The 48,579-nt window shown below is 42.9% G+C and carries 70 protein-coding genes; 43 read left to right on the top strand and 27 right to left on the bottom strand.

Annotated features, from left to right (window positions below; genetic code table 11):
- Positions 1-126: 126 nt before the first annotated feature.
- The 4 genes from Q0274_RS01260 to Q0274_RS01240 all read left to right on the top strand — a co-directional run bounded on the left by Q0274_RS01260 (position 127) and on the right by Q0274_RS01240 (position 4,118).
- Entirely contained in the window at positions 127-852 is a 726-nt protein-coding gene (locus Q0274_RS01260; protein ID WP_298026927.1) for an EcoRI family type II restriction endonuclease, read from the top strand.
- 6 nt (positions 853-858) lie between these two features.
- Positions 859-2,226 carry a hypothetical protein gene (locus Q0274_RS11075; RefSeq protein ID WP_367271902.1) on the top strand — a complete coding sequence of 456 codons (1,368 nt, stop codon included), beginning with the start codon at positions 859-861 and terminating at the stop codon, positions 2,224-2,226.
- A gap of 62 nt (positions 2,227-2,288) precedes the next feature.
- Positions 2,289-3,197 (top strand): hypothetical protein, encoded by a 909-nt coding sequence (locus Q0274_RS01245; protein WP_298026924.1) that lies wholly within the window; start codon positions 2,289-2,291, stop codon positions 3,195-3,197.
- A gap of 465 nt (positions 3,198-3,662) precedes the next feature.
- Positions 3,663-4,118 carry a hypothetical protein gene (locus Q0274_RS01240; protein WP_298026921.1) on the top strand — a complete coding sequence of 152 codons (456 nt, stop codon included), beginning with the start codon at positions 3,663-3,665 and terminating at the stop codon, positions 4,116-4,118.
- Between the two features lie 299 nt (positions 4,119-4,417).
- On the opposite strand, the gene yedE is transcribed toward Q0274_RS01240, so the two are convergent.
- From yedE to Q0274_RS01180, 12 genes are all read right to left on the bottom strand, one after another.
- Positions 4,418-5,479, bottom strand: a complete 1,062-nt coding sequence (gene yedE / locus Q0274_RS01235) for a YedE family putative selenium transporter (protein ID WP_298026918.1) — start codon at positions 5,477-5,479, stop codon at positions 4,418-4,420.
- Between the two features lie 302 nt (positions 5,480-5,781).
- The gene (locus Q0274_RS01230; protein WP_298026915.1) at positions 5,782-6,936 is read right to left on the bottom strand and encodes a hypothetical protein; all 1,155 of its coding nucleotides are present in this window, start codon (positions 6,934-6,936) and stop codon (positions 5,782-5,784) included.
- A gap of 10 nt (positions 6,937-6,946) precedes the next feature.
- A complete protein-coding gene (gene trpA, locus Q0274_RS01225; RefSeq protein ID WP_298026913.1) occupies positions 6,947-7,693 on the bottom strand; it encodes a tryptophan synthase subunit alpha in 747 nt (248 codons plus the stop codon).
- The gene (trpB, locus tag Q0274_RS01220; protein ID WP_298026909.1) at positions 7,686-8,867 is read right to left on the bottom strand and encodes a tryptophan synthase subunit beta; all 1,182 of its coding nucleotides are present in this window, start codon (positions 8,865-8,867) and stop codon (positions 7,686-7,688) included. The genes trpA and trpB overlap by 8 nt, the downstream gene beginning before the upstream one ends.
- A 220-nt stretch (positions 8,868-9,087) precedes the next feature.
- On the bottom strand, positions 9,088-9,489 hold the full coding sequence (locus Q0274_RS01215; protein ID WP_298026906.1) for a hypothetical protein: 402 nt from the start codon (positions 9,487-9,489) through the stop codon (positions 9,088-9,090).
- Between the two features lie 171 nt (positions 9,490-9,660).
- Positions 9,661-10,053 carry a phytanoyl-CoA dioxygenase gene (locus Q0274_RS01210; RefSeq protein WP_298026903.1) on the bottom strand — a complete coding sequence of 131 codons (393 nt, stop codon included), beginning with the start codon at positions 10,051-10,053 and terminating at the stop codon, positions 9,661-9,663.
- The gene (locus Q0274_RS01205; protein ID WP_298026901.1) at positions 10,043-10,279 is read right to left on the bottom strand and encodes a hypothetical protein; all 237 of its coding nucleotides are present in this window, start codon (positions 10,277-10,279) and stop codon (positions 10,043-10,045) included. Before Q0274_RS01205 ends, Q0274_RS01210 begins: the two co-directional genes overlap by 11 nt.
- Positions 10,280-10,447: 168 nt before the next feature.
- Positions 10,448-10,762 carry a hypothetical protein gene (locus tag Q0274_RS01200; protein WP_040303309.1) on the bottom strand — a complete coding sequence of 105 codons (315 nt, stop codon included), beginning with the start codon at positions 10,760-10,762 and terminating at the stop codon, positions 10,448-10,450.
- A 276-nt stretch (positions 10,763-11,038) separates the two neighbouring features.
- Complete coding sequence (locus Q0274_RS01195) at positions 11,039-11,452, bottom strand: hypothetical protein (RefSeq protein WP_298026896.1); 414 nt, start codon at positions 11,450-11,452, stop codon at positions 11,039-11,041.
- A gap of 69 nt (positions 11,453-11,521) precedes the next feature.
- Positions 11,522-12,250, bottom strand: a complete 729-nt coding sequence (locus Q0274_RS01190; protein ID WP_298026894.1) for a hypothetical protein — start codon at positions 12,248-12,250, stop codon at positions 11,522-11,524.
- A gap of 119 nt (positions 12,251-12,369) precedes the next feature.
- Positions 12,370-12,696: a hypothetical protein gene (locus tag Q0274_RS01185; protein WP_298026892.1), complete on the bottom strand. Its 327-nt coding sequence runs from the start codon at positions 12,694-12,696 to the stop codon at positions 12,370-12,372.
- Positions 12,697-13,410: 714 nt separating this feature from the next.
- Positions 13,411-14,034, bottom strand: coding sequence for a S24 family peptidase (locus tag Q0274_RS01180; protein ID WP_298026889.1), 624 nt, complete (start codon positions 14,032-14,034; stop codon positions 13,411-13,413).
- Between the two features lie 194 nt (positions 14,035-14,228).
- On the opposite strand from Q0274_RS01180, the gene Q0274_RS01175 reads away from it, so the two are divergent.
- The 19 genes from Q0274_RS01175 (at position 14,229) to Q0274_RS01085 (ending at position 24,273) form a co-directional block, all read left to right on the top strand.
- On the top strand, positions 14,229-14,462 hold the full coding sequence (locus Q0274_RS01175) for a hypothetical protein (RefSeq protein ID WP_297893818.1): 234 nt from the start codon (positions 14,229-14,231) through the stop codon (positions 14,460-14,462).
- Positions 14,462-16,525 (top strand): DDE-type integrase/transposase/recombinase, encoded by a 2,064-nt coding sequence (locus Q0274_RS01170; protein ID WP_298026887.1) that lies wholly within the window; start codon positions 14,462-14,464, stop codon positions 16,523-16,525. The genes Q0274_RS01175 and Q0274_RS01170 overlap by 1 nt, the downstream gene beginning before the upstream one ends.
- Positions 16,526-16,611: 86 nt before the next feature.
- Positions 16,612-17,541, top strand: coding sequence for an AAA family ATPase (locus tag Q0274_RS01165; protein WP_298026885.1), 930 nt, complete (start codon positions 16,612-16,614; stop codon positions 17,539-17,541).
- Positions 17,542-17,569: 28 nt separating this feature from the next.
- Positions 17,570-17,752: a hypothetical protein gene (locus Q0274_RS01160; RefSeq protein WP_298026883.1), complete on the top strand. Its 183-nt coding sequence runs from the start codon at positions 17,570-17,572 to the stop codon at positions 17,750-17,752.
- A 63-nt stretch (positions 17,753-17,815) separates the two neighbouring features.
- A complete protein-coding gene (gene nrdD, locus Q0274_RS01155; protein ID WP_298026881.1) occupies positions 17,816-17,980 on the top strand; it encodes an anaerobic ribonucleoside-triphosphate reductase in 165 nt (54 codons plus the stop codon).
- Positions 17,946-18,224, top strand: coding sequence for a sigma factor-like helix-turn-helix DNA-binding protein (locus Q0274_RS01150; RefSeq protein WP_298026879.1), 279 nt, complete (start codon positions 17,946-17,948; stop codon positions 18,222-18,224). Before nrdD ends, Q0274_RS01150 begins: the two co-directional genes overlap by 35 nt.
- On the top strand, positions 18,214-18,522 hold the full coding sequence (locus tag Q0274_RS01145; protein WP_298026877.1) for a hypothetical protein: 309 nt from the start codon (positions 18,214-18,216) through the stop codon (positions 18,520-18,522). The genes Q0274_RS01150 and Q0274_RS01145 overlap by 11 nt, the downstream gene beginning before the upstream one ends.
- Positions 18,523-18,593: 71 nt before the next feature.
- On the top strand, positions 18,594-18,947 hold the full coding sequence (locus Q0274_RS01140) for a hypothetical protein (protein ID WP_298026875.1): 354 nt from the start codon (positions 18,594-18,596) through the stop codon (positions 18,945-18,947).
- Positions 18,940-19,107 (top strand): hypothetical protein, encoded by a 168-nt coding sequence (locus tag Q0274_RS01135; RefSeq protein WP_298026872.1) that lies wholly within the window; start codon positions 18,940-18,942, stop codon positions 19,105-19,107. Before Q0274_RS01140 ends, Q0274_RS01135 begins: the two co-directional genes overlap by 8 nt.
- Entirely contained in the window at positions 19,067-19,462 is a 396-nt protein-coding gene (locus tag Q0274_RS01130) for a hypothetical protein (RefSeq protein WP_298026869.1), read from the top strand. The genes Q0274_RS01135 and Q0274_RS01130 overlap by 41 nt, the downstream gene beginning before the upstream one ends.
- The gene (locus Q0274_RS01125; protein WP_298026866.1) at positions 19,449-19,937 is read left to right on the top strand and encodes a host-nuclease inhibitor Gam family protein; all 489 of its coding nucleotides are present in this window, start codon (positions 19,449-19,451) and stop codon (positions 19,935-19,937) included. Before Q0274_RS01130 ends, Q0274_RS01125 begins: the two co-directional genes overlap by 14 nt.
- A gap of 12 nt (positions 19,938-19,949) precedes the next feature.
- Positions 19,950-20,093 (top strand): hypothetical protein, encoded by a 144-nt coding sequence (locus Q0274_RS01120; protein ID WP_298026864.1) that lies wholly within the window; start codon positions 19,950-19,952, stop codon positions 20,091-20,093.
- Between the two features lie 67 nt (positions 20,094-20,160).
- The gene (locus tag Q0274_RS01115; RefSeq protein ID WP_298026862.1) at positions 20,161-20,952 is read left to right on the top strand and encodes a phosphoadenosine phosphosulfate reductase family protein; all 792 of its coding nucleotides are present in this window, start codon (positions 20,161-20,163) and stop codon (positions 20,950-20,952) included.
- Between the two features lie 10 nt (positions 20,953-20,962).
- Complete coding sequence (locus tag Q0274_RS01110) at positions 20,963-21,382, top strand: YopX family protein (protein ID WP_298026860.1); 420 nt, start codon at positions 20,963-20,965, stop codon at positions 21,380-21,382.
- A 103-nt stretch (positions 21,383-21,485) separates the two neighbouring features.
- Positions 21,486-22,457: an AAA family ATPase gene (locus tag Q0274_RS01105; protein ID WP_298026858.1), complete on the top strand. Its 972-nt coding sequence runs from the start codon at positions 21,486-21,488 to the stop codon at positions 22,455-22,457.
- On the top strand, positions 22,444-22,935 hold the full coding sequence (locus Q0274_RS01100) for a phage protein GemA/Gp16 family protein (RefSeq protein WP_298026855.1): 492 nt from the start codon (positions 22,444-22,446) through the stop codon (positions 22,933-22,935). The genes Q0274_RS01105 and Q0274_RS01100 overlap by 14 nt, the downstream gene beginning before the upstream one ends.
- Positions 22,916-23,176 (top strand): Mor transcription activator family protein, encoded by a 261-nt coding sequence (locus Q0274_RS01095; RefSeq protein ID WP_298026852.1) that lies wholly within the window; start codon positions 22,916-22,918, stop codon positions 23,174-23,176. Before Q0274_RS01100 ends, Q0274_RS01095 begins: the two co-directional genes overlap by 20 nt.
- Before the next feature lie 82 nt (positions 23,177-23,258).
- Positions 23,259-23,810 carry a PH domain-containing protein gene (locus Q0274_RS01090; RefSeq protein WP_298026850.1) on the top strand — a complete coding sequence of 184 codons (552 nt, stop codon included), beginning with the start codon at positions 23,259-23,261 and terminating at the stop codon, positions 23,808-23,810.
- Positions 23,803-24,273, top strand: coding sequence for a thermonuclease family protein (locus tag Q0274_RS01085; RefSeq protein WP_298026847.1), 471 nt, complete (start codon positions 23,803-23,805; stop codon positions 24,271-24,273). Before Q0274_RS01090 ends, Q0274_RS01085 begins: the two co-directional genes overlap by 8 nt.
- Here Q0274_RS01085 and Q0274_RS01080 read toward each other — a convergent pair.
- The 10 genes from Q0274_RS01080 to Q0274_RS01035 all read right to left on the bottom strand — a co-directional run bounded on the left by Q0274_RS01080 (position 24,254) and on the right by Q0274_RS01035 (position 32,723).
- A complete protein-coding gene (locus tag Q0274_RS01080; protein ID WP_298026844.1) occupies positions 24,254-24,736 on the bottom strand; it encodes a phage virion morphogenesis protein in 483 nt (160 codons plus the stop codon). The two genes, Q0274_RS01085 and Q0274_RS01080, sit on opposite strands and share 20 nt — an antisense overlap.
- Positions 24,737-24,855: 119 nt before the next feature.
- Entirely contained in the window at positions 24,856-26,115 is a 1,260-nt protein-coding gene (locus Q0274_RS01075; protein ID WP_298026841.1) for a phage minor head protein, read from the bottom strand.
- Positions 26,108-27,493 carry a DUF935 family protein gene (locus tag Q0274_RS01070; protein ID WP_298026839.1) on the bottom strand — a complete coding sequence of 462 codons (1,386 nt, stop codon included), beginning with the start codon at positions 27,491-27,493 and terminating at the stop codon, positions 26,108-26,110. Before Q0274_RS01070 ends, Q0274_RS01075 begins: the two co-directional genes overlap by 8 nt.
- A complete protein-coding gene (gene terL / locus Q0274_RS01065) occupies positions 27,490-29,133 on the bottom strand; it encodes a phage terminase large subunit (RefSeq protein WP_298026837.1) in 1,644 nt (547 codons plus the stop codon). The genes Q0274_RS01070 and terL overlap by 4 nt, the downstream gene beginning before the upstream one ends.
- Before the next feature lie 11 nt (positions 29,134-29,144).
- Positions 29,145-29,627 (bottom strand): DUF1804 family protein, encoded by a 483-nt coding sequence (locus Q0274_RS01060; protein WP_298026834.1) that lies wholly within the window; start codon positions 29,625-29,627, stop codon positions 29,145-29,147.
- Entirely contained in the window at positions 29,620-30,015 is a 396-nt protein-coding gene (locus Q0274_RS01055) for a phage protein Gp36 family protein (RefSeq protein WP_298026831.1), read from the bottom strand. The genes Q0274_RS01060 and Q0274_RS01055 overlap by 8 nt, the downstream gene beginning before the upstream one ends.
- A gap of 130 nt (positions 30,016-30,145) precedes the next feature.
- Positions 30,146-31,117, bottom strand: a complete 972-nt coding sequence (locus Q0274_RS01050) for a major capsid protein (protein WP_298026828.1) — start codon at positions 31,115-31,117, stop codon at positions 30,146-30,148.
- A gap of 12 nt (positions 31,118-31,129) precedes the next feature.
- Positions 31,130-31,456, bottom strand: coding sequence for a hypothetical protein (locus Q0274_RS01045; RefSeq protein WP_298026826.1), 327 nt, complete (start codon positions 31,454-31,456; stop codon positions 31,130-31,132).
- Positions 31,457-31,458: 2 nt separating this feature from the next.
- Positions 31,459-32,292, bottom strand: coding sequence for a phage protease (locus Q0274_RS01040; RefSeq protein ID WP_298026822.1), 834 nt, complete (start codon positions 32,290-32,292; stop codon positions 31,459-31,461).
- Entirely contained in the window at positions 32,283-32,723 is a 441-nt protein-coding gene (locus Q0274_RS01035; protein ID WP_298026821.1) for a hypothetical protein, read from the bottom strand. Before Q0274_RS01035 ends, Q0274_RS01040 begins: the two co-directional genes overlap by 10 nt.
- 146 nt (positions 32,724-32,869) lie before the next feature.
- On the opposite strand from Q0274_RS01035, the gene Q0274_RS01030 reads away from it, so the two are divergent.
- The 20 genes from Q0274_RS01030 to Q0274_RS00935 all read left to right on the top strand — a co-directional run bounded on the left by Q0274_RS01030 (position 32,870) and on the right by Q0274_RS00935 (position 45,381).
- Positions 32,870-33,313: a lysozyme gene (locus tag Q0274_RS01030; protein ID WP_298026818.1), complete on the top strand. Its 444-nt coding sequence runs from the start codon at positions 32,870-32,872 to the stop codon at positions 33,311-33,313.
- Entirely contained in the window at positions 33,291-33,602 is a 312-nt protein-coding gene (locus Q0274_RS01025; RefSeq protein ID WP_298026815.1) for a hypothetical protein, read from the top strand. The genes Q0274_RS01030 and Q0274_RS01025 overlap by 23 nt, the downstream gene beginning before the upstream one ends.
- Positions 33,568-33,786 (top strand): hypothetical protein, encoded by a 219-nt coding sequence (locus Q0274_RS01020; RefSeq protein ID WP_298026813.1) that lies wholly within the window; start codon positions 33,568-33,570, stop codon positions 33,784-33,786. The genes Q0274_RS01025 and Q0274_RS01020 overlap by 35 nt, the downstream gene beginning before the upstream one ends.
- Positions 33,786-34,127 (top strand): hypothetical protein, encoded by a 342-nt coding sequence (locus tag Q0274_RS01015; RefSeq protein ID WP_298026810.1) that lies wholly within the window; start codon positions 33,786-33,788, stop codon positions 34,125-34,127. The genes Q0274_RS01020 and Q0274_RS01015 overlap by 1 nt, the downstream gene beginning before the upstream one ends.
- Complete coding sequence (locus tag Q0274_RS01010) at positions 34,117-34,722, top strand: phage baseplate assembly protein V (RefSeq protein WP_298026807.1); 606 nt, start codon at positions 34,117-34,119, stop codon at positions 34,720-34,722. Before Q0274_RS01015 ends, Q0274_RS01010 begins: the two co-directional genes overlap by 11 nt.
- Before the next feature lies 1 nt (position 34,723).
- Complete coding sequence (locus tag Q0274_RS01005; protein WP_298026804.1) at positions 34,724-35,011, top strand: GPW/gp25 family protein; 288 nt, start codon at positions 34,724-34,726, stop codon at positions 35,009-35,011.
- The gene (locus Q0274_RS01000; protein WP_298026802.1) at positions 35,008-36,093 is read left to right on the top strand and encodes a baseplate J/gp47 family protein; all 1,086 of its coding nucleotides are present in this window, start codon (positions 35,008-35,010) and stop codon (positions 36,091-36,093) included. The genes Q0274_RS01005 and Q0274_RS01000 overlap by 4 nt, the downstream gene beginning before the upstream one ends.
- A complete protein-coding gene (locus Q0274_RS00995) occupies positions 36,090-36,635 on the top strand; it encodes a phage tail protein I (protein ID WP_298026800.1) in 546 nt (181 codons plus the stop codon). The genes Q0274_RS01000 and Q0274_RS00995 overlap by 4 nt, the downstream gene beginning before the upstream one ends.
- Positions 36,636-36,646: 11 nt before the next feature.
- Positions 36,647-37,498, top strand: coding sequence for a hypothetical protein (locus tag Q0274_RS00990; protein WP_298026797.1), 852 nt, complete (start codon positions 36,647-36,649; stop codon positions 37,496-37,498).
- Between the two features lie 19 nt (positions 37,499-37,517).
- The gene (locus Q0274_RS00985) at positions 37,518-38,006 is read left to right on the top strand and encodes a hypothetical protein (protein ID WP_298026795.1); all 489 of its coding nucleotides are present in this window, start codon (positions 37,518-37,520) and stop codon (positions 38,004-38,006) included.
- Between the two features lie 97 nt (positions 38,007-38,103).
- Positions 38,104-38,646, top strand: coding sequence for a hypothetical protein (locus Q0274_RS00980; protein WP_298026792.1), 543 nt, complete (start codon positions 38,104-38,106; stop codon positions 38,644-38,646).
- 14 nt (positions 38,647-38,660) lie between these two features.
- Positions 38,661-39,824 carry a phage tail sheath subtilisin-like domain-containing protein gene (locus tag Q0274_RS00975; protein WP_298026789.1) on the top strand — a complete coding sequence of 388 codons (1,164 nt, stop codon included), beginning with the start codon at positions 38,661-38,663 and terminating at the stop codon, positions 39,822-39,824.
- Between the two features lie 32 nt (positions 39,825-39,856).
- Entirely contained in the window at positions 39,857-40,372 is a 516-nt protein-coding gene (locus tag Q0274_RS00970) for a phage major tail tube protein (RefSeq protein WP_005872454.1), read from the top strand.
- A 16-nt stretch (positions 40,373-40,388) separates the two neighbouring features.
- Positions 40,389-40,652: a phage tail assembly protein gene (locus tag Q0274_RS00965; protein WP_005872452.1), complete on the top strand. Its 264-nt coding sequence runs from the start codon at positions 40,389-40,391 to the stop codon at positions 40,650-40,652.
- Positions 40,653-40,675: 23 nt separating this feature from the next.
- Positions 40,676-40,798, top strand: coding sequence for a hypothetical protein (locus Q0274_RS00960; RefSeq protein ID WP_298026932.1), 123 nt, complete (start codon positions 40,676-40,678; stop codon positions 40,796-40,798).
- A gap of 285 nt (positions 40,799-41,083) precedes the next feature.
- Positions 41,084-43,411: a phage tail tape measure protein gene (locus tag Q0274_RS00955; RefSeq protein ID WP_298026785.1), complete on the top strand. Its 2,328-nt coding sequence runs from the start codon at positions 41,084-41,086 to the stop codon at positions 43,409-43,411.
- A gap of 1 nt (position 43,412) precedes the next feature.
- The gene (locus Q0274_RS00950; RefSeq protein WP_040304114.1) at positions 43,413-43,787 is read left to right on the top strand and encodes a phage tail protein; all 375 of its coding nucleotides are present in this window, start codon (positions 43,413-43,415) and stop codon (positions 43,785-43,787) included.
- Positions 43,777-43,962 carry a tail protein X gene (locus Q0274_RS00945; RefSeq protein WP_298026781.1) on the top strand — a complete coding sequence of 62 codons (186 nt, stop codon included), beginning with the start codon at positions 43,777-43,779 and terminating at the stop codon, positions 43,960-43,962. The genes Q0274_RS00950 and Q0274_RS00945 overlap by 11 nt, the downstream gene beginning before the upstream one ends.
- Entirely contained in the window at positions 43,956-44,954 is a 999-nt protein-coding gene (locus Q0274_RS00940) for a phage tail protein (protein ID WP_298026779.1), read from the top strand. The genes Q0274_RS00945 and Q0274_RS00940 overlap by 7 nt, the downstream gene beginning before the upstream one ends.
- 10 nt (positions 44,955-44,964) lie before the next feature.
- Complete coding sequence (locus Q0274_RS00935) at positions 44,965-45,381, top strand: DUF5675 family protein (protein WP_298026777.1); 417 nt, start codon at positions 44,965-44,967, stop codon at positions 45,379-45,381.
- 104 nt (positions 45,382-45,485) lie between these two features.
- Here Q0274_RS00935 and Q0274_RS00930 read toward each other — a convergent pair whose 3' ends face one another.
- The 5 genes from Q0274_RS00930 to Q0274_RS00910 all read right to left on the bottom strand — a co-directional run bounded on the left by Q0274_RS00930 (position 45,486) and on the right by Q0274_RS00910 (position 48,431).
- Positions 45,486-46,799 carry a hypothetical protein gene (locus tag Q0274_RS00930; RefSeq protein ID WP_298026774.1) on the bottom strand — a complete coding sequence of 438 codons (1,314 nt, stop codon included), beginning with the start codon at positions 46,797-46,799 and terminating at the stop codon, positions 45,486-45,488.
- A gap of 4 nt (positions 46,800-46,803) precedes the next feature.
- Positions 46,804-47,214, bottom strand: coding sequence for a hypothetical protein (locus tag Q0274_RS00925; protein ID WP_298026772.1), 411 nt, complete (start codon positions 47,212-47,214; stop codon positions 46,804-46,806).
- The gene (imm40, locus tag Q0274_RS00920) at positions 47,195-47,596 is read right to left on the bottom strand and encodes an Imm40 family immunity protein (protein WP_297989410.1); all 402 of its coding nucleotides are present in this window, start codon (positions 47,594-47,596) and stop codon (positions 47,195-47,197) included. The genes Q0274_RS00925 and imm40 (Q0274_RS00920) overlap by 20 nt, the downstream gene beginning before the upstream one ends.
- A gap of 34 nt (positions 47,597-47,630) precedes the next feature.
- Positions 47,631-47,975: an Imm40 family immunity protein gene (gene imm40, locus Q0274_RS00915; RefSeq protein WP_298026769.1), complete on the bottom strand. Its 345-nt coding sequence runs from the start codon at positions 47,973-47,975 to the stop codon at positions 47,631-47,633.
- A gap of 84 nt (positions 47,976-48,059) precedes the next feature.
- Complete coding sequence (locus tag Q0274_RS00910) at positions 48,060-48,431, bottom strand: hypothetical protein (RefSeq protein ID WP_298026768.1); 372 nt, start codon at positions 48,429-48,431, stop codon at positions 48,060-48,062.
- Positions 48,432-48,579: the final 148 nt, after the last annotated feature.

Here is a 48,579-nt window from a genome sequence, read left to right as displayed (position 1 = left end):
ATTTATCAAAAATCGGCAAAGTCATAAAACACGGAATCCGCTATCCAACTTATCGCGCAAGCAGAAATTTAAATAACAGGGCGCTTTACGTAACCGAATACATCTATATCGTAAAAAAGGTTTAAAATGGCAAATAGTGATGATCTAAGGAAAAATGTAAATCAGCATAAACCTAAAAATATCGAGTCAAAATTTGACGACAAAAATATAGCGCAGGCCATGCAAAAAACTATTGATTATATAGAAAATAGATTTAGTCAAATTCCAAATTTTAACGGTTTTTACCTTGAATTTAGCGGAAGATTGTCGTTAAAAGGAATGATGGAAAATATAAAAAACGGTAGCATCAGAAAACAGTTTGATACAACATGGGAAGACAATACTATCATGCCTGATGGAGGCTTTTTGATACTCAAAAAACGAGGCGACACAAAATATCAAAAACTCCTTCTAGCGGCAGAAGTTAAAAGACAAGGCACAAATGATAAACGCGCTAAAGAAGGGTTAAAAAAACAAGCTAGGGGTAATGCAATAGAGCGCCTAGGTAAAAATTTAATCGGCATAAGAGCTATGATGAACCACGAAGACATAACGCCTTTCGTATGTTTTGGTAGCGGTGACGACTTTAACGAAAATGACGCTAGCACAAAAAACGTATTTTCAAAACTTAGCACAATGAATGAATTTTACTACCTCAACAAAACTTATATTTTTAAGCTAGACGGCAACAGCGAGCACAATAAATTTTCTCCCGTAAGTATGTATTTTCGAAAAGAGGAGTGGGGTGCAAACGAGATGTTTGAAATAATGAAAGAGATCGCAGAGACTAGTTTGCGATATTATATTTTTTAGGCGAAAATGAGTGTTTTAATTAAAATTTGCGGTATCAAAACATCTGAAGAAGCATGCGCTGCGGCAGGTCTAGACGTAAATTTTTTAGGTGTGATATTCGTATCGAGCTCCAAACGCCGAGTTAGCGTAGAAACGGCTCGCGAGATCGCACGCATCGCGCACCAAAACGGCGCAAAGTGCGTCGGAGTCTTTGCTTTGAGCTCCGAAAAACACAGCGCCGCCGCGTACGAATGTAAAAATTTTAGCAGCAAAATTCGCGGCAGTGATAGCGGCAGTATAGAATTTTACAAAAACGAGTGCGACGATTTGAACGTAAATTTAAACGCAAACTGCGCTGTGTCCGCCTCCGTAAAAGATCTAAATTCTGAAATTTTAGATACGGAAGCTTTAGGCGAGGAGCAAATTTTAAAAATTTGCAGCCTTTGCGAGTTGGACTGCACTCAAATTTACGGACGCATAAGCGCGGATTTCAAAGCGCGGCTTAACGCGGCGGGCATAGAGGCGTGGCAGGTGCTAAGCATTGGCGCCGAAATGCCGCCGCTTGAGGGTTTGAGCTGTGATCGGATCTTATTCGACGCTAAAGGGGCGAACCTGGGCGGCAACGGCGTGAGCTTCGACTGGAATCTATTGAGACGCGCAGGGCTTGGCTACGAAGGACAATACGACCCGGCTAGCGGGCGCTGCGATACACAAAACGACACAGCAAGTAATGAAAAATACTACGTAGCAGGCACAATACAAGGCGCTGGCAACACAAGGAGCCATATTAAACATAGCGCGATCTGTAGCGGATATAGCGAGGGGAATTTAAAGCGCGACAAAAACGGCGACTGCAACAATTCTTGCGTGGAGCATAGCGAAAACGGAAATTTAAAGCTCAAGAGAGTAAGCAACGTGTGCTGTGCCTCTAATAGTAAGGAAGCGAGCGAGCGCACACATGATATTGTTCGATCGAGCAATACGAAACAAGAAACGAGCGCCGATCGTCGCGCCGCAAAGAATGACGATGAGTGCAAATTTAGTGCGTGTGCTACCGCTAGGCTGAGTGGTTTAAGACCCACAAGCGAAGGCGTCAATGATCGAGGCGCAAGCGACTATGAGGCGAGCGCGCCAAATATTTCAAATGACGGCGGCGAAGTAGGCAAGCTGGGTGCCACAAAAGATGATAGTGCGGATAAACATAGTACTGCTGCTAAAAGCGGCGCGATCTCTTTTATTCTTGCAGGCGGCATCGGCGCGCAAAATATCCGTGAGGCACTCGCACTGCGCCCATACGCTATCGATCTAAACAGCTGCGTGGAGGACGCGCGAGGCATTAAAGATCCACAAAAGATAAGCGAAATTTTACAAATTTTAAAAAATGCGCAAGGCTGATCTCCGTGTGCAAACTCACGCGATAGTTATATCTAAATCAAGCGTGTATAAGAAGGAGCCAAATGCATAACGACGAAATTGCTAGGTTTGGCATAAGCAAAACGCGGTATGATAAAAATATAAAGGATTTCTTGCAAGATAAAAATTGCGATAAGCGAAATTTGGCGGGTGGTGGGCTAAAATTTACGAGCAATGGCAGGCGAAATTCTATAAATGCCAGCGAACGAAATTTTACGAATGCCGTTGAACAAAAATCGCAAAGCGATTTCTCTTGCGCCGCTGATACACCCTCGCAAAATTTTAAAACTCAAACAAGAGATTACGACAAAGAGCCGATAATCATAAAAGACCACGCTATAGTTTTAAATGCTATCATCGGCGTGATTTATATCATTACTACGATATTGATGGCGATCTGCGGTAAATTTTCCGCCCAGCAAATTTTATTTCTCGTTTTGCTGGATTGCTATTTTCCGCTCAGAGCATTAAATAAATTCTCAAATTTCGGCAAGTGCTATATATGCTTTAAAAATGACGATATAACCCTATACTCTAAAAAAACGGAAGCCGTTTTATATGAGACCAAAATTTCAGATATAACTTGTATCAAACGAACCACGGGACCGTCATATCCCGAAATATCAAAAAAGACAAAATGCCTTATGCTGCTATTTGCTTTTATATATTTGCTTTTAGTTTTTTTCGTAGCGGTAGTGATAGACGGAAGGGAGGAAAATTTTTGGATAATTTTTGCGGTAATTATATCTATTAGCTTCTTTCCTTTATTGCTATATAGGCTTTTTAACGGGCTAGGCTTTGATATTATAAATGACAGCATATTGATATATGACAAAAGTTCTTTTATAGAGGTTTCGTTTCTAAGTAGCAAAGAGTACAGGGAGTTAAAAACCTATTTTTTACTCAAAACAGGGAAAAATTTAGATAAAATCCCGCCGCAAATTTTTGTGTAGGCTATAAAGAATAAAAGATGAATAAAAAAACAGAGACTCGAAAAGCTAAAGAAAATTCTAAATGAACGGCGTCAAAATTTAGAGCGGGGTTCAGGGCGGAATTTTGATGCCGAAAATTCTGACAGTAAAAATTTTAAATTTGAAAAACTCACGGATGACTCTACGATAAATACAAACGAAAAATCTAATAAATTTGAACAAAATCCGAGTTGCGCTAGTGATTATAATAAAGAGCCTTTAGTGCTCAAAGATAGGACGAATTTTTATATAGTTCTTGCTACGGTATGCACGCTTGCGATTATGATTTTTATGTATTCATACGAACCCAATCAAACTAGATATAATCAGCTTTTTATAGTATTTCCATTTTTCGGATTGCCTATAATAATGGAATATTTTACAAATTTTTTTAATAAGAAATTTGTAAAATTTTATAATGATCGAGTTACTTATTGTACAAACAAAATGCCCGAAAAAACTATATTCTTAGATGATCTTAAGGATGTAAAAAGAGCCTATTTTGCAAGAGATAATGAGTGGCTTAGGAGGCAAGGCGCTTTTTATAGATTTTTCTTAAAATTTGATCCGTATGCTACGATAATCGCTTTTTTATTGATCTGCATATTAGTATTAGCTATCGGCGTAAGAAAATATATAGAAACAGGTAGTTCCAAAGTAATTTTTATATTGATATTGACGTTTTTGTTTTTATTCATCTCAAAATTTATATATTTTTTGGTTTTTAAATTTCAACTTAGATTTATATTCTACGATAATATAATAATCCGAGGCAAGGATAAAGATATCGCCTTTACGATAGAAGCTATGGACGACTACGCCAGGATAAAAGAATTTTTTATAAAGAGAAAAGGTATTGATTTAAATAAAGTCCAGCACCACGTGTGGCTGGGTTTTAATTAGTAATTAAAGATTTTTAAATTAAAGAAGCCTCAAATGGCGAAGCCTTTAAATTTTAAAATTTAAAGGAGCGACTCTTAAAAATTGATCGTAATCTTTCTTGCGCGGAATATATTTTTATCATTTGCTTTATCGCGTTATGAATACGGCTACAAATTCTTAAATTCCACTTCCAGCTGCTTGCGCCAGTCTTGCAGCGAGCACTCTGCTCCAGCAGCGTATTTCTTTATAAGTACGCTGCTGGAGCTTGGCTAGATACGCCGCCTCTGTATTCAATTGATCTCTGAGATTAAATATCAGCCTTAAACGCTGCGTCTTTGAAAAATCCCCACGTAAAGCGCAAAAACAAAACCGATCGCAACCGCGTAAGGAGCGAACTCGGTGATGCCTTTAGCCGAGCTTGCGAGCAAGAAATTATGCGCGATCGCGGCGCCCGCCGCCATGCCGATGACGAAGATGCCCGAGCTTAAATTTCCCGTGCCGGCCTGCACCAGATGCTTGCCCGGGCAGCCTTCGCTGAGGCTGAAGCAAAGTCCTGCGAGCACCATGCCCAAGAAATTCCAAACGAAATCGTTATGTGCGATAGGCTGGCCTTCAAAGCCGAGTTTGTATTGCCCAAACGCGATATTTGCGATGCTTGCAAACACGATGACGCTTAGTACGCCCCAAAACATCGAGAAATCGCCGCGGAAAATTCTACCGAACGCGCCGACGCTGCAAAATTTGCTTCTATGCATCACCGCGCCCACGATAATGCCCGCAGCCAGCGAAATGCCTACCGCGGCGTGTTGTGCGCCGGGACCTTTAGCGGAGATAAAAAGCGCGCCGCCCTCGCCCGTTTTGAGTCCGAAAACCAAGGCTGCAAGCAGCGCAGCGCCCAGTAGCACGGGCAAAATTCCGATCGCGCCGCTAAGCCTTGCCTCTTTGCTCGCCTCATAGCCGCGCTTTTTAAGCAAAAACCCAATGAGTACGCCGCAGATCAGACCCGCTAACCCGGCTAACGCGGTCAAATCGCCGCCGCCTAGGCGCAAAAACGCGCGCCACGGGCATCCCAAAAATACAAGGCAGCCGATCATCGCGAAAATTCCTAGGAAAAATTTCGCAAACGGCGAGCTGCCCGTAACTGGCGCAAACTCGCGCGTCCAAAGCACGCTTGCTAAAAAGCCGCCGAACACGAGCCCTATGATCTCCGGGCGGATGTATTGCACTGCGGCAGCTCGGTGAAAGCCCAGCGCGCCCGTGGTATCGCGCAAAAAACAAGCGACGCAAACGCCCATATTGCCCGGGTTTCCAAAATGCACCAGCATCGCACCCAGCACGCCTAGCACGGCGCCTGCGATAATGTACCATTTAACGTTATTCATGAAAAAGTCCTGAAATAATCTAGATCGACCGATCTCTTAGGCGCGATTTTATCCTTTGTAAAATAAAAAGCAAATAAATTCCGATCTAAATTTTAAAAAGTAAGAATCCTATCCATACTTAAAAATGACTAAAAATAGAATTTAAAAAGTAGTTAAAATGGGGTTCGGACATACGAAGCCAGTCTTAACTATAGAATTTTACTTAAATATAAATAAACCAGCCTTAATTTCTCGCACGAAGTCGGAAATTCTATTTTTACATACGGCCACAAAGCCCGCAAGTTACGAAATTCTACGCCTCATCAATCGATAGCGTTGGAGCTTTTTAGCACCACTAGATGTTTTTTGCCCGCGAAGCTTAGCACTACGGCAGCATTATTTTCGTCGATCTCGCGCACCAGCTCTACTCGCACATCGCTAGGTCTTGCGGTATCCGAGCTAAGCAACTCATTTTCTAAAATGCTTTTAAATGCCGAAACTTTAGGCTCTTTTGCATCCGATCTCTCTTTTGCTCCCTCGCGAAATTCCATCGTGCCACTCTCAGCAGGGCTTACTTTAAGCGGCGAAATTTTATCCGCTGCCCTGATATTCTCAGCGCTCTCATAGTTTTCGTCCGCCCCCATAGCTTCCGAACGCTCGGCACGCGCAACCTCATCGTAAAATTTATCGTGTGCACTCTCTTCGTCCACACTCTCGCCTCTGAAAAAATCTGCGCTATCTACGTTTTTTGAGTCGTTAGAATTTTTGGAATTTAAAGCAGAGGCTTCATCTTTCTTCGCAAACTCCTGCACGTCAGAATAATTTGTAAAATTTGCGTTCTTTGATCCGCTCTGATTTTTAAAAGAGGAGTCGTTTAAAATTTCATCTATGCCCGCTTCGTCCACGTCAGCGCCCTCTATGCTAGCGTCGTCTTCAAAAACCCGCCATGTCTCGTCGATACTTTTTTGCGGCTTGTGTGATAAAAATTTTCGTACGCCGACAAAAACCGCAGCCGCAAGAAGTAATGCTACGATTATCGGCATCACAGAAATCCTGCTGCTGCTGCTTTGCGCCGTTTCATTCGCCTCGCTCTTTACGCTCATCTTGCTTTGATCGAAAGCGGGGTTTTTTACGCGTAAAATGAGCTTTAAATCATCGTCTTGGGAGTGGGCATCTACTAAAAGATCGGCACCGGTGGGGAAATTGATCTCGATATCCTTGCCTTTGGGCGCTATCGTAAAGCTTTTTAAGACCTTTTGATTGGTGCGCATTTCGTTAAATTTCTCATCGCCGCCAAGCCCTTTTAAAATAAGGCTCATCGACTGCCCATTAACTATGCGTGCAATATTGTTAGGCTTATAGGCAGAGTCAAACGCCAAAACGATGTCGACGCTGTCGTCGTGGTTGAAAAGATCGTATTGCATCAGATTGGCGCCGAGGCAAAAATTTGCGATTAAAATCAAAAATATCTTTTTCATGCTCTTTCCGTTAGTTAAAAAGTTCGGCGATCTTGTCTTGCAGCTCGCGCCCGCCATAGCTCGCGCATAAATTTACGATCGCAGTGCCTATGATAGCACCGTCTGCGTATTCTTTAGTGGCGCGAACATCGCTAGAGCTGCGAATACCAAAGCCGATCGCTACGGGCAGATCGCTCATTTTTTTAAGATCAGCGACCATATTTTTTAGGCGCGAGATCGGAGTTTGCTTGCTTCCGGTCACGCCGATAGCTCCCACGCCGTAGATGAAGCCTCGTGCGCGGCTCAAAACTCGCGTGGCGCGGTGCTCGCTCGTAACGCTAATAAGCGGGATGAGCGCGATACCGAACTCTTCGCAAAGCGCGAAAATTTCCTCATTTTCCTCATACGGCAGATCGGGGATTATTAGTCCGCTGATGCCGTAGCGCGCCGCCTGCGCTACAAACTCGCGCGCGCCGTAGGCAAAGATCACGTTGTAATAGACCAAAAACACGAGCGGCTTGCGCGTTTGCACCTCTTTTAAAATTTCAAATACTGTGCCCGCGTTTACGCCGTTTTGCACCGCGGAAAAGCTCGCTTTAAAAATTTCCGGGCCGTCTGCGAGCGGATCGGAATACGGGATGCCAATCTCAAGCAGATCGATCACGCTTTCGTCTAAATTTGACAAAAACTCCTTCGTGTGCGCGGGGCTCGGATATCCCGCCACGATATAGCCGATGTTTGCTTTTTTGCCCGCAAAGGCCGCTTTGATCTTATCCATAAATCGTTCCTTTTTTGTAATTCATCACGGTATCCATATCCTTATCGCCCCTGCCGCTTACGTTTACGACGATCGTTTTTTTGCCTTTTAGCTGCGGGCAGAGCTTTTGCAAATACGCTAACGCGTGCGCGCTTTCGATCGCTGGGATGATGCCTTCGAGCCTACAGAGCAGTTTAAGCGCCGTGATACACTCATCGTCGGTTACCGCTTCGTATTTTGCGCGACTTATCTCGTGCAGATGCGCGTGCTCAGGACCCACGCCGGGATAATCAAGCCCCGCCGAGATGCTGTGAACAGGCTCGATCATGCCGAATTTATCCTGCAGTACGATCGTTTTCATGCCGTGGATGATGCCCGCGCGCCCGTTAGTGATGGTCGCTGCGTGATAAGGGGTATGTGCGCCCAAGCCGCCCGCTTCGACGCCGATGAGTTGCACGCTAGGATCATCCACGAACGCGCTAAAAATTCCTATCGCATTGCTTCCGCCTCCTACGCAGGCTAGGACGTAGTTGGCTTTGATCCCCTTGCTTGCGAGCTGCGATCTGGTCTCGGTACCGATAACGCTCTGAAATTCCCTAACCATCTTAGGATACGGATGCGGCCCGACCGCCGAGCCGATGACGTAAAATACGCTCTCAATCTCGTTCACCCACGCCTGAATCGCCGCGGTGGTCGCCTCTTTGAGCGTTTTAAGACCGGTGCCGATTTTGATTAAATTTGCGCCCAGAAGCTGCATCCTAAAGGCATTGAGCTGCTGGCGCGCAGCGTCGGTCTCGCCCATATACACGTCGCACTCAAGCCCGAATAGCGCTGCTGCCGTCGCCGTCGCTACGCCATGCTGACCCGCGCCGGTTTCTGCGATGATCTTTTTTTTACCCATTTTTTTGGCTAGTAGCGCCTGCGCTAGGGCGTTGTTGATCTTATGAGCGCCCGTATGGTTAAGATCCTCGCGCTTTAGATAAATTTCATGCCCGTAGTGCTCACTAAGGCGCGCGGCGCGATATAACGGCGTCGGACGCCCCGCGTATTCGCGCAGCAAATAGTCCAGCTCGTCTTTAAATTCCTTCGTCTGCGCTATGGTGTTGTACGCATCCTCCAACTCCTCAAGCGCGAACATCGCCGTCTCCGGCACGAATTGCCCGCCAAAACTCCCGAAATACGCCTTTTTATTCATCCTATCTCCTCGCATTAAATCGCAAGATTATATAAAATTTCGCGTTAAATTTCGCTTTTTTGACGGCGCCTTTTGCGGCGCTCTTCTAAATTTATCGGATATGCAGCCGCAAAAACGCGCGGCGCAGATAATAAATTTTAAAATTTACGCTTCAAATTATGGCTAATATCTTGCTTGATAAGTAGGCCTTAAGCGCCGTAAATTTGAATAATTTATAAATTCATTTACTTTCATTGCTAATATCGCTCTTTTTAGAATTACCAATAGGACAAATGATATTGTCAGTATCTGTAAGCCTTAATTTTTTCCACTCTTCAAAACTATTAACTCTAATCAAATTATGTGGGATCTTTGACGATCCATCAATGATCTCAAGGCACTCGCTCGTCTCTCTTTTAAAATACTGCATAATAAGGTGATTATCGTTATTTTCCAAAGCTTTTCTTATACATTTTGCTTTTAACTTAACATAACCGCTATTACTTAGAGAATTTTTTGAAAAAAGCCTCATTGGAGCGCACTCGCTAATTATTTCCGTATAAATCATACGAAAAACAAAAAACGAAATAATCAGCAAAAATGGTAATAGAATAATATTTTTGTATCGTTTTAAAAATTTCATTTTATTTCCTTATTAGGAATTTTTAAATTTTACGGATATAAACCCTTGATTTTTGTGTTTTACTGCCGCTTATGCCTATACCATTAATATCTATAGAAGCCCAGGCACTTAGGCATAGCAGCAGATTAAAGATATATAGGATAAATTTCATTCTAGCAGGTCTAATCCGGGCTAATCATAATTAAAGTTATATGGTTTGTAGCCGAAAATATGCAAGGTCTTTAAAGCTAGCTCTCTAACCTCTATCCAGGATTTGTTCTGATAGACCAAGTAATAGCCATCTTCTTCCCCCTTTAATATACTGTCGTCTTCAGTGTACTTATCTATGAGCTCCTTAAGTTCTCTTAGCGCATCCCTCTCGTATGGTAAAAAACAAAATTTAAATTGCTCCAATAGAGCATTTTTGCAAAAATCATATAGCCAATCTATTATTTCGTCTGCTAATATATAGTAGTCCTTTGTGGGATGAACGATATATTTGTCCTGATATTCCAAAGAAGCCATTCGACTTAGGCGGCACATAAGAGTGCCTTTCTTAAATATCTTTTTTCCATCAATTTGCATTTGGGTTTCCTTTTATTGGGATGTGAGTTTCATCTGTATTGAATTTTAATATTTTACCGGAATCATCAAAATATTTATTTCTACTAGCAGGAATTCTTAAAACCCATCCGTTATTAGTATTTGCGGTGCTTGGCAATTTAGGATTGTTTTCCGGTGCATGTATTCTAACTCTTTCTACACCATCTTTATCGACAAATTTTATTCCTTTACCGTCATTTTGGAGCATTACTTTCCAGTCTTTCGGCGCTCTTGAGAATATCTCTTCAATGATGCGCCTGTTAGGCCGGCAAAATCTCCTACATTAGTCGATGTTTCCTGTCTAGCCAGCCATTTTAAATTTCTTGACATTTAGTGTAAGCCATTTCCGTCTACTATAAAATCTACTTTTACTATATTATCTCAATTCATTAAGCGAATTTGAAAACATTCTGCCTTTTTCTATTACGTGTTCTTCTTCTGATGTAAAATTAATATCCTCGGGCAGAAATTTTAAGTAATATTTTATCTGAGAAGCCGCCCTCCTTAGTTCTTTATTTATGCAATAAGCGAATCTGCTTTTATTATTATCATAAACCTTAAAATATGCATAGTAACAAGGATCTTTCCTTTCGGCATCTTGAGAAAACCGATAATCCAATGCCCAATACATCAAAGCCCCGGCGATCAAAGTCACTAGTGTTAAAAATACCTGTTGAAAACTATTTTTCATTTTTTACTCCTTGTATATTTGGTTTAAATTCCTCCATACCTTCGTCGGCAATGTTTGGTAGAAAAAATATAGGACTGTAGCCATATTCCCCCTTTGTTCCATATAAAACGACAGATCTTCCTGTTTTTGTATAGATTAAAAAGGGCAAAGAAAGAAAGCCGCTTTATAAATTTATTCATTTTTACCTTTTGAGCGGGGTATTAGAAATTCGCTTGCCATTTCATCTTTCTCTATGGGAATTATTTTCCGATATATTATAGATGCCATTGCTACTTGTTATATCCCATCTACGCACACATCGGCATTTAGTTCGGCGCACATTTTTAGCATTTCTTTACTAAAGTCGATAGAATATACATCGTCCTTCTCCGCCGCGTCTATCATTATATCGATGTTAACGTTTAACTTTAATGCCGATATCCTCTTTTTAATATCGCCAAAGTTTGCTTTTAAAATTTCATACAAATCTTTTAAGGCATCGCTTGTAAATACGCACTCTTTCTTGGCAGTATAGCATAGCCAGCTACAGCTATTTCTAACCTTGCCGCGCCTTTCATCTATGTCGCCGATTTTATATTTTTCTATATAACTAATTTTATATTCATTGATCTTCTCATCTAGGATCAAGTCCGAAAAATCAAAGTTATATTTATCCGACGATAAATAAAAAGCAACATACATAGTAGTCATTTATGCTCCTCATAAATTTACAGCCCGCTGAGCTCACATAATTCATCTATTTAACGGCCAAATTTTAGATTATGCTATCTCTACCGATATTTGAGCATCAATTTTGCCGCCATTTTCTTTTAAAATTTCAGGAAATCCCAATTTTATAATCTGCTCTTCGGAGAGGCTATAAGAATAGTGGATATTTGCCTCTATGCTCAGCGGAGCGACTATTTTTGCAACTTCGCTAAAAGGCAGCTTAACATCCAATAACGCCACGTAAAAGGCTTCCGTATCGCTATCAAAGACATTTATATAGCAGCCTTTTATATTTTTATCTCCGCCATTTGGAGCTTTGATTATTCTTTCATGGCCGGCAGAGGAACCAAAGAAGTATGAAAAACCGGGCTTAACCATATCAAGGCATCCAAAAGATCTCATCTGCTCTATGTTTAAGCTATAGCCATATACATAATAAGGATCGTCTGCATCCGATTTTACGATTTGTTTTATATCTTCCAAATCAAGATCTATTTGCCGCGAATCGGCATAGCTCTCATCGATACCGAAAGATGTTATCTCATAATATGTCTTATAATACATATCGCGTATATGAAATTTAATCCGCTTATCCCTTAAAAGCTTTGGATCTATTTTTATACCGAGTTTTTCCGCGTCCGATTTCGCAATCAATTCAGGCTCGAATATAAATTCTTTTCCAAAACGATCGCTTTGCCCTTTTGGAATTTTAATCCAATACAGTTCTCGTCCATCTCTTACCGGAAAAAGATAACGAAAAATACCTTTTATACTTTTCATTTTTGAATCCTTCTTGTTTTATTTGCTTCTCAAGCCGCTTTAAATTTACGCTATACGCGCTTGGATACTTGGCGCGTATTGAAATTTTAAAATCCGCGCCAAGTTCTTTCACCCGGCGGCTAGTACTTTCTTTTTACTATGTCGTCCTTCTTTACGAAATACTCCGTTTCGTCGCAAGGATAGTAAATTTTACACCATTCTCCTTCGCAGGATTGGATAGGGATGACTATCTCATCATAATTAGCAAATTCCTCTTTATCTTCATAGAAAATTTTACGAATAACGCCATCTTTAAATTTATATATAATTTTTTGATCTATTTTTTCGCCACATTCGCCGTAAAAGGCACCGTCTTCGTGTTTTGCAAAAGTGATTTTATGCCCTAAAATCGTAGGGCTGCACCCATATAGGCATAACACGACAAAAGATATAACAAAATTTCTCATTTATTCTCCTTATTAAATCTATTTATAATATCATTATATGGATAAACATGATTGATATAAAATGGATTATGTATTTTATATGTGTAATCGTTATATTTTATCTTCACGCCGTTTATAACATTGCTCCAAAATGTCGGCATAATAATAGCACTAGGATGACTTACTAAATCATATTCATAGTTATAGGTATTTTCTCCAAATTGGATATTAAATGGCGTTCCTGCGTATATAGTTGTGAGGGGGTATAGAAAATGAGAGTGGGAAATTTTTGCGCTTATTTTTGAAAGTTCCTAAGATAGGCGATTTAAAAAGCTTCACTCTCAGTTGTAATGCAAGAATTTTGCGGCGGTAAAAATCCCAACGATCCCAAAATGCCAATTTCATCCCAGAATAAGCGAAATTTTAAACGCTTTTATAAGAGATCAAGCCCAATTAACGAATATTTAAATACATTCTGAAATCATAGAAAATTTAGCTCAAATATATCATAAATCATTTTAGGCTATATTTTGTTTTAGCGAGAATTTATATGATTAAGACACACAAAAATCAAAAATATGTGTCTTAATAAAGCTTAAAGTGTCTTAGTTGTCGTCAAAATACCTCATTCTAAGCTTTACGATTAAGACACATACGAAAAACAGTACAAAGATAACCGCAAAACTTAAAAATTCGTTTCTTGATTAAGACACATATTAAGATTATTTTTATATTTTAAAATATTTTTACATTGATATTAAATTTGCACTGAACCTTACCCACTATTTTTAGCTGATCTATTTCTGTCCCCTTTAAAACAATGTCCTGATAAAAGCTATTTAACGATGTTAGTTTTATTTCTTTGTGTATATTATCTCTTAAAAATTTTTTCATATATGCATCTCCGCCGATATTTGCTATTACGATATCGCCATTTTTTACCTCTGCGTCCAGGTCGACTACTACAGCGTCGCCATCTTGAGCAAATGGCTCCATACTATCTCCATAAACTTTGATTACATCGTAATTTTTAAGAGGTATTTTTAACACTTGCTCCATGAAATCTCTACCGATAGGGATTATAGAGTAATTTTGCGTGTCGTTGTTTGAGCCATAACCAGCACTCGCCGTTACATCTTCGAAATATCTTAAATAGGCATGGTCGTTATATAGTTTATTAACCTTGTTGGCGCTCAAACTAGCAAATTTTAATTTTGCCGTTGAGGTTATTCCTTTTGAGCGCCATGTAGCAGCCGTATTCCTAGAGTATCCGAGCCTTTCCGCCACATCTTCGAGGCTGTCAACTTTAAAAAATTTTTTCATATTTTCAAATATGATTTTATCCCTTTGAGTGCCCATTTCTGCCCCTTCGATTAAAAATTTTATTTTATAAGGTATTTTAACCTTGACAATAAGGTAAAAATACTATATAATACTTTCAAATCTTTGAAAAAGAATTATACCCCATTCGGGATTAAAACTTTCAAAGGTTTGTAAAAAAGTCTTAGATTTCTATTTTTAACAATAAAAATCTAGATGGAAGGAGTTGCCAGGTGATAAGGGATTATTTTAAAAATAACTGCATAAGCATTAGGCAGTGGGCGAAAAAGCATAATCTAAGCGAGCGTACTACCTATATGGTAATCAACGGCGAAGTGCTCGGAAATAAGAATTTTAAGACGTCGAAAAAGGTATTCGAAGCGCTTTTGAGCGAGGGCATAATCAAACAGATGCCTGTAGGATTTATCAAAAAACAAGACGAAGAAGCGGATAAAAAGGCTAGTTGATGTTGTATGTCGAGACTACGGCGGCAGCTAAGATTTTTAGCGTCTCTTCGAGCGCATTAAAGGAAGCTTCGCGTCGCCACTCCCTCAAATACCCATTTATTCGCCTTCAAAACGTCGGCGCTAGAAGCCGCGGCGGGGTAAAACTGCTTTTTGAGGTCAGTATCGCAGATATCGATGCTGCTATCAAACGCGGAAAAATCGACAAAAAAATAAACGTATGGTTAAGCGATACCGCTTCTGAAAACGGAGTAAAACAGATGAAATTTAGCGACATAAAAAGCAATCACGGCGCACAAGATGTAAGAGAGCAAAAAAGCGGAACGGACGAGCCGAGCGGTTCAAGCTATGCGATGCTAAGCCCTACAGATAAAAGTAAAGCGGATGAGAAGATCAAAATTTTAAAGGAGTGGCAAGAAGCAAAAGCGCAAGGTTTGTCCTCTAAAAAGTTTTGCGAAAGCTTCGGCGTGAGTGAAGCAAACCTTTTTAGATGGCAAAGAGCCTATAAAAGCAAGGGTGCAGCCGCCCTTGTCGATAAGCGCGGTAAGCATCGAAAGAGCGAAAGTAAGCTTGAGCCGTGGATGAGCGAGTTCGTGCTTGATAAATTTCGCGCTTACGGCGCGGGCGGTCTAAACGTCGCTCAGCTTTGGCGAGATCTACATAAAGAGTATTTTTATCGCCACGGCGAACCGCATAACTATCCTAAATTTTTATGCGGCACCATAAAGCCGCTCTTTGATGCGGGCGTCGTAAAAAGGTATTTGGATAATTATTATGCAGATCCTGCTCGCCGCCTCGAGTACATAATGATAACTAAAGGCGAAGACAAGGCAAAAAGCTATTTTCAGCCCGCCATGGGAGATCAAGGCGAGATTATCACTCGCAGAAATCAATGCTGGCAGATAGATAGCTCGCCGCTTGACGTGATGGTGCGCGACGGCGAAAAAGGCGAAGCGATACGTGCAAACGTGCTAAGTATCGTGGATGTTTATAGCGGACGTTGCGTAGCGAGTATCGAGCGAAAATCAAACGCTTTGGGGCTAATTCGATTGATGTGGAAGGCACTAAGCAAATTTGGAAAGCCGGACTTTATCAAGGGCGATAATGGCAAGGATTATTTAAGCGATCAATTTCAACACCTATTAAACGGGCTTGGGATCGATTATGACAGAGCTATCGCATATAGCGGTGACGAGAAAGGCTTTGTGGAAAGGCACTTCGGTACGCTCCAGCACGGCGGGATTTCGCAAACGCCCGGCTATATCGGATTTAATCTCGCGATGCGCGAGGCGGTAGAGCAGCGTACGCCTAAAAAGGAAAGGCACGCCAAAGATGAAAACGGGCTCCCGAAAAAGACAAATTTAAAATACCTATTAACCCTGCAGCAGGTGCGAGCCAGATTTGAAACTGAGGTACTGACCTGGGATCTGATGAGCGTAGGAAGAAAGAGAAATAGCCCGATAAATAGATGGAATGCCGACGATACACCGCTAAAGGGCGTCAGACTCGATGAATTTATGCTTCATGCAGGAGGCTTAGAGCGAAGAGTAGTCGGCAAAAAGGGTATCAATTACGAGGCAATGCAATTTGTCAGCCAATTTTTGCCGAGCGTAGGCACAGAGGTATTCATAAGCGAGAATATCGATGACGTAAGCAGCGTATTTGTGTTTGATAAGAGCGGAAATTTCATCTGCGAAGCCAAAGATAAAAACATTTGCCCGATGAGCGCCGAGATGTATAAGATGGTCAAAAAGGTCTTTAAGGATGAGATGAAGGCTATTCGATCTGTCATTAAGCGCGCAGAATTTAGCGAGTTTACGAGACTAAACGTCGATTATGACCTCGAGGTAATGCTTGCGGCGCATAAAGAAGCCCTAAAGCCTGAAAATTTTGTTTATGAGGATAACGATCGGGTAAAAGCCGTAAAGGAAACGATTAAAACCCAAAAAGAGATAAACGAAATCAGCGCCAAAGCGTTTAATTATGAGAGTTTAGAAGTGAGTGTAGCGAAACAGAGGGCTAAATTTAGCCTCGATGACGCCATAGAGATGGCGAGCGGCGAATGAGCTTTTTAAAAGGTGTTTTAAAAATGCCTTTTAAAGGGCTTTAAACGGATTTTAAAGACTTTAAATTTTAAAAGAAAGGATGAAAAATGAAGCTGGCAAACGACATAGTGCGGTTCATCAAAGAAAACGAAAAAAGCGGTATGAGCCAAAACAAATTCGCAAAGCTTTTGGGGATTAATCCCGCGTATATTTCGGGATATATCAAGGAGGGATCCTCCTACAAATATGCACACAAAGTAGAAGGACCCGCAAAAAACTACATTGACAATTTTATCAAAAAAATCGATGTAACGCAAGACGAGCTACCTTTCATCAAAACCCGCGATGCAAAAAGCATCCACGCGGTCATAAACTGGGCGGTCAAAGATCGCGATATGGCAATGATTAGCGGCGCGGCGGGCAGCGGAAAGACGAGGGCTATCAAGGAATACGTCCGCACGCATCCGGATAGCATTTTGATCGAAGCGACGATCAACACGTCTGCAAAAAGCCTTTTTAAAATTTTAACGGCTGAGCTCGGATTAGAAAGTAGGGGATGTATCGACGATCTGATCCGTCGCAGTGCAGCAGAGCTGAAAAAGCTCAGTAAAACGATCATCATAGACGAGGCGGAGCACCTTCCGTATCGTGCACTGGAGAGCCTAAGAAGGATGCACGATTTTAGTCGCGCGCCGCTAGTGCTTGTCGGCACAAACAAATTGCAGCTAAATTTGACCTCTTCGCGAAGCGGCGACGCTTTAGAGCAGCTCAGCTCACGCGTCGGTAACAAATGGATATTGGGCGGCTTAAGCTATCTAAATGATGATAATCAGATTATATCAGATGATCTGAAAGAGGTTTGCAAAAGCTTCGGCGTAGAAGATAAGGACTGTGTAGGGCTGATACAAAGGCTTGCAAAGGGAAATTTCAGAAAGACCGAGAAGCTTTTAAAACGCTCAAAGATGCTTTGCGAATACGGCGGCGGCACGATAAATGAAGACGTAGTGAAAGAAGCTACGAAGATGCTTTTGTTGTAATAGTTGTAATGGTTGTAAGGAGATAAAAATGAAAATTTCAAAAGATATGAAAATGAGCGATCTAAAAGCTTGCAAAGACGAGATCATAATCGCGCACTCATTCATTCTATTTCGCACCCCGCGGGGCTGGATTACAAAGAGAAGACACCGCGAGAGCATAGCGGTACCGATCCCGTACTTCCGCCGCGGATTCGGGAAGATCTGGAGCTAGGCGACTTTGATTTTAAATGGCGCCCCGTGCGGGCGTCTTATAAAGTCAAATAAAGGAGCGGATATGAAATTTCCTAAAGAACTTGAAACAAAACGCACCAAGTGCATCGTCTATACTCGCGTGATGGGCTACCTGCGCCCGGTCGAGAGCTTTAACATCGGTAAAGTGGGCGAGCATAAGCAGCGCGTGCTATTTGAAGAGAAGAGAGATGGTAGCCGCACTAAGTAAGCGCGAAAGCGCAAGAGCCCTAAAAGATGATGCCGAGACGAGCTATAAAGAGCTTGCGGCGATATTCGGCATCAGCGTCCAGCGGGTAGCGATGATCGAGCGAGCCGCCCTTGCGAAACTCAAGCACCCTAGAAATCGTGGGAAATGGATGGCGATATTTGAGACTATCGCAGAGATAGAAAAATGTAGGGCTCAAAGGCTCGGCAGCGGCTGGAGCCTGAAAGGAACGATCAATGAAGCTTAAGGATTTGATAAATCTAAGCGCACAGGATTATAGCGCCGCAGCTCTTCGAGAGCTGCACGCAAAGATGAGCGCCGCCGTGCCCGCTATGGTGCGCGTAGGTCTGCGCTCGGTGCGCCGTGATGAAATAAAGGGCGGGCAGCTTGTAAAGGGCTGGGCATTTTACGTGAGCTTTTGCTACGGGGATAAAAAGCCTTGTGCGGAAATTGCATGCTTTGGTAGGCTTCATATTTGCGCCGATGAAACGATGGCGGGAAGCCCGTATATCGGGAAAATTTTAAAGTATTTACAAGAAGCGTAACGTTTATCGGGCTCTTTTTGCAAGAGCCTATATAAGCGCTAAAGCTTAAATTTTAAAAGAAAGGAGAAAATATGGACAAACGAACGGCAAGGCTTTGCTTCGTAAGCTCGCCGTATGCAAGTATCAAATGCAAGCATGATCGAGATCGCGACTACTATGCCCGCAAGCTTGCCGAGCAGGCCTGCGCCATCGTGCGCGCCAACGGCTACGAGCCTATATCGCCCGTGCTTGCATGGATGGGGGTGTATAGCGAGCTGGAGCGAGATCGCATAATGAAAAACTGCGAGGAGCTCCTCTCGGTATGCAGTTACTACTATTTCTTTCCGTGCGAGTACAGCAAGGAGAGCAAAGGTATGGCTTACGAGCGAGAGCTTGCAAAAAAGCTCGGCGTGAGGGAGTTGAAATTTAGTCTTTTCGATGAGTGAGAGGCATGCGGTGCGGATCGTAAAGAAGAGCAAAAATACGCTTCCGATCTGCCTACGATACGGCTATGTGCTGAGTTACAGCCTAGCCAAAAAATTTAAAATTTTTGAAAGGAAAAGATATGGAAGCAACAAAAAAGCTCATATGCCGCATGATAAATGAAGCAGAACTCAGCCACGGCTACGCTAGCGCTAGAGTAGAGCCGCCATACAACGACGATCCCGAGCTTGCAGTAGCACAGGCGGCGGCAGATGCCACTATAGAGACGGCCGGTAAAATCCTAAATAGTCTCAAAGCAGAGGAAGAAGAGACGATTAGTGAACTTGAAAAATTCGTGAAAGGCGAGATAGCGGAAATCAAGGCGGACGAGCGATATCATTACGAGCCCGCGGATGTCTTTTCGAATGCTCCGCTAGCACTCATTCAAATGCGAATGGACGGTTCGATTCATGCCTATAAAATTGTGCTTGAAAAAATCAAAAATTTAAAAGAAGGAGAAAAAGATGCAGATAAATAATTTTGCAGACGTCGATAACGCGCTAAAGCGAGTGTGTGAGCTTGAGGTGGCTTTGACCGATATAAACGGAGAGATAACGCTAAAGTGCAACGAGATCAAGGACGCACAAAAAGCCCGGGTCGAGAAGCTGGACAGCGAAAAGAAATATATCGAAGCTCAAATCACCGCATTTTGTGAAAGCAATAAGGCGGAGTTCGCCGAAAAGCGCAGTAAGGATTTCACCTTCGGCAAGATCGGATACAAACTAAGCAAGAGCGTAAGCTTGCCGCGCATCAAAGAAAAGGTCGAAAAGCTCATCAAAGCGCTAAAGAGCTATAAGCTTGATGATTGTATATCCTACGAGGAGACTATCAACAAAGACGCGATCTGCGAGCTTGATGACGCAAGCCTCGTTAAGCTTGGGCTAAAGCGCACGGTGAAAGATAACTTCCGCATCGAAACTAAGATAGAAAATTTGCAAAGCGCAAATGTCTAAAAAGGATAGTAGATGAAAAACGACTCGCTAACTTCAAAAGAGAGCATGTTTCAAATATACTGGAGCAAATTTAAAGGCTCAAGAGATAATAAAAATAGGCTTTTGCCTAGATATGTCAGAAGGGCAAAACTAAAGACATTTGTTAAAGGGCTTTAAGCCCTTTAACAAGCCTTTAAAGCTGATTTTAAAGACTTGTTAAAGAGTTTAAATTTAAAGGAAAGAGATGACCCATATCGCAACGCTTTCGGGCGGTAAGGATAGCACAGCGATGCTAGATTTGCTACTGCGCGACAAAAAGCCACTCGATCATATTGTTTTTTACGATACCTTGCACGAATTCGCGGCTATGTATGAATATATCGCCAAGCTCGGCGAGTATTTTACGGCGCGATACGGCAAGGAGATCACAATTTTAAAGCCCGCTATGAGCTTTGAGGAGTGTGTTTTTGGACGCATAAGTAGAGGCGAAAACAAAGGTGCTATTCGAGGTCTCCCCGCTCCGCAGACGCAGGGCTTTTGTGCGTGGCGGAGAGAGGCGAAAGTTGCGCCGTTTGAGCGTTGGCTAAAGGCGCAGAACTTCGACGAATATAAGATCTATATCGGCTACACTACAGACGAAACCCGTCGCAGAATGGACGGCAATGAGTTTTTGTATCCGCTCATCGACGACTACAATATGAGCGAAGCAGACTGCACGGCGTATCTGAAAGAGCGCGAGATAGAAAATCCGCTATATAGATACTTCAGCCGCACGGGCTGCTATTTTTGTCCTGCGCAGTCAAAGCGCGCCTTCTATCAGGTATGGAAAAACTTCAAACCTGAATGGGAGTATATGAAGCGGATCGAAGCTGAGCTTCTCGCTTTACGAGATGGCGGCGAAGCAGTATTGAATACGTCGTGGTTTGCGGGGAATTTAACCTGCGCGGATATGGAGGCAGAATTTATCCGCCTAAGCAGGCAAGGTTCTTTGGCATTTGACGACGAACCGCTTAAAGACTGCTTCTGTAAAATTTAGAGGATAGGCGATGAGAGAGATTAAATTTAAGGCATTTTTGCGTTGCAATCAAAGACTGGTAAGCGGAATAACGCTTGGATATGAGAAATTTCCAAAAGGAATATATGAAGTAATGGATCTAAATTTCGCGAATGAAATAGCTACGCTTTGGAGCGAAAAAGAACAAACCAGCTTCGAGGTTTCTTTTCGTAAAATCGAGCCAATGCAATATATAGGTGTAAATGACAAAAACGGCATGGAAATTTATACGGGCTTCTTCGTTAGATGGGGATTGCGCACTTATAAAATTTGCTTTGATTGCGGATTTTATATGCACGACTTAAGCAAAATAAACCCGGATTATCCAATTACTAAGGAATTCAAAAACGCTTCAGATGAGTTTGAGATCGTCGGCAACATATACGAGAACCCAAATTTGGAGATTAAATAATGCAGCTCTTTTTAATATTCGCAAGCACGATATTTATCGCGCTTAGCATCACGGCGATCGTAGCGCTAATAATACTGAAAGATTAAGAAAGACGGGCACCGATATGAATGAAAACGATATATTCGACTTTTTACAAAGCTCGAGCCTCAAAAGCGAAAGCTTTAACGAGAAAATCGAATTTTTAATAGAGGATTTTTTAGTAAAACGGCTTATTACGCTTATTTATGCCGACGGCGGCACGGGTAAAAGCTATATGGCGTTCGCGCTGGCTAAAAGGCTCTGCGAGGAAAGCCAAAGAGTGTTTTTCATTGATTACGATAATCCCGTCGGGGTGCTAAAGCAGCGCGGCGTGGATAGGCTGCTGATAAACAAATTTCCAAATATCAGCTACATTCAGCGCTCGAGTATCGAAATGGACGGCTTCGAGCTCGTGATGAAGCTAGAACAAAGTGCGATAGGTAAAGCCTATGAGGGTTGCGTTTTTATACTGGATAGCCTGCGCGACTTCGTGGATATAAATAATGATAACCGCGTAAATAGGCTCTTTGCGGCGCTTAAAAATTTGCGCGAAGCTGGGGCTACGATCTTGATTTTGCACCACTCAAATAAGGATGGGCGCAACTACCAGGGCAGCAACCATATCAGAAATTCACTCGATGTAATGTATCATCTCATCAAGCGCCCCAGCCCGCAAAACGAGCTCAATTTTCTATGCGAGGTGGCAAAAGAGCGCGCGGGGGTAAAAGACGGTGGCTTTTGCGTGGATCTCGCAAATTTGCAGCTAAAAGAGCTTGATTTGCAGCTTGCGAGGATGAGCGAATACGAGCTCGGCTTTACCGCTGAGATCAGGCGCGCGCTGGAGCTTGGGGAGCTAAATAAAACCGAACTTCTCGGTAGCGCCGGCTATGCAAAGGATGATAAAACCGCCCGCGATTGTTTAGATAAATTTGACGGCAAATTGTGGTTTAGCCGCAAGGCTGGCAAAAGCGTAATATATAGTTGCAGGCCACCGGTTACAACCGATACAACTATTACAACTATGGCAAATAAGGGGCTTTTCGATGAAGATAAATAAGAAAGACGAGCTAAAAAAATACTATATCAAAATGATCCACACGCTCAAGCATAACTATTTCGTGGATGATGAATGTCGCAGGATATATCTACAGGCGGAATTCGGCAAGGATAGCCTAAAAGACCTCAATATCGATGAGCTCAGAAAGGTTTTGACTCTCGTCGGATATAAAAATAAATTCGAGCCTAAATTGAGGCAAAACAGCGCCAAAGATACGGCCGCGCAAACGGGCGGAGTGCCAAGGGAAATCGCTAAAAAAGACCCCCTAAAGGCTACGCAAAGACAGCTCGATACCATCGTGGGTATTTGGAACAGGATTGCAAGAGTGAAAACGGGGCTTGCGTTGCGACTTTTTATCGAGAGAATAACCGGTAGGCTGGTATTTTGCCTATGGTATCTAAGCCGCAGCGAAGCCACTGACGTGATTATTGCCCTACGAAAGATGCAAGGAAAATTCTTTGATAATCAACAACTTTGAGTTATTCGTTGAGTTTTACGAACGAATTAAAAAAAGCGCAAATCAAAGTGAAATATTAAAAGACTTTGGCGGCGCCAATATCTATATACCTAGCTACAAAGCGACGTTTCGTAATGACGATATCAGAAAAGAGTATAAAGAGGGATTAAAAGCAGGAAAGACTAAAACGATTTTAATCAGAGAGCTTGCTGCAAAATTTGATCTTAGTTACAGCACGATCTCGAAAATTATAAAATCATAAATTTAATCAAATTCTCTCTGCATAGGCTTGACAACTAATTTCAAAAGAAATATAATTCATTAATTTTTTCAAAGGAAAAGAAATGCCTACTTTAGAGGAAATTAAAAGCCAAATCTCGGACTTTTCAAATGTAAAAGACGTGTGGACGAAAAAAGAAATTAAATGCCTCCCGGATATAATCTGGCAGGATGAAGTCATTCAAAGTGCTACTTCTGGAGTGTATAATCACGGAATCGGGGTTTTGGTCGCAACTAATAAAAGACTTATCTTTATTGATAAAGGGCTTATTAGTTTAAAGGTTGAAAATTTCTTATACGATCAAATCAGCTCAATCGAATATAAAACGGGTCTATTAAGCGGCGAAATCATTATATACGCGGCAAATAATAAAGCCAAAATAGATTCGATAATTCCCAAATCAAGCGCCAAAGATATGGCTGAATTTATTAGGGCATATACTCAAAAGCAAAAAGGCGGCTACCGCATACAAAAGGCTGCTCCGGAAGAAAGAGGTACGGCTAAGTCCGAAGATTGGATACAAAAGCTAGAAAAACTTGCCACCTTAAAAGAAAAAGGGCTTTTGACCGACGAGGAATTTGTCGAGCAAAAGAAAAAAATTTTAAAAGATGCTTAAAATACTTTTTACTCTAGCATTGCTTTGTGCGTCCGTTTTTGCGGATTATGATGCAAAGGTCGTAAAGATCATAGACGGCGATACCATTAAGATATTAACTGACGAAAACAGACTTATTACAATACGATTATACGGCATCGATGCTCCGGAAAAACTACAGCCCTACTCAAAAGCTGCTAAAAAAATTTTAAATGAAAAAATAGCCGCAAAAATAGTCACAATTAAAGATTTCGGTAGCGATAGATACAAAAGACGGGTCGCAAAGGTATTTCTAGACGGTGAAGATATTGATAAATTTATGGTCAGAAACGGCTATGCCTGGGCGTTTACAAAATATTCAAGAGATTATACTGATGATGAAGAATATGCAAGAGAGCATAAATTTGGACTTTGGCGCGGTAAAGAGCAAACTCCGCCGTGGGAGTTTAGAAAAAAATGCCAACCTAGCCGGGCAGCAATATAAATTTAATAACTGCTTCTTTTAAAGACTGCCTTGTTCTTTTCGGCAAATTTCCACTCTTATCTACGGGTAGAAACGGACGGGCAGGGATAAGTGCGCTTTTACCGCGTCCTGCCCTATCGCTGCCGAATTGATGCACTAGGCCGTAGGCAAAGCCCTTTTTGGTGCTATTATTGGATACAACAACTTCATTCTTTGAGACCTGGGGTAGCCATTTATCGGCCAAATTCCCATCTCTTCTTAAAATCCGATCCGATTTACCCTTTTTCACTTTTTCGGTTACGGTAGCAGGCTTGAGCGCTGCCCATCTGTTTCCAAACGGATCACTTTGCAGCTCAAAGCTATATTCTATCTCATTTTTAAGGATATTTCCGAGCGTGTACATTAACGGTTCAGTATCTCGGCTCAGTTGTTGAAGGGACTTGAGTTTTATTTCTATCCTATTTAGTGCTTTTACCTCTATCATTTGACTTTACCTTTAAAATTTATTATAATACCCATAAAAGTAGCCTCGATGGCGTCAGTATGCGTAGACGGACGTTATGCTCTAGCGTAGCGGTTATCGCGGGTTCGACTCCCGCCGAGCTACTTTATCTTTTTGATTTCGCCCTTTTCAATCAGATCCTCAATCGTTTTCTTATCGTTTTTATCAAGCGTTATTACGTAGTTGCTTTGCTTAAATTTCTTAATTATTTTGCTTATTTCGATGGGGATTAAATTTATCTTTGAGCCGTCTTTTTTGTCCTCAAAAATAAACAGAATATTTTTGTGCTTTTTGCGTAGATCCGTATAAGCGTTGTTTTCGTTATCCAGCACCGAAACTATCTCGCGCATCTCCTCTATCCTAAGGGCGTGATCGTAGCCCTCTTTACGCTTCGGGGCTGCGTGGGACAGATGCTTTTTTGTGATGATTATGCCGCCGCTTTGCACATCTGCGCCTAAAATTTCGCTTGCTTTCTTTGCTAAAAAAGCATTCAAAAAGCCCACCTGCACCATATTGATCGGCGTTTTTGGATTGTCTTTTACGATGATCTCATCTATCGCATCCTCAAGCCCGCTTCTCCATACATGCAGATCTCTTTCGTGTCCAAAGCCCGCTAAACGCTCTTTTAACTTTTGTCGCGCAGTCTCCGCAGTAATGGCGCCTAGCGCCTCTTTTTTCTTTTCTGAAAAAATTTCATCTAATCGCTCCATCTTGCCGGGGTTGTAAGCGAAATCGTCCTGCGCTACACTCGGCAAAAACGAGCCGTCCGCAAGTGGTGTAATGCCGCGCGCTCGCACTTCGGCTTCCGTAAGGACTTGTACTTTGCAGCGACAATTCCAGCCGTTTGGCGGGTAGTTCGTATCCCAAAATTTATCATTCTTTGGAAGTGTGGTGCCGTGCAGTCTTCGGTGCGCAGGCCTTGTTTTGCTATCAAGTACCGCCGTGTAGCGAAAATACTCCCCTGCGCTTTTCATTTGGCTTTCATAGCGGGCTTTCGCATATGCGGTTCTCATATTCGTATCGTAGATAGTTTTTAGTCTGCGGTTGCCCACATAAATTTCTTTTTCCTGACCGCTTTTGGGGTCTTTGACCTTTATTTTACCGAGCCAGCCCTTTTTGGCTAGCATAGGCTTTACGCTTTGCTTCCACTCCTCAAATGGGGTTCCATTTTTAAAAGCTTGAGCGAGCGAATTTTGCATATCTTTTAGAAGATCTAAATCGGTCATCTTTGCGATCGTAAATGTTTTTTTATGCGCATCGTGCATGATCTCGTCATAATCAAAATGGATCTCAGCATTTTTGCTTTTCAGATACTCATATACCGCTGTGGGCTCTTTTTGAAAGCTAAAGCCGCTATTCATCCGTATATCCGATCATCTCTGCGTTTGCGATAGCTCGAAACATATATTTTTCAAGCTCATCAAACGGCAGATCGTAAAGCTCATAAAGCTTATCAAACGCCTGCTCGTAGGTTTCGCTTTGTGCGATCAATTCGTTTAATGCAGCCCCTATCTCGCCGTCGTCGATTTTTAGTTCGCTGCTAGCCTTTTCGAAGCGATCTATCGGCTTATTTGCGTTCTTTAAAACCCGTTTATTCGCCTTTAAATCACTGCTTAAACGTTCTTTAATAGCCTTTTCGTCCAGCTCTATATTGTAGATCTTCGTGATGTATTTCGCGGTCGGCACAAAGCCCATATCAAATAGCGTCTTATCCCTGCTTGCGCGCTCCGCATTCGGGGCGTCCTCGTCATAAATTTTCGCTTCGATCTCGCCTTTATAGGCATTTATCTCCTTAAAAAAGGCGATCGCCCTGTTCATTACGAATTCTAAAATTTTGCCGTCGTTTGCGGCTAAATCCTCTCTGATTTCGTTGTGCGTTTTTGCTGCGGCGTAGCTACCCTCTTTGATGTCGCTCGTCAAATTTGCGCCTAGAATCGCCTTGCTGATTTGATTATCGAGGTATGTCGGCAGCTTCGTAAAATCTACGTTTGAGCTTGGCTGAATCAGCGTAAGCTCCTCTTCGGTATCGATGACCGCGCTATCGCCGCTAAGCATAGCCTGCACCTCATTTGCCAGCTCGTCCGGATCGAAGCTGGTTTTCGCAACCGCCCACGGCGAGCCGAAGCGCTCCAAAAACCGAAACCAAAATTTTAAGCTCGCATTTTTCATCTTGACGGGAAAGTAGAGCTTTTTAATGAGCCCGTCGCCGTAAGCTTTTCTAAAATTTGCGCGATTTAGCGCATAAACGACTTTAAACGGCGGGATCTCTTGCTCGCTTCCGCCGGCTACAAATACGAACTCGCCGGCGTCGTTAAATTTAAACTGCCTAAAATCCCTCTGCACGAGACGCGGGTAAATTAATCCGTCCTTTTCTTTATAGTTGATCTCAAAGACGTTGAGCCCGTAAAGATAGGTCTCTAAAATTTGGCTAACGATATCCGGGTTGAAAACGGCTTTGAAATTTTTGGCAATCTCCTCATCATCGCAAATGATTTGGATCTCTTTTTTCTCCGTGACGGATTTACGGCTGACGTCGCACTGCGTGACCGTAAGATCGGTTAGGATCATATCCATATCGCTATCGCTTATGCTGGAAACGCCGGTGTTGATTATGAGGTCTATGAGCGTGCTATTATTTTGAGATATTACGGCTGTTTTACGCTTTATAGGCATCGTCTGAGGTTTGGTTTCGCTTTTGTTTAATTTTAATCGTTTGAAATTTGATTTTTTCTTGCTCATCTACTACGCCTTTTTATCTTCCTTTTAAACTTCGTAAGTTCATATGCTCCCGCCAAAGAGTCGGGCGCGTCGTCGTGCTTGCCTTCCGGGTATTCGCAAAGCTGTTCTAGGAGCAAGCTTTGGCTTTGATGAAATACTATTTCGCCGTCATCGATCGGCACCTCAAGCTCCTCTATCCTCTGCCCCTTAGCGGTCGTATTATTCACTCCTTTAAGCGGCAGTTTTGCACCCACTTCAAAGGCCTTCTCTCTGATCCACTGCCTAAAAAACTCCTGCCCGCCGTTGCTTTCGATCGCGCACATTCTCGGGCGATATATACCGTTGAGGCGGAGGATCTCTTTGATCGTTTTCTTGCTCTTCATGACCTCTACAATGCTTTCAGCCACGTAAATTTTAGCTTCGCTTTTGCTGACGCCTAACACCGTAATAGCCGTATAGTCGCTCTTTTTCTTCTCGCCCGCCGGGTCGATATACATCACGAAATAATCGCATCTCGGAAGCTCGCGGTAAAAATGCATAGCCTCTTTTGTAAAGATTTGAGCTTCGTTTCGCGGATCGTTTTGCTGCTCTTTGTTGAATGATTTTAGGTTCTCGGCGCGCTTTTGCATGAGCTTTAGGATCGGCAGCGCATCAGGCCAAAGCACCTGCGAGCCCTCGTCCATCTGCTTTTTATGCCGCATATAAAACTCGTCGCCGGCGTCCTTTGAGATATTGCGATAAAGCTCGCTCCATTGCTCCCACAGATCCATTCGCCTTGGGAAATTTATCACGGACTGATATTTTTTGGCGTTCCAAAATTTCAGTTTCAGCTTTCGCGCCAGCACGCTGTCGGCATGCAGTATGGTACCGATGTAAAGTACATCTAAGCTTCCGTCTACGCTGCCTAAATTTAGCACCGCTTCATCGAGCCACTCTTCGAGCTTATCGCGCTGCTCTTTACTGCGCACATTGGTATCGTTCTCCAAATCGTCAAGGACGACTAGATCGGGGCGGTACACGCCGAATTTCACGCCGCGCAGCCTCTTTCCAGAGCCGAATGCTTTGAGCTTTACGCCGTTTTTTGAAACGAACTCGCCTATCTTCCAATTCTTGCTTGCGCCGCAGACATGCGGGAAGTCCATTTTTAAATTTGCGTTGTCTTCAAGCTCCGCCTTTATGGCCTCCAAACACCCCTCCACCAACTCCACGGCGTCCGAAATTTCCACTATAAAGCGCTTTTTGGCAAAGCAAATGCACCAAAGCGGAAAGAGCTGCGAACAATATGTAGTTTTTGCATGCCCGCGCGGCGCGGCGCGGACGTATTTATCACCGCCCCTCTTTTGCGTCATAGCTTCAAAAATTTGCGCTAGATCCTCGTGAAGCGCACAGGAGCTATCGATGCTGAAATAATGCGGAAAATAGGTCTTGACAAAAAACATAAAATCGTGCTCGGCACGCTTTAGCCTAGCGGCTCTATCTTTGGGAGATAGCGGACTGTTTAGATGAATCTGCTCTTTTAGCTCACCGCTAAGCTCTTCCAGCCAGTCGTAAAAGTCCTTGCGCGTCAGCTTGCTAAGCTCGGGCTCTACGGCTCCGGCTTGCTTGTGACTTTCGCGGCTATCCTGCAAAAAGCTATCCAGCTCATCCTTTGAAAAAAGCATTGCGTGATCCTCTACACCTCAAGCTCTTCGATAGCTTTGATAAACTTCTCGCTCTCGATGAGCTCGATAAGCTTTTTTATGCACTCTTTGTTTTCATCGTCTTTAAATTTTTCAACTACCAGCATAATGACTTTTTTGGCGATGCTGAGACGATAGGCCTTTGGATCTTCGTAGCTTGCTACTTTCGTCATTTTCACGAAGCTATCACCTATCTTCGAAAGCGCATCGGCTTTTTTGCCGGCCGGCATTTCACTTTGCCTAATATCTTTTATCGCAAGCCGCATCTCTTCGATGAAATTTTGATAGATATTTTGCTTTTCCTCGCCGCCGCGGTTCAGATAGCTCGCGGTTTTGAGCTCATCCCAATTACTGCCGGCTTTATAATTCTTGATCGTCTTTACGTTTTTATTTAAAATTTCAGCTATTCGCTCGACGCTAAAGCCCTTTAGATAAAGCTCTCGCGCCAAATCCTTGATATTTGGTTTCTCAGCCATTTAGGTCCTTTAGATCCATTCGTTTTTCGTAGTGTCTGAATGCCCTTGAAGCAAGCCGCGGCTTATCATCTTTCTTCTCATCGGTCGGAATTTTACCCGCAGCCATTTTCAAAAGCAGCCCTTCGATCTTTTCGATCTGCTCTGCTAGAGTGTCCTTCGGAAAGTTATTGCGCTTTTTTAGCTCGATTATCGTTAGATCTACGCATATATCTTTTAAGAGCTTGGTGGGGTTAGCGGGGATCCTTATAAATGATGCTATGAATGCAAGCGCATCATTTAGGCTATCGTCTATGATGCTTTGATTTATGCTGCCGCTTCCCTCAAAATCGCTAAGCTCCAGCAGCTCTTTGTGCGAAACTTCTTCAAGTAGATCATCGTTTGTTATCATTGGGCTTTATCCTTAAATCTTTTAAGCCTTTTAACGCGCATTAAAAGCATGTTAAAACGTTTAAAACATTTTTTACGTGTGTTCGGTCGTTTTTAATTTAAAAGGGCTTAGAGCCCTTTTAAATTGATTTTTATGCAAATTCAAGCTCAACGATCGCATCAAGCCTATTACAAACTGGAATCGGCCTGCTCTCGCTCACGATGCCCCAGCCTGCACCTTTGTCGAGCGCCTCCGGAGCCGCCGCAAAGAATTTGGTCGGAGCCTTGCCGATAGCCGCGGTATGATTAGCCCTCGTATAAATCACTTCGAACATATTGTCGTCAAGCGGTACGACTACTCCTTTTTTGCCGCTCATATAACGCGTAGGCTTACCCTTGGTATTGTCATAGGTCGCATCGTAAGGCATAAAGGTTTTGCCGAAAAGCTCAAGTGTCAATACGTTGTTTTTATCGGTAATTTTTGCCGAATTTGACTTTAGAAGCTCCTCTTTTTCTACAAGGGCAAGCAGTTCCGCATAAAGCTCTCTGGTTACCAATGCTATATACGGCTTCGCGGCCCCCAATACGTCGACTTGAGCGGCCTCTATGTCGTTGAGCAGCGTCATTAGCTTCGTAGTGCTTCCGATCGTGATCTTTTTGCGGTTTGCGGTCAAAGAAAGAAGCACGTTACCTTTGCCGTCCATTACCTTGCCGAATATGGCTCCTGCCGCCATATACTCAAGCGTATTGGTAACGTTGCTTTTTTGCTTCGCAAGCTTTTTACCGATAGCCGCCGAAAGAGATTTAAGCTGCTCTTTTTGGGTATTGAGCGTTTTCAATAGATTCATCTCGCTTGCGGGAAGAACGTCGTATTGCGGGAAGCGAGGAAGCGGCACGGATAATATCGTTTGATCCGGGTTTTTCGTGACCAGGTGCTCGCCGTTTTCGCTGACGCTCTCAAGAATTACGCCCGCACCCTTTTCGATGATGATATTGTGCGAATTTGAAAGCGTCGGGGTCCACGTTTTGAAAAACGTGTCCATAACAAAACTCTGATCCGCTTTGACCTGATTGACGATCTCGGTCATCGCATCAACTGTGAAGTATTTTAAAAGTTCGTCCATTGTCTTCTCTCCTTATCTCACTACGATTTTTTGCTTAAAGAGCGCAGTTTTGAGCTCTGCGGCTACATCCGCAAGCTTAACCTCGCCGAGTACCAGCACGTCGGCATCCCCGGTAGCCTCTACGCCGTCGCAGAGTACGCCGAATACCGCAGCAGCATTTGCGATAGTAGCGGTTTGATTGTCGCTCGTTACCGCAGCGAAGCTCTCGCCGCCATTAATGCTAAATAGTACGGCTCCGCACTCCAAAGCTTTGGTGGTCTCCACTTTCGCGTTGACGCCGAGTATTTTGTTTACGACTATGTCTCCGATGGTATTTGGTTTCTTTCTTTCGTTTGGCATTTTCATTCTCCTAATGCAAATTTAACGACGTCGATGTCGTTTTGGGGTTGGTTTTTATTGGCAAACAGATCGTTCTTCGGCAAGTCTGTTTTTTGAGGCGGCGTAACGCCCTTTAAAAACTCTTTAAAGCCGTTTAAATCGGTCTTTGCATAGCTTAGCGCCCACTGCTTTTGTCCCTCGGGAAGCTTATTCGCAATGATGGCACCCTCTACTGCGCTCTCCGCAAGCTGCTCGCTGAGCGCTGCAACCTCTTGTTTTGAGGCGTTAAGCTGTTCTTTGAGCGCGATAATCTGCTCACTCAAATTCGTAGCGTCTTGAGCTTCGGCGCCGATGTCAATTTTTGGATTTTTATCCATACCGTTCTCCTTTACATTAAAATTTTTATTTGCTACTATTTCCCCAAGTTCGTCTAAAAATGGCTTGTTTGTTAGCGCCGCAGAGTGCAATGTACAACCCTGCCACGCTCCAGTTTTTTCGTCTATTCCCATAAAATCATAGACCGGACTAAGATATTTATATTCACCATTTTTGATAAATTCCTTTGCTTTTGCCGTCCAGCTGACGCGACCGTAAAGCGCATTATCTTTAATGAAAAGCTCTTTTATCCAACCCGCAGCAGGAGCAATTTCACCGCTTAGGGTTTGATGTTCGTAGTCAATAACCAGATCGAGTTTTCGCTTGTCGAAATTAAGCTTCATCTTTTCGATATCCGCGGCGTCTATACTAAATGTTCCACCGGCGTGCCCCTGCCAAATGCCGATCACGGCCAAGCAAATTTCGCTTAAAACTTCCTCTTTATCATCTTTTAGAATAATCAGGTCTTTCGTTATGAGCATAAGAATTCATCCTTTTTCAAAAAGTCGGTTTGGATCTCGCGCGTAAGCACATAAACGTATCCATAATCGGTAATCGCGTTAAGTCGCACTTTTACGCCTTTTAATAAAATTTGAAATTCGTTGTTTAAAACACTCGATCTTAATTTTTCGTCTATACTTTCACACATATCAAGCGCTGCGAATTTGTTATTTTGACGGTAAAGTGAGGTTTTTGAGCTTGTAGCTGCTAATATATGAATATTATAAGTAGCGTTTTTCCTGACCGTATCCACGTAGTTATCGCCCATAAATTCTATAAATGCAAAGCATTCGCCGCCCTTTATTAAAAGCTCCATTTCGTTTTTGTCTTCGAATTCGCCTAGATAAGTGCGCGTATTTTTGCACACCTCTTTTATGGTGGTGATCAGCTCAGTTTCAAACTCTTTAAGCATGGTTGTCCTTAAAAATTTTTGCGCAATTATGGGCTTTTCATCGTTCAAAATCTATCAGCAAATTCTGATAAAAAACGATAATAGATTTTGAGAGAGCAACGTCGTAATATTGCCGCAAAAGTTTTAGATAAACCGAGGAGCGAAGAATGAGCCTAATCGCAAACATCAAGGAAAACGAAGGCTTTTGCGAGCGAATATATGAAGATAGTCGCGGCTTTGCGACTATCGGCTATGGCTTTTTGCTCTCAGCTCTGAGCAAAGACGAGCTCGCCTTAAACGGCGGGAAGGTAGAGCTGATGAGTCGCGCGGTCGCCGATCAAATTTTGGCGCTGAAGCTGAAAAAACTCAAACCCAAGGTATTTGAAGTCTTTTCTTGGCTTGCCGAAAAGCCTGCAAACGTGCAGGACGTAGTGATAGAGATGTGCTATCAGATGGGTATTGCGAAGGTGCAAAAATTCGTCACGACGCTTCATCATATCCGCGCGGGCGAATATGAAAAAGCTATTGCAAGCGGACTTCGCAGTCTCTGGGCGCAGCAAACCCCAAACAGAGCAAAGAAGGTGTTAAATGGGCTACTTGCTAAATCTTAAATTTGTAGGCATCGCCTTTGCGGCAACGCTGGTCGCAAGCGGAATTTGCATAGCGCTTCTAAAAAGCGATATTTCGCAGCTAAGCACTGAAAATGCAAAGCTAAAAGCGCAGCTAGGGCAATGCGAGCTTAACCTTAGCCTGCAAAACGCCGCGATCAAGTCCCTTGAGGTGAACGCAAGCCGCCGTAACGAGGATAAGATCCAAAATATTTCAAAAATTTATGTTAGAGATAAAAGCTGTGAGGCGGAACTTGATGCGTATAAAAAACTTCTTGATAGCGCTTTTTAGCGTACTTTTACTCGGCTGCAGCGCAAAGGAGCCGCAGATAAAGCAGATCTATGTGCCTGTGCGCTGTAATCTTAAAATGCCGCTCAAGCCTGCGGCAAACGGCAGCTTTGAAGCGCATAAAGAGCTTGTGAGGTATTTTTTAAAATGCGAAGAGATAGCCAAAGACTGCACGAAAGAAGAGTGATGGACGATCTACAAACCCTACTAAATAGAACATATTGGTTTATCATTATCGCCGTAGCCTGCCTTGTAAGTGCGGTAAAGACGCTAAGCAAACCGCGAGCTACAATAGGCGGATATCTACTTGCCTTTTTAAGTGGGTTTATCGGTGCGATACTTTTTTGCTATTTAGGAGCGGAGATCACGCTTTATTTTACCGGCAGTTCGCGATTTGGGCTAGCCGTGGGCGGTTTTTTTGCATGGCAGGGCGGGGATTGGATTAAAAAACTGGTTGAGAAGATTATAAACGATAAATTTGGCAAAAAGTCTACATTCGACGATGAGGACGAACAATATGAGCAATAACCTAAATGAGATCGGCATCATCAGCGAAGTAGGCGGGGATCGCGCAAGGGTTGCGATCGGCGATATGGTTACCGACTTTTTGCCCGTATTCCAGCCTTTTGCCAATTCCTTTGCCGTAAGCTTTGCGCCGATCCGCGTGGGCGAGCAGGTGCTTGTGCTGCCGGTACGAGGCGAGCTCAATGCAGGCGTAATCCTGCGCGGTATCTACCAGACCGCTCACAAAGCGAGCCCAACCGATACGAAGATCCACGCAAGCTTTGAGGATGGCGTAACGATGAGCTACAACACCGCAAGCTCCAGCCTTGAAATTTCAAGCCCAAAGCAGATCAATATCGCCTGCGAAAACGCAAGCTTGACCGCAAAATCGGTGAGCGCAAAAGCGGACGATACGACCGTGCAAAGCGGAAATATCAAGCTTTTGGGAAATACGGTCATTCAAGGCTCAATCTCGACCGCAGGAAGCGGCGGAGGAAGCGGAAGCTTTGAGATCAACGGAAACGTAACTATTACGGGAAGCCTCAAAACAAGCGGAGATATAAGCGATGGCAGAGGCTCACTTTCTAGCCATACCAACGGCGGAGTAGCGAGGGATTAAGATGGGTAAATACTTAATAAGCGTAGAAGATAGCATAAAAGATATCCTCAGCACCCCTATCGGCTCGCGGGTAATGCTGCCCGAATATGGCAGCCGCCTTTTTGAGCTGATAGATAGACGGGTCAATGATGAGTTTCGCGCCGATTTGAGCTATTTCGTCATTGAGGCAGTGCAAAGATGGGAAAAGCGGGTGCAGATCGACGAAGTTAAATTGATAAGCCTCAAAGATCACAAGCTAAGCTTTAAAATTTTGCTTACTAACGGCAAAGAGATCGGAGTAGAGATATGAGCTTTCTTAAAAATTTGCCCTATCCGAATGTCATCGAGCAGTTGAGCTACGATGAAATTTTAAAAGCCGTTAAAGAGCTTTTTAAAAAGCATATAAATGACGATGAAATTTCGCTTCTTGAAAGCGATCGCTTTTCAGCCTTGCTTGAGACGCTCGCATATCGCGAGCTTCTTTTGCGCGCCCGTATCAATAGTGCCGTAAAATCTATGCTGCTACCTTTCGCGCAGGGGGCTGATCTTGACAATATCGTTGCGATGTACGGTATAGAACGGTTAAGGGGCGAAAGACCGGCAGCGAGCGTAAAATTTACCCTCTCTGTCGCGCTTAGTTACGATGTGCTGATCCCTGCGGGATTGGTGCTCGCATCGCAGGACGGACAAACTGCGAAACTCAAAGAGAGTTTGCAAATCAAGGCGGGGCAAACGAGTATAACCGGCATCAGCATATTAGATGCATTCGTAAAAGAGAGTGCGGCCAAATGCGAGCTCATCCAAACCCCGCTGCCTTTCGTATTGCAAGCAAAACAAGAAGGAAGCTTCGGCGGCGGCGCTGAAGTAGAGGACGACGAGCGGCTACGCGAGCGCGCCGTGCTAAGTCTAGAGCGATTTAGCACCGCAGGGGCGGCGAGCGCATACGTCTATCACGCCCTTACAGCCAACGCAAAGGTGATAGAAGCCATAGCGCTTAACGGCGGACCCGGCATCGTAAAAGTGTATGTCAAAAGCAGCGACGAAAGCGAAGCGGTGCTTGAGTCGGTGCGTACTGCGCTAAACGACGAAAAAGTGCGCCCGCTAACCGATACCGTCATCGTTGCAAATGCCACCAAAAGGGCGGTAAATATAAAAGCACATCTGGAATTAACGGATCTTTTTTTGCAGGCGGAGATCCAAAACGCTATCGATGCGGTGCAAAAAAGCCTGCCTTTAGGCGAGGATTTGAACCTAAGCCGCATCTATAGCACCCTTCATCAAAACGGCGTATATCGGGTAGGCTTGAGCTCGCCCACTGCCGATATAAAAGCGGATAAGCACGAGTATATCGTGATGAGTTTTGAGCTCAGCTTTGCAAAGGCTAATCTATGAGTATCCTACCGATCGGAAAGCCTAAATTTGACAAGAAGCTTGACGATCTTTTTGGCGTGCGTTTAGACGGACTGGATATCGGCACGATCAATATCCTCGCTCACACCGCGCCCGCAAGCATCTTGCCCCATCTGGCGGCAAGCTTTGATGTAGATATAGAGGGGCTGAGCGAATATAAAGCTCGCGAGCTCATATGTAGGGCTTTTGAGATCAAGCGCTTAAAGGGGACGCTCTACTCGGTCAGAACGGCCGTGCAAGCAGTCGATAGCGGCGCTGCGATCATAGAGGGAAATTTGAGCCAAAAATATGATAGCTCCTTAAAATACGACGGCGCGCGTAGGTATGGCTCAAACAACCACTGGGCGGAGTTTAGCATAATAGCAAGCCTACCTTTAAATAAAGAGCGAGCAAACGCTATAAAAAAGCGCGCCTTAGATGCCGCCCCGGCGCGTTGCGTGCTCGTAAGCGTCGATAGCAGAGGCGAGCTGCTATATAACGGCAACGCGACTTATAACGCCGAATTTAGCTATGGAACATATTAAAAGGAGTATATATGGCTGATCTAAAAGAAGAGATCAAATGGGAAAACGGGATCTATCAGCTCGAAACGGTCGATCTCGTCGTGGGCGGAGTAGACGGCATCAGTAATAAGCAGGCAAAGCAGCTTGCGAACCGTACGAGCTATCTCAAGAAGCAGATCGAGGATAATAAGTCCGGCGCGGATCTCGCGCTTGCGACAAAGCGCGACGTAAACGATAGCTATTCAAAAACAGAGGTGGACAAAAAGTTTACCGATACGGGCAAGCTCATCAAAGAAAAGCTCGGCAAATCCGAAACCGCCGCAGATAGCGAAAAACTCGGCGGAGTTGCAGCCAAGGAATTTATGCAAAAAGATGTCTATAAACCTAATAACGAGAGTTCGGCGAATAGTCTAGTCTTGCGAGATTCAAACGGAGATTTTGCAGGAAGATACATAACTGCGGGGCACTTTAGATTTCAAGCTCCGAATCAAAATAATCTATTTGGCAGCGACCGTGAGCTGCTCTTTAGAGTGGGCTCGGCAGAAAATGATAACTATGTAAGGGCAGTAGGCGTCCCATATGCGGCGAGTGTAATGGGGGTGCTAGGCATAAATCAAACCTGGCAATCCGTAACGCACTTAAGACAGGCAGGTGTTACATATACAAATACTACGGGGAGACCGATAATGGTCTCTATCACATCGCATTGCCTAACAGGAGGCTCTTCGAACCTAATCATAGACGGTGTGGGATTATGTATAACCGGTGGAGGGGCTGCCGTGCAGAGCTCTGCAACAGGTATAGTCCCTAACGGAAGCACTTATAAATACCAGTCATTTTCCCCAGGAAATGACTTTTTGGATAATTGGCACGAACTACGATAACAAAAGAAAGGACAAAACAATGAGATACTTCTTAAAAAACAATGAGGTCTATGCATACGATGACGAGCAAATAGCTCAAGGCTACAGCAAGGGACTACAAGAGATTACAGAGGACGAGCTAAAAGAAAAGTTAGCTCCTTCTATAGAGCAACTAAAAGAGAGCAAAACAATAGCTCTCAATGCTTGGTATAAAGATATAACTGAAAACTTCAAAGTCGATATAAAAGACTTCGGAGTAGTCGAGGGTGGATACAAAGCACTTGTTCAGATACAGGCAATAATAGATACAGCTGATGACTTAGCCATAAGAGCTTATCCTCTAGTTGACGGTAAAATGGCTAAGGTCAAAGGTGTAGAGGACATAAAGAAAATCAAGAAAGCAATACAAAGGGCTTTCACAGGACTTGGTGCGTTAAAAATACTTTACGAAGCTAAAATTAGTAAAGCAAAAAACAGCGCAGATATCGATAAAATCATATTTGCAGATACAGTACAGGAGATACTATGAGTTACGCAATCATTATATTACTATCATTAATCGTCGGCATAATTGCGCGCCCTTTCATTTTTGCTGATGTCATAAAAACAAGACCGAAGGAGCGATGATGTTTTGGATACTCAATAGGCTGCGCGGGCGATACGCATACTTTGCAAAGATCAACGCTTTGGTAGTGGCACTTTTGATATTTGCCTTTTTGGGAAATTTCTACCTTGCGATCATCTGCGGGATCGGATACCTCGCGGGCGAAGCCAAAGGCTGGGGTGTATGGGTCGGCGCGCTTGTTACCCATAGCGGTTTCAAAGATGAGCGCGAGATTAAATTTATCGAGCGCATCACCCGCAAACTCATTAAAGACCCGCGCGAGCATTGGCTAGGCTATTGCCGCGTCTGTTTGTTTCTGCGCGGGCTACTTTGGTGGCTGCCGGTATTCGTGCCGCTGCTCTTTGCGGACGTCTATACCGCACCGCTTCTAGCCATAGCTCTTGCGGTAGGTTTTCCGCTTGCTTGTGAGCTAGGATACCGCACAAAATGGACGTTACGATTTCGAGCTTTTGAGGCGAGCGATGCGTGGGGCAGGCAGGAAGTGTTTTATGGAGCTATGCAGGATGCGGCGTTTATCGCCATATATTTGATATCGAAATTTTAAACAAAGGAGAAAAGATGGCTGCAAAATTTGGAGTAAACATAACCGTTTCGGCAGGGGCGGCGCGACCGATAAGCGTGGAGAGTACTACACCCATCGGGATCGCGGGATATGAAGAGGTGCTGGAAAACGGCCTACATTTTTTTATGACGACCGATAAGGCGATCACCGCACTCGAGGAAATTTACGAGGCAAAAAAGAAAGCAAGCGAGCAATTTAAAAAAGGCTCAATCTACCGCGCGCTAAAAGCTATAGCAGATCAGGCGGTGCAAACGCAAATCATCCTAAGTGTTTTTACGCGTACGGATAATAACGACGATAGCGACGATATCACGGCTTGTAAGGCTGCAATCGAAGCATTTAAGAACGCAAAAAGCTCACTGGGCTATCGCCCAAATTTAATCATTGCTCCCGAATATAGCGGTGAGGACGCAATCAAAGCAGCACTCGAAGCTATGGCCACAAGGCTCAAAGCCACCGGTATCGTCGATCTCAAAGCTTCAAGCGCAAGCGAAGCTATCACAAAGATGGGAAGCTTCGGCACCTCTCGCCTGCTCGCTGCCTATCCTTATGTCAAGACCTGGGACGATGAAACAAACGATTATACAATGACGCCTCAATCGGCTCGTATCGCCGGAATGATCGCCTATGTAGACGGCCTTAGCGAATTCGGCTATTCTGACAGCTACTCTAACCGAGTGATGGGCGGCATCAGCGGCACGGCAATAGACGTAGACTTTGAGATGGGAGAAACCTGCACGGCAGATGAGCTTAGAGCAGCGCATATCAGCACGGTCATTCGCGAACAAGGCTTCAGGGCTTGGGGCGGAGAGACTAGCGACGTCGATAGCATTTGGCAGGATCTCGCTAGGGTGAGGATTTTTGATCGTATCTCGCAGGCTTGCCAAAAAGGGGTGTTTTTCGCGATAGATCGCAAAGCCGATCAACTCTATCACGCAAAAAGAAGCGTAGATGAGCTATTGCGGGCGCTTGTAGGAGCTAGAGTATTGCTCGGGTATGAGCTTAGCTGGAGCGCAAAGAATACTTTAGCAAATATCACGGCGGGCAAATTTTACCTTGACGTCAGAATGCAAAATAATCCAATCGTAAAGCAACTAACGCTAGATTTCATCTACGTAGACACATACGGCAAGGTGCTGATGGATGCGCTTAACGCATAACAAAACCAATAAGAAAAATTAAGGAGATAAAAATGCTTAGAAGACAAGTGCCTCAGGCAATCCAGGAAGGAAACGTTTTTATTAACGGACAAGGTTATTTAGGGGTCACTAAAAAACTTAAAATCCCTATGATCGAGTTTGAAACGATAGAGGCGAAAGGTGCGATAAGCGCAAATTATTCAGCAGGTATAATCAAACCGATGGAGGTTGAGTTTACGATCTCCGTACTCGATAAGAATATGCTTGCCGCGATTGGCCTTAATAGCTTTACAAGCCGCATCCCGTTTCTTTTTAAGGCGTCTATCCACCAAAGTGGAAAGGATGGCCCCGTGCCTTTTAGCGCCGCTTTTACGGGCGATATCACGAGTTATGAAGTCAAGGAGTTTGAAAGCGGTAATGAAATGGAGATAACGATCAAACTAGCAGCAAATTTTGTTGACATTAATGTCGATAGTGTGCCGATGGTGCTAATTGATGTCGAAAATATGATATGTCGCATTAGCGGGATAGATTACATGGCAAGCGTCAGGTCGAATTTGGGCGAATAATTTTAAAGGAGAAAAAATGGCAAAAGCAAAATCAAATGTCGTTGAAGAAAACGGCAACCAGTATACCGTAATAGCACTTAGTGATGGTAGGGAGATAAAAATCCGTCACCCAAAAGGTAAAGACCTACGCTTCGCGATGAACGGTAGCGGCGGAAACGATGCCGACATCGTTTTTAAACTCTCATCAACACTTACGTGCCTTAGTTTGGATGAGCTTGACGAGCTACAAGCAAAAGACTGTTCGCTAATCATCAAAGAGGTGGCTGCTTTTTTAGCATAGCCCACACCTTTGAAGGTGTGGCTTTGGTTGCGCATGTGCTTCATTTTTCATTCAGCGAAATAATGGATCTGAATGTTAATGAGTACCACAGATTTTTGAAAATTTCGCAAGAAATTTTAAGGGCTAGTGCGGGCAGCTTTAATTAGTTTTTAAAGCGTCGTAAATAGAGGCGATTGTGACAAAAACAAAAATTACAGCAAAAGGATTTACATCTGCTGTGGCATATAAGATACCGCCTATTACGGCAGAGACGCCCAAAGCAGCGGTTATTATGTCGGTCTGATATGATGCTTTCGTTTTCATATTATGATTTTAGCATTTACAAGTAAAAAATTCAAGACCGACTGAAAATCCTAAAATTAGGTGGACGCGAGTAATATAATTTCCACCCGCAGGCTTGACTTTGCTAAAACAAGGAGTAAAAAAAGAAAATGGATAGCACGCAAATCGGAATTTCAATATCGCTGATTACAAAAGGTTTTTCCGTACTTAGCGGCGATGTGAAAAGGCTGAACGCCCTTTCAGAAAGCCTAAAAAAAGCGGGGCGGGACGTAACGGAGCTAAATCAAAAAATATCCAAAATCAAGTCCTTTAAAGAGAAGATCGGTATCAACCAGGATAAAATTCTAGGCGAATTTTCACATTTTCAAAGCAGACTAGCGGCCATGGGCTCTTTCGGGTTACCGTTAAAACTTGCGATAGATTACGAGGATGCGTTCGCTGATATCAAAAAGGTAGTGGATTTCAAGGATGAAGCCGAAAAAGAGGCGTTTTCAAATGAGCTTTTAAGGCTAACTCAGATAATACCGCTTACCGCGAAAGAGCTTACCCAAATTGCTGCTGCAGGCGGCCAAATGGGTATTTCAAAAGATGAGCTTTTGGATTTTACGCAGATGGTAGCAAAAGTTGCGACCGCTTTTGATATGTCTGCGGATAGCGCTGGAGAGAGTATTGGAAAGATCAAAAATATTTTAAATTTGGATCTTAGCGGCACAAAAGATCTGATGGATGTCATAAACGGGCTTTCAAATTCGAATCCGGCAAAGGCCGGCGAGCTTGTCGACGTGATGAAACGAATCGGTGCCCAAGGAAAACAAATCGGACTTACAAAAGAGCAAACTGTTGCTTTGGGCTCGGCATTTATTTCGCTCGGAAAAGCGCCCGAAACTGCATCTAACGCGGCCAATAAGCTGATGAAAACATTAGGAAATATCTCAACTTCGAGCGAGAAAGAGAAAAAGGCTCTTGCCGAGCTAGGGTTTGATGTGGATTTTATCCAAGCCGGGATGAAGACGGATTCTAAAAAAATGATGATGGATTTTTTGCGCGCAGTGAAAAACATCGAGGATAGTAAGCGCGGAGCTATACTTAATACGCTTTTTGGCGATAATTACGATACTGATATCGCTACGTTAGTCGGCGGTTTGGATACCCTAGAAAAGGCCATGAACGATGTTGCGAATCCAGCAAAATTTAAAAACAGCTCGGACACGGAATTTCAAAATAAAGCGAATACCACTCTCGCAGCACTTAAACGTTTTAGGGGGGCATGGACGGCTATCGGTATTCAGATCGGAAATGCATTTTTACCTGTGCTAAACACCGTTACATCATTTTTTAGCGCAATAGCTAAATTCATAAGTTATTTTTTAAAGGAATTTCCAAGACTTTCAAAAGTAATTTTTGGCATTGTAGGTGGGTTTTTAGCAATCGTTACGCTTGCACCGATGTTTAGAATCTTGGGCTGGAGTATTGGAATTTTAATCAATCAAGCTCGTATTTTAGGTACGGCTTTTTCATTCTTAATTAAAGTCTTTAGATTAAAGTGGTTAGCCACTCTCAAGCTTAACCTGGCGTATATCGCCGTTACGGCACAAACTAAAGCCACCGCCGCCGCTACGTGGATAGCGAATACGGCAAGTAAGGCCTATGTATTTACTACGGGAATTTTAAGCAAAGCACTAACTGCGTTAAAGGCGGGATTTACTGCTGCGGGATTAGGGGCAAAAATACTTCGTATCGCGCTAATCAGTACCGGTATTGGCGCCATAGCGGTCGGTATCGGCATAGCCGCCGCATATATTATAGAGCACTGGGATGAGGTAAAAGCCTTCTTTATGGGCTTTTGGCAAAAAATTCAGCCGTATTGGGAAAGTATTGCAGCCTGGTTTGAAAAGGTCTGGAGCACGGTGGCTAACTTTTTTAGCTCCGTTTGGGATGGCGCAAAGGCTTTATTTAGCGGATCGTGGGACGGGATAGAGACGAGATTTAGCGCTGCGGTAGAGACGATTAAAGCCTTTTTTTCTCCACTTACAGATTTTTTCAGCGATATTGCTAAAAGTATTTCGGCTGCGTTTGATTGGGTAATAGATTTTTGGAAAAATACTTTTGGCGGCTTTTTTGATTGGATAGGCGAGAAAGTGAATTGGATGAAAGATATGGCACGTAGCGTCAAGGAATTTTTTGGTTTCGGCGAGGATGCGGATACTCCGCAAAAAAGCGCGATTAATCTATTTGGGCAGAACGCAAGAGGCGAACTTGCGGACATCAATAAAACCTATGCCGGGCAAACTCGCTCCGCTGTTTTAAAAACGGCGGATGGCCGCGAAGTGAATGTAAATTTCAGCGGGAATTTCAACCTGCATTCAAATGACGGGAAATTTGATTTACAAAGCTTTAAATCTCAAGTTACTCGCGGCGTACAAGACGCTCTCAGGCGCGACGAGCTTAACTCCCAAAATACGGACGTAAGGGGTTAGAATGGTCTTAAATATCGGTGGCTTTAAATTTGAATGGAAGCAGACGCTTGGTATTGACATGCAGACTGATTTTAGCATTGAATCGATAGATAGAATCGAAAATCACCCGACTTTATTATCCGCTGCGCTGGAAAGTCAGACTATTAGCGTATCTGCACAGACATTGCCGTTTAGAAACGACGGGCAAAATGCGTTAAAGGCACTTTACATATTAGCGGCGACACGACAAAGTTATCCTTTGGTAGGCGGTAACGGTAGATATTTCGGTAGGTTCGCAATTATCAAAATCAGTGAAAAGAGGGCTATTTTTACGCCAAACGGAGCATTTTTAACACAAAATTTCACAATGGAGCTGAAAAGAGATTATGATATATAGAGCGAAAGATGACGAACGGCTAGATCAAGTCGTTTATAAATATTACGGCCATTTGAAGTATTTTGAGCAGGTTTTGGAGCTAAACGCCAAACTAGATCCAATATTAAAAGCCGGGGATATCGTATTGTTGCCAGAAATTGAGGAAGCGACGAAAGAGCAGGCAAAGCTATGGTGAGAAAACCAAGTTTCAAGCTTGAAGCAAATGGCAAAAATATCACAGATGCCATCAAAAGAAACCTTTTAAACCTAAATTTCGACGATAAAGAGGGATACAAAAGCGACGAGATCAGCTTTCAAGTGTTTGGGATCTACGCCAAGCCCGCGTTTGGCGAGAAATTAAAGCTTTGGCTTGGTTGGGCGAATGATCTTTCATCCGCAAATCAAGAAAGCGGACTTTATTTTTGTGGCTCTTTCAGCGTACAAACGGTAAGTAGGGACTATAAAGCTAAAACAACTGAAGTGCGCGCAACCGCTGTAAATTTTGCCAGTCCCCAAAAGGATAAAAAGCGATGTAGCTGGGAAAATACTTCAGTTTTTGCGATCGCAGGCAAAATAGCCGAACAAAATAATCTAAACTTAAAAACTACTGGAGCCGATCAGCCCGTTATGTCTGAGCTACAAGACGGGATCAGCGATATAGAATTCCTCTACACGCTTTGTTTTAAACTGGGCTATAAAGCATTTATTAAAAACGATACCGTGATCGTAACTCCCAAAGAAGCAAAGGGTGATGAGACTCAAACAAGCGGGACATCAAAAAATAATAGCCTACCCGAATTCAGTATAAATCTAACCGATCTAAGCTCCCTTGAAATTACGGAAGCAAATCGAAATAGTTACACTGCGGTAATTTTAGAGTGGCAAGATATCTCAAGCGGAAAAACTAAAAGCATTAAAGTAGGCAAAGGCGAGCAGGTTTATAAAATGCAAATTCCTGAGCCAAAAAGCGATAATGAGGCTTTTAAGCGCGGTGAGGCTAAATTAAACGAGCTTCAACGAGGCGGCATTAGTGGCAGGTGTGAGACTTTGGGCGCAAATATAGTAGCCGGGGGAAAGCTGAAATTTAAAGACGCTTTAGGGCTTGAAAAAAGCGAATTTACCATAAAGTCCGTATCGCACAAATTGAGTGTTGAAAATTACAGTGTAGAGATAGAATTTGAAGGGTAAAGGAGTAAAAATGGTCTTAGAAATCGTTAGATTTAAAGAGATTGATGATATGACGCTAGGGCGCTTCGTATTGCGTGACGGCGAAAAAGAGGTGCTAAAAGGATATACCTGCGAGCCTGCGGGTCCTGATACCACACAAAGCGGCATGGATAGACGCATACCGCAAGGACAGTATCAAATAACTTGGCACGATAGCCCGAAATTTAGAGTTCGTCTGCCGCTTTTATGGAATGAGCTGGTACCAAAAACTCGCTGCATATTGATCCATTCGGGCAATAACGGACGCAATACCGAGGGTTGCGTACTGCTAGGCTCATCCTTGAGCGAGCACGGAGTGAAAAACTCTCGCACGGCTTTAGGCGCACTACTTGCCACCGTAAAAGGGCAAGAATTCGCAGTGCAGATTAAAAACGAGATAAAGGAATGAAATGAGCGTTTTAAAAGATACTATGACACGATAGAAATACCAATTGTAAATTGCATTTAAAATGATAGTGGTTTCGGTCTCACTCTCATTTTAAATGCAGGATACTATCGTTTTAAATGCGCGGTAACAATAGTCTTTTTAGGATGCTTATCGAAATTTTCTAACCCAGAATTTAAAATTGCACTTCCTTGAGAGTGCCCTATGACTACATTGTCATTTTTTATCTCATGCCCCACCTGTTTCGCAATTCCTGTAGTAAACGGTAGCATATCCGCCAGACTTTCTAAAAGATCGGGCAAGAATCCCCTACTTGGATTATATAAGACCTTATAATCTTTGCCTACCATATAGCGAGCCTGATCTTTTGCATTATCTTCATCTGTCAAAATCCCATTAACAAAAGCCCTCTTCGATTTTGGATTACCTAGTATCTTAAATTTAGGATCGCCCGTTACTATCGCCCCTATGTTAGCCAACAAACCTCCGTTGTTTTCTTCGCTAGGGATTAAACCCAAAGAGCAGGTGCCTAAGAAATTTAGCCCTTTTGCAATGGTTCTTTCAAAAGCGTTGTTTGAATTTTCGCTCGGCATATGGTTTGACAACGCATCCGTAAGGAGTAGAAGCTCTTTTTTGATTTGATCTCGTCCATCCTGGCTAAAAAATCTATGATCTATATCAGCCTTTGCGGATGAGTACAAATTACTATTTACGATATCTTTTTGTATTTTAGCCGTATCTCTATTTAGTCTGCTTAGTTCATCCGAGCCAGCTTCATTATTGATTATTAGATTACCGCGTCCTACGGTAGCTAAAGTTTTATCTAGGCGTACCGAATGCGACCTACTTAGCGATACGCTTGATGAGCTGAAATTTTTACTATCTTCCTTGGCTACTTTTTCTTTTATGGACTTAATCGTATTTTGAATATGCTCGGCACTCAAGTCGTCTTGTTTTAATCTATCGTTCTCTTTAGCTTCAGCGTTCTTACTATCACTAGCTTGGCTACCTCCATCTTTACTTCCGCTTCCCTCTCCCTGTTGAGGATCTTTAAAAGCATAATTGGTTCCTATGCTTAAAGAATTTGATTTGTCGTATCTGGTGTTGCTTAAATTTGAAAAAGTTAGGGTATCTGTTTTTAATCTAAGCTTGCCGTTATCTATGAAATTTCCGCTCTCATCATAGTAGCCTGCAGCTATTAACGATCCTTTCAGATCGGTATTAGATCCTACTTCTATGTTTAGCTCTTTAGCGGTTATACTAGATAGCACGGTCTGCTTTACCATAGTGCTTGATTTGGATCTGGAGTAGTTGGCGTTTATGCTTGAAAGCTTTGAGCCCTTGTAGCTTACGAGGTTATTTGCTTTTAATAAGCTCGCAGCCATTATATTGACACAAAATAGGGCTACTATTAATTTCAAGCACTTATTCATATTTATTTTCATCAAAATTATAAAATTGAATATTCTCAAAATTTTCTAATTCAAGATATGCTTCGCTTGCAACATTATAAATCTCTAGCCTACTTACATAATCGTTATTGTAGAGTAAGAAGTTGGTTTCATATTCTCCTTTTGTGAACACCATAATATCTATTACTGTAGTGTTTATCGGGAAATTTTCTAACGATAGCTTTTCCGTACCTTTAGGCTCTTTGAATTTTATTAGCATATAACCTACTTCCTTTATCACGCTATCGATCTTTATAAGTCTGAGATGAGATATTAATTCATCTCTGCCTTTAAATTTATATCGAAGCATTATGTTAAGCCATCTTTCTACGTTAGGCGGTAAACTCTTGTTTATAAAAAATTGATCATTTTTCTGTTTGTTCATTTGGCTCCTGTAGGATGGTATATGGACCGATAGCCGGGCAGTATGCAAAGTCATCTCCGTTTCTGGCGCGATAATTAGTGATGTATCGAACCGCTAGTTCGAATGCATCGTCACCGTCATCTCCATCTTTAATGCTCCAGCTATCGTATGTGATGATGGGCTCATTACCGCTTAGGCGATATACGTCTCCTCCGACGATAACCATATCTTTGCTTTTTGCGATTTTAAGCACCTCCATTACATCGTCGAATCTCCAAGCGATATCATAAATTCCGTACTCCTCTCTTAGGCGTATACCGCGTTCTAGCAGATCTTGCGGCACGATATTTACGTAATCTTCATCTATAAATAACCTCGCATCTTCATCTTTATTTATAAACATAATCTCTCCTTTTCAATATTGGAAGCTAAAATTTTCATTTGAGCACTCGCCCAGGACAAATAGTTGGGCAATATGCAAAATCATCTCCATTTCTAGCGCGATAATTGGTGATATATCGGATCGCTACTTCGAATGCATCGTCATCTCCCTTGTTCGTGTACCAGCCATCGCCTGTGATTATGGGCTTATTACCGCTTAAGCGATATACATCTCCTCCGAGGATAACCATATCTTTACTTTTTGTGATTTTAAGCACCTCCATTACATCGTCGAATTTCCAAGCGATTTCATAAAAACCGAGTTCCTCTCTTAAGCGAATACCGCGCTCCAATAGATCCTGCGGCACGATATTTACGTAATCTTCATCTATAAATGACATAATCTCTCCTTTCACTTTATTTTTGGGTTAAAAAATCTATGTTTGACAGTTTTGCCATCATTTCTAGTAATATTTAAAAATTTGCTAATCCAAGAATTCAATATTCTCAAAATTTTCTAATTCAAGATAGTCCTCTCCTGCAATATTAAAAATCTCTAACTCTTTTACACATTCACCCCAGTGAAGTATAAATTCTGTTGTGTAGTGCAAATTGTTAAACACTAACATATCTATCGCCGGATATGGTATGCCTTCATAATCTAGTAAATTTTGATCCACTACTTCAAAGACAAAGGCCTTAAAGCCTGCGTCCTCCTCAATCTTTTTAATTCTTAAATTATTAAGCTGCTTAATAAGTTTATCCTTACCGGAAAACTCATGCTTTAGCATAATATTTAAAATTTTATTTAGCTCCTCACTAAAGAAGGGATTATGGAAGATCTTTTCTTGGTCCAAAGTACGTTCCTATGTTAATATTCTCAAATATCTTTTCTATTCTATTTTTTGGCATAATACCAATTTTATAAAATGTATTATAGTTTTTCATGATAGCAGTTTCCTAGAATTTTGCAAAGCCCATACGAAATTTTCGAGCTCTACGCAG

It is taken from the genome of uncultured Campylobacter sp. (assembly GCF_937973075.1).
Classification (GTDB): domain Bacteria; phylum Campylobacterota; class Campylobacteria; order Campylobacterales; family Campylobacteraceae; genus Campylobacter_B.
The sequence above is the reverse complement of the archived record's forward strand: the minus strand, read 5'-3'. Positions and strand labels throughout refer to the sequence as shown.

Bases quoted from the DNA above. Each gene is read 5' to 3' on its own strand.
- Q0274_RS00970 (WP_005872454.1), top strand. From the start codon at position 39,857: ATGCTTAGAAGACAAGTGCCTCAGGCAATCCAGGAAGGAAACGTTTTT.
- Q0274_RS01030 (WP_298026818.1), top strand. From the start codon at position 32,870: ATGAGCCTAATCGCAAACATCAAGGAAAACGAAGGCTTTTGCGAGCGA.
- Q0274_RS01165 (WP_298026885.1), top strand. From the start codon at position 16,612: ATGAAGCTGGCAAACGACATAGTGCGGTTCATCAAAGAAAACGAAAAA.
- Q0274_RS01100 (WP_298026855.1), top strand. From the start codon at position 22,444: ATGAAGATAAATAAGAAAGACGAGCTAAAAAAATACTATATCAAAATG.
- Q0274_RS00985 (WP_298026795.1), top strand. From the start codon at position 37,518: ATGAGATACTTCTTAAAAAACAATGAGGTCTATGCATACGATGACGAG.
- terL (WP_298026837.1), bottom strand. From the start codon at position 29,133: ATGCTTTTTTCAAAGGATGAGCTGGATAGCTTTTTGCAGGATAGCCGC.
- Q0274_RS00945 (WP_298026781.1), top strand. From the start codon at position 43,777: ATGATATATAGAGCGAAAGATGACGAACGGCTAGATCAAGTCGTTTAT.
- Q0274_RS01135 (WP_298026872.1), top strand. From the start codon at position 18,940: ATGAGTGAGAGGCATGCGGTGCGGATCGTAAAGAAGAGCAAAAATACG.
- Q0274_RS01000 (WP_298026802.1), top strand. From the start codon at position 35,008: ATGAGCTTTCTTAAAAATTTGCCCTATCCGAATGTCATCGAGCAGTTG.
- Q0274_RS01020 (WP_298026813.1), top strand. From the start codon at position 33,568: ATGCGTATAAAAAACTTCTTGATAGCGCTTTTTAGCGTACTTTTACTC.
- Q0274_RS01075 (WP_298026841.1), bottom strand. From the start codon at position 26,115: ATGAATAGCGGCTTTAGCTTTCAAAAAGAGCCCACAGCGGTATATGAG.
- Q0274_RS00925 (WP_298026772.1), bottom strand. From the start codon at position 47,214: ATGAACAAACAGAAAAATGATCAATTTTTTATAAACAAGAGTTTACCG.
- Q0274_RS01085 (WP_298026847.1), top strand. From the start codon at position 23,803: ATGCTTAAAATACTTTTTACTCTAGCATTGCTTTGTGCGTCCGTTTTT.
- Q0274_RS01180 (WP_298026889.1), bottom strand. From the start codon at position 14,034: ATGGGCACTCAAAGGGATAAAATCATATTTGAAAATATGAAAAAATTT.
- Q0274_RS01105 (WP_298026858.1), top strand. From the start codon at position 21,486: ATGAATGAAAACGATATATTCGACTTTTTACAAAGCTCGAGCCTCAAA.
- imm40 (WP_298026769.1), bottom strand. From the start codon at position 47,975: ATGTCATTTATAGATGAAGATTACGTAAATATCGTGCCGCAGGATCTA.
- Q0274_RS01110 (WP_298026860.1), top strand. From the start codon at position 20,963: ATGAGAGAGATTAAATTTAAGGCATTTTTGCGTTGCAATCAAAGACTG.
- Q0274_RS01080 (WP_298026844.1), bottom strand. From the start codon at position 24,736: ATGATAGAGGTAAAAGCACTAAATAGGATAGAAATAAAACTCAAGTCC.
- Q0274_RS01005 (WP_298026804.1), top strand. From the start codon at position 34,724: ATGGGTAAATACTTAATAAGCGTAGAAGATAGCATAAAAGATATCCTC.
- Q0274_RS01090 (WP_298026850.1), top strand. From the start codon at position 23,259: ATGCCTACTTTAGAGGAAATTAAAAGCCAAATCTCGGACTTTTCAAAT.
- Q0274_RS01015 (WP_298026810.1), top strand. From the start codon at position 33,786: ATGGACGATCTACAAACCCTACTAAATAGAACATATTGGTTTATCATT.
- Q0274_RS01230 (WP_298026915.1), bottom strand. From the start codon at position 6,936: ATGAAAAAGATATTTTTGATTTTAATCGCAAATTTTTGCCTCGGCGCC.
- Q0274_RS01025 (WP_298026815.1), top strand. From the start codon at position 33,291: ATGGGCTACTTGCTAAATCTTAAATTTGTAGGCATCGCCTTTGCGGCA.
- Q0274_RS01185 (WP_298026892.1), bottom strand. From the start codon at position 12,696: ATGAGAAATTTTGTTATATCTTTTGTCGTGTTATGCCTATATGGGTGC.
- Q0274_RS01160 (WP_298026883.1), top strand. From the start codon at position 17,570: ATGAAAATTTCAAAAGATATGAAAATGAGCGATCTAAAAGCTTGCAAA.
- Q0274_RS00955 (WP_298026785.1), top strand. From the start codon at position 41,084: ATGGATAGCACGCAAATCGGAATTTCAATATCGCTGATTACAAAAGGT.
- Q0274_RS01070 (WP_298026839.1), bottom strand. From the start codon at position 27,493: ATGAGCAAGAAAAAATCAAATTTCAAACGATTAAAATTAAACAAAAGC.
- Q0274_RS01045 (WP_298026826.1), bottom strand. From the start codon at position 31,456: ATGCCAAACGAAAGAAAGAAACCAAATACCATCGGAGACATAGTCGTA.
- Q0274_RS01210 (WP_298026903.1), bottom strand. From the start codon at position 10,053: ATGCAAATTGATGGAAAAAAGATATTTAAGAAAGGCACTCTTATGTGC.
- trpA (WP_298026913.1), bottom strand. From the start codon at position 7,693: ATGGATAAGATCAAAGCGGCCTTTGCGGGCAAAAAAGCAAACATCGGC.
- Q0274_RS01115 (WP_298026862.1), top strand. From the start codon at position 20,161: ATGACCCATATCGCAACGCTTTCGGGCGGTAAGGATAGCACAGCGATG.
- Q0274_RS00940 (WP_298026779.1), top strand. From the start codon at position 43,956: ATGGTGAGAAAACCAAGTTTCAAGCTTGAAGCAAATGGCAAAAATATC.
- Q0274_RS01215 (WP_298026906.1), bottom strand. From the start codon at position 9,489: ATGAAATTTTTAAAACGATACAAAAATATTATTCTATTACCATTTTTG.
- Q0274_RS00975 (WP_298026789.1), top strand. From the start codon at position 38,661: ATGGCTGCAAAATTTGGAGTAAACATAACCGTTTCGGCAGGGGCGGCG.
- Q0274_RS01050 (WP_298026828.1), bottom strand. From the start codon at position 31,117: ATGGACGAACTTTTAAAATACTTCACAGTTGATGCGATGACCGAGATC.
- Q0274_RS00965 (WP_005872452.1), top strand. From the start codon at position 40,389: ATGGCAAAAGCAAAATCAAATGTCGTTGAAGAAAACGGCAACCAGTAT.
- Q0274_RS00950 (WP_040304114.1), top strand. From the start codon at position 43,413: ATGGTCTTAAATATCGGTGGCTTTAAATTTGAATGGAAGCAGACGCTT.
- Q0274_RS01010 (WP_298026807.1), top strand. From the start codon at position 34,117: ATGAGCAATAACCTAAATGAGATCGGCATCATCAGCGAAGTAGGCGGG.
- Q0274_RS01055 (WP_298026831.1), bottom strand. From the start codon at position 30,015: ATGATAACAAACGATGATCTACTTGAAGAAGTTTCGCACAAAGAGCTG.
- Q0274_RS01200 (WP_040303309.1), bottom strand. From the start codon at position 10,762: ATGAAAAATAGTTTTCAACAGGTATTTTTAACACTAGTGACTTTGATC.
- Q0274_RS01035 (WP_298026821.1), bottom strand. From the start codon at position 32,723: ATGCTTAAAGAGTTTGAAACTGAGCTGATCACCACCATAAAAGAGGTG.
- Q0274_RS00990 (WP_298026797.1), top strand. From the start codon at position 36,647: ATGGCTGATCTAAAAGAAGAGATCAAATGGGAAAACGGGATCTATCAG.
- Q0274_RS01040 (WP_298026822.1), bottom strand. From the start codon at position 32,292: ATGCTCATAACGAAAGACCTGATTATTCTAAAAGATGATAAAGAGGAA.
- Q0274_RS01245 (WP_298026924.1), top strand. From the start codon at position 2,289: ATGCATAACGACGAAATTGCTAGGTTTGGCATAAGCAAAACGCGGTAT.
- Q0274_RS00995 (WP_298026800.1), top strand. From the start codon at position 36,090: ATGAGTATCCTACCGATCGGAAAGCCTAAATTTGACAAGAAGCTTGAC.
- Q0274_RS01260 (WP_298026927.1), top strand. From the start codon at position 127: ATGGCAAATAGTGATGATCTAAGGAAAAATGTAAATCAGCATAAACCT.
- Q0274_RS01120 (WP_298026864.1), top strand. From the start codon at position 19,950: ATGAAAAACGACTCGCTAACTTCAAAAGAGAGCATGTTTCAAATATAC.
- trpB (WP_298026909.1), bottom strand. From the start codon at position 8,867: ATGAATAAAAAGGCGTATTTCGGGAGTTTTGGCGGGCAATTCGTGCCG.
- Q0274_RS01140 (WP_298026875.1), top strand. From the start codon at position 18,594: ATGGACAAACGAACGGCAAGGCTTTGCTTCGTAAGCTCGCCGTATGCA.
- Q0274_RS01170 (WP_298026887.1), top strand. From the start codon at position 14,462: ATGTTGTATGTCGAGACTACGGCGGCAGCTAAGATTTTTAGCGTCTCT.
- Q0274_RS00980 (WP_298026792.1), top strand. From the start codon at position 38,104: ATGTTTTGGATACTCAATAGGCTGCGCGGGCGATACGCATACTTTGCA.
- nrdD (WP_298026881.1), top strand. From the start codon at position 17,816: ATGAAATTTCCTAAAGAACTTGAAACAAAACGCACCAAGTGCATCGTC.
- Q0274_RS01190 (WP_298026894.1), bottom strand. From the start codon at position 12,250: ATGAAAAGTATAAAAGGTATTTTTCGTTATCTTTTTCCGGTAAGAGAT.
- Q0274_RS01205 (WP_298026901.1), bottom strand. From the start codon at position 10,279: ATGCTCCAAAATGACGGTAAAGGAATAAAATTTGTCGATAAAGATGGT.
- imm40 (WP_297989410.1), bottom strand. From the start codon at position 47,596: ATGTTTATAAATAAAGATGAAGATGCGAGGTTATTTATAGATGAAGAT.
- Q0274_RS01240 (WP_298026921.1), top strand. From the start codon at position 3,663: ATGCCCGAAAAAACTATATTCTTAGATGATCTTAAGGATGTAAAAAGA.
- Q0274_RS01125 (WP_298026866.1), top strand. From the start codon at position 19,449: ATGCAGATAAATAATTTTGCAGACGTCGATAACGCGCTAAAGCGAGTG.
- Q0274_RS01195 (WP_298026896.1), bottom strand. From the start codon at position 11,452: ATGACTACTATGTATGTTGCTTTTTATTTATCGTCGGATAAATATAAC.
- Q0274_RS01130 (WP_298026869.1), top strand. From the start codon at position 19,067: ATGGAAGCAACAAAAAAGCTCATATGCCGCATGATAAATGAAGCAGAA.
- yedE (WP_298026918.1), bottom strand. From the start codon at position 5,479: ATGAATAACGTTAAATGGTACATTATCGCAGGCGCCGTGCTAGGCGTG.
- Q0274_RS11075 (WP_367271902.1), top strand. From the start codon at position 859: ATGAGTGTTTTAATTAAAATTTGCGGTATCAAAACATCTGAAGAAGCA.
- Q0274_RS00935 (WP_298026777.1), top strand. From the start codon at position 44,965: ATGGTCTTAGAAATCGTTAGATTTAAAGAGATTGATGATATGACGCTA.
- Q0274_RS01060 (WP_298026834.1), bottom strand. From the start codon at position 29,627: ATGGCTGAGAAACCAAATATCAAGGATTTGGCGCGAGAGCTTTATCTA.
- Q0274_RS01145 (WP_298026877.1), top strand. From the start codon at position 18,214: ATGAAGCTTAAGGATTTGATAAATCTAAGCGCACAGGATTATAGCGCC.